Source organism: Luteimicrobium sp. DT211, from assembly GCF_049844995.1.
Lineage (GTDB): Bacteria > Actinomycetota > Actinomycetes > Actinomycetales > Cellulomonadaceae > Luteimicrobium.
Genome location: NZ_JBNCMC010000012.1, coordinates 1 through 56,357, shown reverse-complemented (window position 1 = coordinate 56,357; position 56,357 = coordinate 1). Strand labels below are relative to the sequence as shown.

Annotated in this window: 57 protein-coding genes and 2 pseudogenes (1 of these 59 running past the window's edge); 28 read left to right on the top strand and 31 right to left on the bottom strand. The window is 70.6% G+C overall.

Annotated features, from left to right (window positions below):
* The 8 genes from ACLQ14_RS18115 to ACLQ14_RS18080 all read right to left on the bottom strand — a co-directional run.
* Positions 1-854, bottom strand: the 5' portion of a protein-coding gene (locus ACLQ14_RS18115) for a complex I subunit 4 family protein (protein WP_425815647.1). It extends 619 nt beyond the left edge of the window; 854 of the gene's 1,473 nt are visible here — the first part of the coding sequence; its start codon is at positions 852-854; its stop codon lies off the left edge, out of view.
* 17 nt (positions 855-871) lie between these two features.
* Entirely contained in the window at positions 872-2,701 is a 1,830-nt protein-coding gene (locus tag ACLQ14_RS18110) for a proton-conducting transporter membrane subunit (RefSeq protein WP_425815597.1), read from the bottom strand.
* Positions 2,698-3,000, bottom strand: a complete 303-nt coding sequence (gene nuoK / locus ACLQ14_RS18105; protein ID WP_425815595.1) for an NADH-quinone oxidoreductase subunit NuoK — start codon at positions 2,998-3,000, stop codon at positions 2,698-2,700. Before nuoK ends, ACLQ14_RS18110 begins: the two co-directional genes overlap by 4 nt.
* Positions 2,997-3,554 carry an NADH-quinone oxidoreductase subunit J gene (locus ACLQ14_RS18100; RefSeq protein WP_425815645.1) on the bottom strand — a complete coding sequence of 186 codons (558 nt, stop codon included), beginning with the start codon at positions 3,552-3,554 and terminating at the stop codon, positions 2,997-2,999. Before ACLQ14_RS18100 ends, nuoK begins: the two co-directional genes overlap by 4 nt.
* 5 nt (positions 3,555-3,559) lie before the next feature.
* Positions 3,560-4,492 (bottom strand): NADH-quinone oxidoreductase subunit H, encoded by a 933-nt coding sequence (locus ACLQ14_RS18095; RefSeq protein ID WP_425815593.1) that lies wholly within the window; start codon positions 4,490-4,492, stop codon positions 3,560-3,562.
* The gene (locus tag ACLQ14_RS18090) at positions 4,485-5,615 is read right to left on the bottom strand and encodes a hypothetical protein (protein ID WP_425815591.1); all 1,131 of its coding nucleotides are present in this window, start codon (positions 5,613-5,615) and stop codon (positions 4,485-4,487) included. The genes ACLQ14_RS18095 and ACLQ14_RS18090 overlap by 8 nt, the downstream gene beginning before the upstream one ends.
* Positions 5,606-5,956, bottom strand: coding sequence for an NADH-quinone oxidoreductase subunit A (locus ACLQ14_RS18085; RefSeq protein ID WP_425815589.1), 351 nt, complete (start codon positions 5,954-5,956; stop codon positions 5,606-5,608). The genes ACLQ14_RS18090 and ACLQ14_RS18085 overlap by 10 nt, the downstream gene beginning before the upstream one ends.
* A gap of 249 nt (positions 5,957-6,205) precedes the next feature.
* Complete coding sequence (locus ACLQ14_RS18080) at positions 6,206-6,436, bottom strand: heavy-metal-associated domain-containing protein (RefSeq protein WP_425815587.1); 231 nt, start codon at positions 6,434-6,436, stop codon at positions 6,206-6,208.
* Between the two features lie 153 nt (positions 6,437-6,589).
* On the opposite strand from ACLQ14_RS18080, the gene ACLQ14_RS18075 reads away from it, so the two are divergent.
* The 4 genes from ACLQ14_RS18075 to ACLQ14_RS18060 all read left to right on the top strand — a co-directional run bounded on the left by ACLQ14_RS18075 (position 6,590) and on the right by ACLQ14_RS18060 (position 8,860).
* Positions 6,590-7,228, top strand: coding sequence for a hypothetical protein (locus ACLQ14_RS18075; protein WP_425815585.1), 639 nt, complete (start codon positions 6,590-6,592; stop codon positions 7,226-7,228).
* A gap of 37 nt (positions 7,229-7,265) precedes the next feature.
* Positions 7,266-7,619, top strand: a complete 354-nt coding sequence (locus ACLQ14_RS18070; RefSeq protein WP_425815583.1) for a metal-sensitive transcriptional regulator — start codon at positions 7,266-7,268, stop codon at positions 7,617-7,619.
* Between the two features lie 89 nt (positions 7,620-7,708).
* Positions 7,709-8,179: a hypothetical protein gene (locus tag ACLQ14_RS18065; RefSeq protein ID WP_425815581.1), complete on the top strand. Its 471-nt coding sequence runs from the start codon at positions 7,709-7,711 to the stop codon at positions 8,177-8,179.
* A 93-nt stretch (positions 8,180-8,272) separates the two neighbouring features.
* Entirely contained in the window at positions 8,273-8,860 is a 588-nt protein-coding gene (locus ACLQ14_RS18060) for a DUF305 domain-containing protein (protein ID WP_425815579.1), read from the top strand.
* Positions 8,861-9,061: 201 nt separating this feature from the next.
* Here ACLQ14_RS18060 and ACLQ14_RS18055 read toward each other — a convergent pair whose 3' ends face one another.
* On the bottom strand, positions 9,062-9,670 hold the full coding sequence (locus tag ACLQ14_RS18055) for a recombinase family protein (protein WP_425815577.1): 609 nt from the start codon (positions 9,668-9,670) through the stop codon (positions 9,062-9,064).
* A gap of 153 nt (positions 9,671-9,823) precedes the next feature.
* Between ACLQ14_RS18055 and ACLQ14_RS18050 the strand changes: the two genes are divergently transcribed.
* The 10 genes and pseudogenes from ACLQ14_RS18050 (at position 9,824) to ACLQ14_RS18005 (ending at position 17,199) form a co-directional block, all read left to right on the top strand.
* Positions 9,824-10,546, top strand: a complete 723-nt coding sequence (locus ACLQ14_RS18050) for a recombinase family protein (protein ID WP_425815643.1) — start codon at positions 9,824-9,826, stop codon at positions 10,544-10,546.
* Positions 10,547-11,171: 625 nt separating this feature from the next.
* A complete protein-coding gene (locus ACLQ14_RS18045) occupies positions 11,172-11,636 on the top strand; it encodes a hypothetical protein (protein WP_425815575.1) in 465 nt (154 codons plus the stop codon).
* Positions 11,637-11,706: 70 nt separating this feature from the next.
* Entirely contained in the window at positions 11,707-12,036 is a 330-nt protein-coding gene (locus ACLQ14_RS18040) for a hypothetical protein (RefSeq protein ID WP_425815573.1), read from the top strand.
* 44 nt (positions 12,037-12,080) lie between these two features.
* Positions 12,081-12,218 (top strand): hypothetical protein, encoded by a 138-nt coding sequence (locus tag ACLQ14_RS18035; RefSeq protein ID WP_425815571.1) that lies wholly within the window; start codon positions 12,081-12,083, stop codon positions 12,216-12,218.
* Positions 12,219-12,269: 51 nt separating this feature from the next.
* Entirely contained in the window at positions 12,270-12,521 is a 252-nt protein-coding gene (locus ACLQ14_RS18030) for a hypothetical protein (RefSeq protein WP_425815569.1), read from the top strand.
* A gap of 348 nt (positions 12,522-12,869) precedes the next feature.
* Positions 12,870-13,073 (top strand): annotated as a pseudogene (locus ACLQ14_RS18025) (DDE-type integrase/transposase/recombinase); the annotation flags it as partial.
* 201 nt (positions 13,074-13,274) lie between these two features.
* Positions 13,275-13,871: an SLATT domain-containing protein gene (locus ACLQ14_RS18020; RefSeq protein WP_425815567.1), complete on the top strand. Its 597-nt coding sequence runs from the start codon at positions 13,275-13,277 to the stop codon at positions 13,869-13,871.
* 2 nt (positions 13,872-13,873) lie between these two features.
* Entirely contained in the window at positions 13,874-15,190 is a 1,317-nt protein-coding gene (locus tag ACLQ14_RS18015) for a nucleotide-binding domain-containing protein (RefSeq protein ID WP_425815565.1), read from the top strand.
* A 448-nt stretch (positions 15,191-15,638) separates the two neighbouring features.
* Positions 15,639-16,301 carry a hypothetical protein gene (locus tag ACLQ14_RS18010; RefSeq protein WP_425815563.1) on the top strand — a complete coding sequence of 221 codons (663 nt, stop codon included), beginning with the start codon at positions 15,639-15,641 and terminating at the stop codon, positions 16,299-16,301.
* Positions 16,302-16,791: 490 nt separating this feature from the next.
* The gene (locus ACLQ14_RS18005; protein WP_425815561.1) at positions 16,792-17,199 is read left to right on the top strand and encodes a hypothetical protein; all 408 of its coding nucleotides are present in this window, start codon (positions 16,792-16,794) and stop codon (positions 17,197-17,199) included.
* A gap of 21 nt (positions 17,200-17,220) precedes the next feature.
* Here ACLQ14_RS18005 and ACLQ14_RS18000 read toward each other — a convergent pair whose 3' ends face one another.
* From ACLQ14_RS18000 to mobF, 5 genes are all read right to left on the bottom strand, one after another.
* Positions 17,221-18,756, bottom strand: coding sequence for a hypothetical protein (locus ACLQ14_RS18000; protein ID WP_425815559.1), 1,536 nt, complete (start codon positions 18,754-18,756; stop codon positions 17,221-17,223).
* Entirely contained in the window at positions 18,753-19,079 is a 327-nt protein-coding gene (locus ACLQ14_RS17995) for a hypothetical protein (protein WP_425815557.1), read from the bottom strand. The genes ACLQ14_RS18000 and ACLQ14_RS17995 overlap by 4 nt, the downstream gene beginning before the upstream one ends.
* Before the next feature lie 142 nt (positions 19,080-19,221).
* Positions 19,222-24,345, bottom strand: coding sequence for a helicase (locus tag ACLQ14_RS17990; protein WP_425815555.1), 5,124 nt, complete (start codon positions 24,343-24,345; stop codon positions 19,222-19,224).
* Positions 24,312-24,659: a TnpV protein gene (locus ACLQ14_RS17985; protein WP_425815553.1), complete on the bottom strand. Its 348-nt coding sequence runs from the start codon at positions 24,657-24,659 to the stop codon at positions 24,312-24,314. The genes ACLQ14_RS17990 and ACLQ14_RS17985 overlap by 34 nt, the downstream gene beginning before the upstream one ends.
* Before the next feature lie 223 nt (positions 24,660-24,882).
* Positions 24,883-29,763: a MobF family relaxase gene (gene mobF / locus ACLQ14_RS17980; RefSeq protein WP_425815551.1), complete on the bottom strand. Its 4,881-nt coding sequence runs from the start codon at positions 29,761-29,763 to the stop codon at positions 24,883-24,885.
* 386 nt (positions 29,764-30,149) lie between these two features.
* Between mobF and ACLQ14_RS17975 the strand changes: the two genes are divergently transcribed.
* Entirely contained in the window at positions 30,150-30,620 is a 471-nt protein-coding gene (locus tag ACLQ14_RS17975; protein ID WP_425815549.1) for a hypothetical protein, read from the top strand.
* On the opposite strand, the pseudogene nrdH reads toward ACLQ14_RS17975, so the two are convergent.
* The 16 genes and pseudogenes from nrdH to ACLQ14_RS17895 all read right to left on the bottom strand — a co-directional run bounded on the left by nrdH (position 30,621) and on the right by ACLQ14_RS17895 (position 42,179).
* A pseudogene (gene nrdH, locus ACLQ14_RS17970) lies at positions 30,621-30,852 on the bottom strand (glutaredoxin-like protein NrdH).
* A gap of 230 nt (positions 30,853-31,082) precedes the next feature.
* Positions 31,083-32,216 (bottom strand): hypothetical protein, encoded by a 1,134-nt coding sequence (locus ACLQ14_RS17965; RefSeq protein ID WP_425815547.1) that lies wholly within the window; start codon positions 32,214-32,216, stop codon positions 31,083-31,085.
* Positions 32,213-32,335 carry a hypothetical protein gene (locus ACLQ14_RS17960; RefSeq protein WP_425815545.1) on the bottom strand — a complete coding sequence of 41 codons (123 nt, stop codon included), beginning with the start codon at positions 32,333-32,335 and terminating at the stop codon, positions 32,213-32,215. The genes ACLQ14_RS17965 and ACLQ14_RS17960 overlap by 4 nt, the downstream gene beginning before the upstream one ends.
* Before the next feature lie 131 nt (positions 32,336-32,466).
* On the bottom strand, positions 32,467-32,679 hold the full coding sequence (locus ACLQ14_RS17955; protein ID WP_425815543.1) for a hypothetical protein: 213 nt from the start codon (positions 32,677-32,679) through the stop codon (positions 32,467-32,469).
* Between the two features lie 127 nt (positions 32,680-32,806).
* Positions 32,807-33,424 carry a hypothetical protein gene (locus tag ACLQ14_RS17950; RefSeq protein WP_425815541.1) on the bottom strand — a complete coding sequence of 206 codons (618 nt, stop codon included), beginning with the start codon at positions 33,422-33,424 and terminating at the stop codon, positions 32,807-32,809.
* Positions 33,425-33,493: 69 nt separating this feature from the next.
* Positions 33,494-33,772 carry a hypothetical protein gene (locus tag ACLQ14_RS17945; protein ID WP_425815539.1) on the bottom strand — a complete coding sequence of 93 codons (279 nt, stop codon included), beginning with the start codon at positions 33,770-33,772 and terminating at the stop codon, positions 33,494-33,496.
* Positions 33,773-33,954: 182 nt separating this feature from the next.
* Complete coding sequence (locus ACLQ14_RS17940) at positions 33,955-34,263, bottom strand: hypothetical protein (RefSeq protein WP_425815537.1); 309 nt, start codon at positions 34,261-34,263, stop codon at positions 33,955-33,957.
* Positions 34,264-34,505: 242 nt separating this feature from the next.
* On the bottom strand, positions 34,506-35,234 hold the full coding sequence (locus ACLQ14_RS17935; RefSeq protein WP_425815535.1) for a hypothetical protein: 729 nt from the start codon (positions 35,232-35,234) through the stop codon (positions 34,506-34,508).
* Positions 35,235-35,314: 80 nt separating this feature from the next.
* Positions 35,315-35,440, bottom strand: a complete 126-nt coding sequence (locus ACLQ14_RS17930) for a hypothetical protein (RefSeq protein WP_425815533.1) — start codon at positions 35,438-35,440, stop codon at positions 35,315-35,317.
* A gap of 233 nt (positions 35,441-35,673) precedes the next feature.
* A complete protein-coding gene (locus ACLQ14_RS17925; RefSeq protein ID WP_425815531.1) occupies positions 35,674-36,504 on the bottom strand; it encodes a ParA family protein in 831 nt (276 codons plus the stop codon).
* A 121-nt stretch (positions 36,505-36,625) separates the two neighbouring features.
* Positions 36,626-37,228, bottom strand: coding sequence for a DNA-binding protein (locus ACLQ14_RS17920; protein ID WP_425815529.1), 603 nt, complete (start codon positions 37,226-37,228; stop codon positions 36,626-36,628).
* Positions 37,229-37,457: 229 nt separating this feature from the next.
* On the bottom strand, positions 37,458-39,203 hold the full coding sequence (locus ACLQ14_RS17915; protein ID WP_425815527.1) for a MarR family transcriptional regulator: 1,746 nt from the start codon (positions 39,201-39,203) through the stop codon (positions 37,458-37,460).
* 639 nt (positions 39,204-39,842) lie between these two features.
* Positions 39,843-40,112, bottom strand: a complete 270-nt coding sequence (locus ACLQ14_RS17910; RefSeq protein ID WP_425815525.1) for an ArsR/SmtB family transcription factor — start codon at positions 40,110-40,112, stop codon at positions 39,843-39,845.
* 161 nt (positions 40,113-40,273) lie between these two features.
* The gene (locus ACLQ14_RS17905) at positions 40,274-40,891 is read right to left on the bottom strand and encodes a hypothetical protein (protein WP_425815523.1); all 618 of its coding nucleotides are present in this window, start codon (positions 40,889-40,891) and stop codon (positions 40,274-40,276) included.
* Entirely contained in the window at positions 40,891-41,970 is a 1,080-nt protein-coding gene (locus ACLQ14_RS17900; protein ID WP_425815521.1) for a transglycosylase SLT domain-containing protein, read from the bottom strand. The genes ACLQ14_RS17905 and ACLQ14_RS17900 overlap by 1 nt, the downstream gene beginning before the upstream one ends.
* Entirely contained in the window at positions 41,967-42,179 is a 213-nt protein-coding gene (locus ACLQ14_RS17895; RefSeq protein ID WP_425815519.1) for a helix-turn-helix domain-containing protein, read from the bottom strand. The genes ACLQ14_RS17900 and ACLQ14_RS17895 overlap by 4 nt, the downstream gene beginning before the upstream one ends.
* Positions 42,180-42,418: 239 nt before the next feature.
* On the opposite strand from ACLQ14_RS17895, the gene ACLQ14_RS17890 reads away from it, so the two are divergent.
* From ACLQ14_RS17890 to ACLQ14_RS17835, 12 genes are all read left to right on the top strand, one after another.
* The gene (locus ACLQ14_RS17890; protein WP_425815517.1) at positions 42,419-43,642 is read left to right on the top strand and encodes a MinD/ParA family ATP-binding protein; all 1,224 of its coding nucleotides are present in this window, start codon (positions 42,419-42,421) and stop codon (positions 43,640-43,642) included.
* Positions 43,635-43,979 carry a hypothetical protein gene (locus ACLQ14_RS17885; RefSeq protein ID WP_425815515.1) on the top strand — a complete coding sequence of 115 codons (345 nt, stop codon included), beginning with the start codon at positions 43,635-43,637 and terminating at the stop codon, positions 43,977-43,979. The genes ACLQ14_RS17890 and ACLQ14_RS17885 overlap by 8 nt, the downstream gene beginning before the upstream one ends.
* A gap of 3 nt (positions 43,980-43,982) precedes the next feature.
* On the top strand, positions 43,983-44,804 hold the full coding sequence (locus tag ACLQ14_RS17880) for a hypothetical protein (RefSeq protein WP_425815513.1): 822 nt from the start codon (positions 43,983-43,985) through the stop codon (positions 44,802-44,804).
* Positions 44,788-46,536 carry a hypothetical protein gene (locus ACLQ14_RS17875; RefSeq protein ID WP_425815511.1) on the top strand — a complete coding sequence of 583 codons (1,749 nt, stop codon included), beginning with the start codon at positions 44,788-44,790 and terminating at the stop codon, positions 46,534-46,536. The genes ACLQ14_RS17880 and ACLQ14_RS17875 overlap by 17 nt, the downstream gene beginning before the upstream one ends.
* 17 nt (positions 46,537-46,553) lie before the next feature.
* Complete coding sequence (locus tag ACLQ14_RS17870; RefSeq protein WP_425815509.1) at positions 46,554-48,077, top strand: SCO6880 family protein; 1,524 nt, start codon at positions 46,554-46,556, stop codon at positions 48,075-48,077.
* Positions 48,074-49,600, top strand: coding sequence for an ATP/GTP-binding protein (locus tag ACLQ14_RS17865; protein WP_425815507.1), 1,527 nt, complete (start codon positions 48,074-48,076; stop codon positions 49,598-49,600). Before ACLQ14_RS17870 ends, ACLQ14_RS17865 begins: the two co-directional genes overlap by 4 nt.
* Before the next feature lie 8 nt (positions 49,601-49,608).
* The gene (locus ACLQ14_RS17860; protein WP_425815505.1) at positions 49,609-51,408 is read left to right on the top strand and encodes a type IV secretory system conjugative DNA transfer family protein; all 1,800 of its coding nucleotides are present in this window, start codon (positions 49,609-49,611) and stop codon (positions 51,406-51,408) included.
* Positions 51,401-51,955, top strand: a complete 555-nt coding sequence (locus ACLQ14_RS17855) for a hypothetical protein (RefSeq protein ID WP_425815503.1) — start codon at positions 51,401-51,403, stop codon at positions 51,953-51,955. Before ACLQ14_RS17860 ends, ACLQ14_RS17855 begins: the two co-directional genes overlap by 8 nt.
* Positions 51,956-51,963: 8 nt before the next feature.
* A complete protein-coding gene (locus tag ACLQ14_RS17850; protein WP_425815501.1) occupies positions 51,964-52,533 on the top strand; it encodes a type II toxin-antitoxin system prevent-host-death family antitoxin in 570 nt (189 codons plus the stop codon).
* Between the two features lie 119 nt (positions 52,534-52,652).
* Positions 52,653-53,123, top strand: a complete 471-nt coding sequence (locus ACLQ14_RS17845) for a hypothetical protein (protein ID WP_425815499.1) — start codon at positions 52,653-52,655, stop codon at positions 53,121-53,123.
* A gap of 66 nt (positions 53,124-53,189) precedes the next feature.
* Complete coding sequence (locus tag ACLQ14_RS17840) at positions 53,190-53,510, top strand: tudor domain-containing protein (protein ID WP_425815497.1); 321 nt, start codon at positions 53,190-53,192, stop codon at positions 53,508-53,510.
* A gap of 9 nt (positions 53,511-53,519) precedes the next feature.
* A complete protein-coding gene (locus ACLQ14_RS17835) occupies positions 53,520-54,734 on the top strand; it encodes an N-6 DNA methylase (protein WP_425815495.1) in 1,215 nt (404 codons plus the stop codon).
* 19 nt (positions 54,735-54,753) lie between these two features.
* Here ACLQ14_RS17835 and ACLQ14_RS17830 read toward each other — a convergent pair whose 3' ends face one another.
* Entirely contained in the window at positions 54,754-55,125 is a 372-nt protein-coding gene (locus tag ACLQ14_RS17830; RefSeq protein WP_425815493.1) for an ArsR/SmtB family transcription factor, read from the bottom strand.
* Between the two features lie 78 nt (positions 55,126-55,203).
* Between ACLQ14_RS17830 and ACLQ14_RS17825 the strand changes: the two genes are divergently transcribed.
* The coding region (locus ACLQ14_RS17825) for an FAD-dependent oxidoreductase (RefSeq protein ID WP_425815641.1) at positions 55,204-56,357 on the top strand (1,154 nt) is incomplete at its 3' end.

Here is a 56,357-nt window from a genome sequence, read left to right as displayed (position 1 = left end):
AGCGCCACGAGCGCCCCGTACAGCACCGACACGATGCCGACGATGAGGATCACCCATGCGAAGGACCGCCAGGCGTCCGGCAGCATCGGCATCGCGATGCGGAGGAACCCGTAGGTTCCCATCTTCAGCAGCACGCTCGCGAGGACAACGGAGCCAATGGACGGCGCGTCGGTGTGGGCCGGCGGTAGCCATGAGTGGAACGGCACCGTGGGGGTCTTGACGGCGAAGCCGACCACGAGCGCTGCGAGGACGGCACCGGCCGCCAGCGGTGTGCCGGTGAACCCGTGCCGGGTGAGCTCGACCATGTCGAACGTGTGCGGCGTCGAACCGAGGTACAGGCCGATGAAGCCGAGCAGCAGTGCCAGCGACCCGAGGAACGTGTAGAGAAAGAACCGCAGCGCGGACCGCTGACGGTCGCCGTGCCCCCAGCCTGCGATGACGAAGTACATGCCGACGATCGACAGGTCGAAGAACACGAAGAACACCAGCAAGTCCTGGGCGGCGAACACCCCGAGGCAGGCGGTCTGCAGGAACAGGAACAGTGCAGCTCGGGGGCGGGGCCGATCCCTGTCCCGTATCGCCCAGACCGCGCAGGCGAGGAACACGACGTCGGTCAGGAGCAGCAACGGGGCCGAGAAGCCGTCGACGCCGAGGTGGTAGCTGGTGCCGACGGTCGGCATCCACTCCACCCGCTCCTCCCATCGCAGCGCGGGCGCGTCGGCGCTGGAGACGGCCACGAGGATCCCGAGGGCAAGCTCCACGGCGCTCGTCGTCAGCCACACCCAGGCGGCTGCCCGTCCGGACATCGATCGTGTCAGGGCGAGGACCGCCGCGACGGCGACGGGCAGGAACACGATCAGACTGAGCACGATCACCTCACGACCAGGAGCAGGACGGCTGCGGCGGCGACGGTCACGCTCGCGCCGATGTAGTACTGGTGGAGCTGGCCGGTCTGCGGCCGACGCGCCAGCCGACCGAGTGCTGCCACGGTGGAACCGACCCACTCCGTCGCGGCGTCGGGTCCGCGCTCGTCGAGCGCGCGCGCGGCGCGAGCGGTCTGCTCGAGCGCACGCCCCGATCGGTCGACGGTCGCGCCGAGGCGGTCATCCAGACGTGCGAGGACGGTGGCGAATCGCAGCGTCGGCCTGGCGACGACTGCGACGGCTGTCCGCTCCAGTCCGAACCAGTGCAGCCCCACTCGGATCGCTGGCACGCGCCATAGGGTCAGCAGGACCACGATCACGGCGATCACGGCCGAGGCGGCGAGCTCCGGCCACGACACCGCCGGCCCGGGGAGCGGAGCGAGCAGCGGACGGAGCAGCGGCGTGCCGAGCAGGGCGAGCCCCGCGGCGGCGACGGCAAGGACGACCATGGGCACGACCGCGAGGCGCGGCACCTCTCGAGTGCCGTGTTCTTCGCTGTCCCAGGACGCTTCCGGGTTTCCGGCGCGACGCCACAGCAGCGCGATGATCCGGGCGGAGTAGGCCGCTGCGAGCGCCGCTCCCGCGAGACCCGCCACATACAGCCACGGCTGTACCTCCAGGGCACCGGCGAGGACGACGTCCTTTGCGTACCACAGTGACAGTGGCGGCAAGCCCGCCAGCGAGAGCGCACCGACGGTGGCGAGGACACCGACCGCCGGCCACCGGACGGCGACGCCGCGAAGACCGGTGAGCTGTTTCGTCCCGGTGGCCGAGAGCCACGCTCCCGCGGCGAGGAACAGCAGCGCCTTCGTGGCGGCGTGAGCGATGAGCTGCGCTGCGCCCCCCTTGACCGAGCCCACGCCGGCGGCGAGGACGACGTAGCCGAGCTGGGACGCCGTCGACGCGGCGAGCACCTGCTTCAGGTCCCGCTGGGCCAGCGCAACGACGCCGAGCACGATCGCGGTTGCCGTACCGATCCACGCCGCCGTCGGCCCGGCCCAGCCGGTTTCGCTCAGGAGCGGCTCGACGCGCAGGAGCAGGTAGCCGCCCATGGCCACCATCGCCGCGGAGTGCAGCAGCGCACTGACCGCGCTCGGCCCCTCCATGGCACGGGAGATCCAGAACGAGAACGGCAGCTGTGCTGCCTTCCCGAGTCCAGCAGCGAGGAGCCCGGCGGCGGCGACGTGCACCCACGGCCCCGGCAGCGACTGCAGTGCCGTGAGCGACCAGGTGCCGCCGCCGGCAACGATCGCACCCGCGGCGAGGTAGATGCCGAGGTCGCCGGCGCGCGTGACGGTGAACGCCGTGAATCCGCCGGCGACGTGGGCCCGGTCCTGCCACCGGAAGCCGATGAGGGCGTAGGACGTGGCGCCCATCACCTCCCACGCTGCGAGCAGCAACGGGAGGCCGGTCGCCGTGACGGTGACGACGACGGCGGCGAGGAAGATCAGCATCAGGCCGTGGAACCGCGCCGCGGGGCGGGTCCGGTCTGCCGTCGCGAATACGAGCACGAGGAACCCGATCCACGCCACGGTCGGCAGCACGACCGCGGCCAGCGCGTCTACGCGGAGGTCCGGGCCGGAGACTGCGAGCGGCGCCGGTACCCCACCGGTCACCTCCGCACGGGTGACGGCCGCAACGGTCGCGGCGACCGCCATGACGGCTGCCGTGGCGAGGCTGACGGGGACGGCGATCCGTTCGGCGAAGCGTCCGGCGATTGCCAGTCCTGCACCGATGAGCGCGGGCAGGACGATCGCGGTGACCAGCACGGCGGTCACCGACGGAGGCCCGTTGCCGAGTCGGTCATGTCGGCGTTCCGGGAGCGGTGCAGGATCGTGGCGACCGCGAAGCCCATCGCCATCTCGATCGTCATCACGGCGATGATGACCAACAGGAGCACCTGCCCGTCGACAGCCGGCGAGAGGTACCACCAGAACGCGGCGGCGGCGAGGATGACGGCGTTGATCATGACCTCGATGCCCATCATCACCATCACCACCACCTGCTGCGAGATCGCGCCGTACAGTCCGATGGCGAACAGCGCGGCAACGACGAGCAGGACGAGTTGCAGGGTCATCGTCCGATCCCCCCCGGTTCCGGGTCCGCAGGGTCGCCCTGGAGGTCGTCCCCGAAGCGGTCGTACCGGCCCCGGGGATTCGCGAGCACGAGAGCGGCGACGATCGTGGCGAACAAGACCGGGCTGATCGTCAGCATCACGAGCATCTTCGAGCCCATGATCGCCTCTCCGAGCGCACGGGTGGTGTCCGCCGCTGCGGTTCCGGCGCGGGCTGGCCACGGGATGAAGAGCGCGGCCGCGGCGAGGCCGACGAACACCGCGCAAGCGATCACCGCCGCGGAGCGCTTGCTGTGGGTCATGTCCATCGGCATCAGCGCCGGATTCATGCCCATGTAAGACACCATGAATACCGCCATCACGGCCATCTCCATGACCATCATCAGGATGGTGACGACGCCGATAAAATCCAGATGCAGGACCAGCACGGCCACGCCCACAGCAACGAACGACACCGCCAGCGCGTATGTCGCGCGTGCCATCGAATCGACCCGGAACACCGCGGCGGCGGAGAGCACCGCGACCACCGCCGCGACCCAGAACACGATCGTCGCCATCACGGTCACCCCTTTCCCGTCACGGCCAGCACCGACGTGACCAGCAGCTGCAGCAGCACCAGCGGCAGCACGACGACCCAGCCGAGCTCCGCGAGCCGCTGCGGCCAGACCGCGGGCATCGCGCGACCGAGCAGCAGGAACACCACCAGGAGCGCACACGTCTTGACCAGCACCCACAACGCCGACGGGAGGAGCGGACCAGCACCACCGCCGAGGAACATCGGCACGGCGAAGGCGGCACCCGCGACGAGGAGGCACCACCTGCCGGCGAGGACGAGCAGACGATCGACTCCGGAGAGCTCCCCGAGGACACCGCCTGCGATGTCCGCGCCGGCAGGAACGGAGAACGGACCCCACGCGGAGAACGCCGTGACGGAGGCGCAGTAGACGACGAACGCGACTGGCATCGTCAGGGCGAACCACACCGGTTGCTGCGCCGTGACCACGTCGGTCAACCGGAGGCTCTCCGCACCGATCGCGGGGGCGGTCAGGGCGAACATCAGCGGGATCTCGTACGCCAGGGCCTGCGCCAGGAACCGGTAGCCGCCGATCAGCGGGTACACGCTGTTGCTGCCCCAGCCGAGGAGCCACCACAAGGCCCAGAGAGAGACGTCGACGGCGTTGAACCACACCACGCCGACCGGGATGTCCAGCGGCGCCAGGTTCCCGACGGGGACGGCGAGGGCGGCGATGAACGCGGCTGCGACGAGCCCGGACCCGCCGATCCGCCACAGCAGGGGATCGGCACCGAGGACGGAACGACGCTGCTGGCGAAGGAGCCGGCCCGTCTCCCGGATCGGTGAGAGAGCTGCAGCGCGCACCGGTGTCCCGCGGTCCCGTGCCACCAGGGCGGCGTTGCCGCTGGCGGCCGCCATCGCGAGGACGACGACGACGCCAGGCAGGACGACGGCCCACAGGGCGCCTCCGACATCAAGCATGGTGGTGTCGTCTCGTCGTGATGCCCTGGTCGGTGGTGTCCGTCCAACTGCCGGTGTGCACGGTGAGTGCCGCGACGACGAGGCGGGCGCTGCCGATGTCGCGTCCCTCGACGAGCGCCGGAATATCGTCCACGGTCGTCGTCGGTTCCGGCTCGGACCGGCGTCCACTGAGGCTCGCTTCTGCGCGCTCGAGGCGAGCGAGTAGAACGGTGCGGACCTCGACGGCGGGCCGGACCTGGAGGCCGCGCAGCGACCAGCGGAGCGCGACGGATCGCTCGATTCGGCGGCGCAGCGGCCGGATGAGCTTTCGCGCCCGGTCGCGGTGCCCCGCCACGGCGAGGTCCCGCACGCGGAGCGTCCGTGCCGCCGCAGCGGCCCATCCGGCAACCGTCAGCACCTGGGCGGCCTGGTCGAGTGCGACGGCCGCCACGCCCTGCGGATCCGCACGCCCGTGATCAGTGATGTCGATCATCGAGGCCGAGGCGTGGGTGATGGTGTCTCCGGCGAGCGTCACGTCCAGGACGACGCCGGGGGGCCAGGACGGCAGGATCGGGCCGAGCCGCCGATGCAGCACATCCATCTCCAGGCCGTCCCGGTCGGCAGCGCCGTCGGCCAGCGGATAGCCCCCCGGCCCGCTCATCGACATGTGATCCATCGACATCTGGTCGTGACCGCCCATTGTCATGTCGTGGTCGTGCATCGATTCGTCAGCGTGGTCCGGGTGCTCGTGGTTCGGCTCCTCGTCGTCGGGCCGGTGATCGTCGAGGTCTTGACCACCGGTGTGGTCGGCCGCGTCCTCGAGGGCGGCAGACCGCTGTGCACGTCGGTCCGCGAGTGCGTCCTGGGCGGTCGTGAGGACGGCGCCGATCTCGTCGAGACCGGCGAGCGTGGCCCGGTGCTTGGGGTAAGGCATCTGATCCCAGACGCGGTCGATGACGGTACGCATCTCTGGTCCTGGTGTTCCGCACACGAACAGCACGTCGCTCTCCGCCGGGTGGACCGCGAAAACGTGACCGCCGGCCGCGGCCGCGGCTTCGAGCCCCATCCGAAACGCACCGTTGCCGGGCACCTCGACGAGGAGCACATGCATCGGGCGACGGCGTCGATCCGTGTTCACACCCATCGGAACGCACCCTCGCGCCAGGCCCAGACCACACCCGCCACGAGGACCCCGAGGAAGACGAACATCTCGATGACCGCCTCCGCGCCCATCTGCGCAACCACGACGGCCCACGGGTACATGAACAGCATCTCCACGTCGAACGCGAGGAACACCAGCGTCATCGGGTACCAGCGGGTGTGGAAGCGCGAGAGTGCGTGCTCCTGGAGATCCCACCCAGATCCGAACGGCAGCACCTCCTTGCGAACCGGGGCGACCGTCATCGCTCGCGACACCAGCACCAGGGCGGCGATGCCGAGCAGCGCGACGCCGAGCACGATCCCGATGGTGATGTACGCGGACACCCGATTCGATCTCCTTCGCAATCTCGAATACCCCAGAGGGGTACTATCGGCGAGTATAGGTTGAAGGCGATTCGGTGCCTTTTGGTGCGCCGGATCAGAACGTTCGGAGCCGGTGGCCATGACCGACGACGAACGCCGAGAACGGGGCTAGAACGGCGCCCCCCTGATCGTCATCAGGTCGACCACCGCAGGTGGGATCGCGACAAAGTTGACGGGCGGGCACAGAGCGGGTTGCTGTTGATCGCACGCTCAGGATGCCGCCAGCGAGTACCCAGCCTCTGTCACAGCCGCTTCAACGGCGCCATGGTCGAGGGGCCGCGCGCTCGTCACGGTTGCCGTGGACCGGCCGCCGGCGACGAGCTCGACGGACACCCCAGTCACCCCCGGAAGTTCGGTGAGCGCCTCATCGACGCTCATCACACAGTGACCGCAGGTCATGCCATCGATGCCGTAGCTGGTCGTCGTCAACTGCTCGCTCATCACGTCGTCCTTTCGTCGGGCAGGCCCACTTGATACCTTAGGGGGGTACCGTTACAACGTCACCCGCAGGCTGGCGGATGCTGTTCTCGGACCCGGGCTTGCGAGAGTCAGGACACGATGAAAGCCAAGACCGACCACCACGACACTGCCCGCGTGAACACGGCCGCAGGCGCTGCCGTTGAGCAGCGACGCCGGGTCCAGCGGCTGTGGCTCGTCGTCGGGAGCGGCATCCTCGGCCTCGCGATCGTGACCGCTGTCACCGCCGTCGCTGTGACCAACCCCGGGGGGAAGCCTGCGCCGAAGGGCGCCACGAGCGCGCCGCCCTGGCCGGCACCGACCGACCCGGCCGCACGGGCGAAAGCATCCGGCCTCCGGGTCGCGCCGATGGAGGGCGCTGCGTTGCACATCCACCAGCACCTCACCGTGAGCGTCGATGGGAGCTCGGTGGAGGTGCCGGCCAACCTCGGTGTCGACCCGGCTGCAGGCGGCATGTCACCGCTGCACACCCACGACACCTCCGGCATCGTGCACGTCGAGTCACCGAAGGTGGCGACGTTCACGCTCGGGCAGGTGTTCGCCGAGTGGGGCGTCGCGCTCGGTACGGATCGAGTTGGCGGCTACGTCGACGGGCGGAACGGCCGCCACGTGGCCGTGTTCGTCGACGGCAAGCTGGTCACGACCGCGTTCCCGAACGTGCGCCTGCAGGACCACCAAGACATCGCCGTGGTCATCACTCGCGGCAGCACCCAGCCGGCGGCGCCGGCGACGTCCACCTGGGCGAACGCCGAATGAACGCCGCGACCGTCGTCCGCGTACCGAGGAGAGACCGATGATCAGTGCCACGGCCCCCACGACCGGCCCGGATGACGCCGGCGCTGATGAAGCCGAAACGGCCCCGCACCACCATGGCTACATCAGCGCGAGGGACGACTACCTCAAGCGCCTGAAGCGCATCGAGGGTCAGGCGCGAGGCCTCCAGCGGATGGTCGATGACGAGCAGTACTGCATCGACATCCTCACCCAGGTGTCCGCGATGACGAAGGCCCTGCAGTCCGTCGCACTTGGGCTCCTCAACGACCACCTCACGCACTGCGTCGTCGAGGCCGTCGCGGAAGGCGGTACCGCCGCTGAGGAGAAGATCCGAGAAGCCTCCGACGCGATCGCACGCCTGGTTCGCTCCTGAGCGCCGTTGCCTCGCCGACGCGCGCTACCCCACCGCGGGACGCCGCCTCGGTCCGTTCGCACCATCGACCTGATTGCATCGAAACCGTCATGACCACCACCACAACCGGCTGCCGCCGGCTGCTCACCTCGGGCACCACGGTCCTAGCGTTGCTGCTGCTCATCCTCGGAACCGTGCTGATGCACAGCGTCATCGGCGCAGATGAGCACGCTGCGCACACCGGCACGGCCATCGGCGTATCGAATGGCGGCCACACCACCGACGAGCACGCGGCACTCGGGAGCTTTGCAGGCAACGCTGCAGCGCCGACGCGCGCCACCGTGCCCGTACTCACCGCGATGGGGGTCGGCAGCGCCGGGCCCCGCGAGCTGATGTGCGCCGGGATGGGAATGGCGTGCGTGATCGTCATCGCCCTGTTCGCGTGGGCGCTCCACCCTGTACGCGCCGGAGGTCTGCTGCATCTCCTCGCCCGCCTGATCGCCCTCGCCGCCCAGGTTCCCCGCCGTGTCGCGGTGCCGCGACCGCCGTCGCTCACTGCGCTGCAGATCCTTCGGACGTAAGCCGATTCCTCGGGGCCTGTTCGACGCGCCCCACACCCGGAAACCGGGCGGGCTTCTGCCCGCCTGCCGTCATCGACCCAAGGAATCGTTCTGATGAACCGCAGCAAGATCACTCTCGCGACCACCGCCGCCGCGCTCACCATCGGCCTCGCTGGCTGCTCCACCGGCTCAACCTCTGCCGACGACTTGCCTTCATCCGCATCCGCGTCGTCGTCCGCGTCCGCGCACAACGACCAGGACGTGATGTTCGCGCAGGGAATGTTGCCGCACCACGAGCAGGCCATCGAAATGAGCGACATGCTCCTGAAGAAGGGCGACGGCGTGGACCCCGACGTCGTCACCCTTGCCAAGCAGATCAAGACGGAGCAGCAGCCCGAGATCACCAAGCTCACCGGTTGGCTGAAGGACTGGGACGCGGCGAACAGCATGTCTGGCATGGATCATTCCATGTCAGGCATGATGTCCGACTCCGACATGACCGCCCTCGACACCGCCTCCGCGACCGATGCCGGGCAGCTGTTCCTGCAGCAGATGGTCGAGCACCACACCAGCGCCGTCGACATGGCCAAGGCCGAAGTCGACAAGGGCAAGAACACCGACGCCGTCGCGATGGCGAAGTCGATCGTGTCGAGCCAGACCGAGCAGATCACCCAGATGCAGGACATGCTTTCGTCCATGTGACCAGGTCGCGGGCGGCGGTGGGCGTCTCTCTCCACCGCCGCCCGCGATGCGGTGCGCTCTCGCGGCCGCTTTCGAAGCTCGCAGGACCTCCTTCCGACCGGAGTGAGAAACGACCGTTTCTGGCGGTCTCGTCGCCGCCAGCGACACTGTGGAGTTGATCGCTCGGTGGCGGGGTCCTGTGCTCGCTACATGGCGGTCCGGTCAGATTGACGAATCCCGCCTAACGCTCGTCCCGTTCGAGCCCGCCCGGCCAACCGCGCGGTAAACGGTGGCGCGGGAGACGCCGAAGAGTTCAGCGATCTCTGCAGAGGTGTGCTCGCCGGCCACGTGGAGCCCGACCAGGTGCTTCTCCTGTGTCGGGGTGAGCTTGGGCTTGCGGCCCTTGAGCTTGCCCTTGGCCTTCGCGATCGCCATGCCCTCGCGAGTGCGGGCGCGGATCAGGTCGGCTTCGAACTCGGCGACCATCGCAAGCACGTTCAGCAGCAGCCGGCCGACGGGATCGTTCGGATCGTGGACCGTGCCGCCGATCTGCAGCCGGACGCCGTGGGTGGTGAGTTCGTCGACGATGTCGCGCGCATCGCGGATCGAGCGGGCGAGCCGGTCGAGCTTCGTCACCGCCAGTGTGTCTCCGGCCCTGGTTGCTGCCAGTGCCTCGCGCAGGCCAGGCCGGTCACGGTTCGTGCCCGTCATGCCCTGGTCGACGTAGACGCGTCGCGGGGCGACGCCCATCGCCTCCAAGGCCTGGCGTTGGGCGGTGAGGTCTTGGTCGGCGGTCGAGCAGCGTGCGTACCCGATGAGCGTCGCAGTCATGACGGAAGTGTCACAGATAGCCGGCCTTCACCGGGCACATTTGCGGGCGGGTCTAGCGAGACACGTTGAGGCCAGCCGCCGCCTGGCCGCCGAAGTCGCCGCAGGGTGTCTCGGTAGGGGATCGCCTTATGCGACAGTGCCGGCTGACAGCTCCTGCTGGTCTGCGATCACAAGAAGCCGCCACCGAGCGATCAACTCCACAGCGACACGCCGAACGGCGCGCCGGTCAAAAACCCCTCTCAAAACGTCCCGCCGGTCACAAGGCCGGCGGGACGTTTTCGCTACCGTCGGGCCGCATGGGACCTCTTCGGGTACACGCGAGTCTCCACTGCGGCGCAGAGCCTCGACGGCCAGATCGATGCGCTCGTGGGCGCCGGCGCCGACGAGCGCTGGATCGTCCGCGAGACCGGGTCCGGGAGACGAGACGACCGCCCCGAGCTCACGGCGCTCCTCGAGCAGCTGCGCGGCGGCGACACGCTCGTCGTCGTCCGCCTCGATCGCCTCGGGCGCTCCGCGGCACACCTCGCCGGCCTGGTCCGCGACCTCGACGAGCGCGGCGTCACGCTCCGCTCGCTCACCGAGGCACTGGACACCGCGACGCCGGCCGGCCGGTTCGTCGTCCACGTCCTCGCCGCGATGGCCCAGATGGAGGCCGACCTCATCCGCGAACGCACCCTCGACGGCCTCGCCGCCGCTCGCGCCCGCGGCCGCGTCGGCGGCCGGCCCCGCGTCATGACCCAGGAGAAGATCGCCGCGGCGCGCTCCGCGCTCGACGACGGCCAACCGCTCGCGTCCGTCGCCCGCGTGCTCGGCGTCTCCGAGTCGAGCATCCGCCGACACGTCCCCCGGACCACCGATGTCAGTGCCGCCGTCTAGCATCAGGTCCCAGGCCCCGCTCGTGACGTGACCCCCCTGCACACCACGACCGGGGCCTGCGCGCGCCCTGCCCTGTTGCCGCGAGATCACCCGGTGGGTCCGCCCCGACGACGTAGCCGGTGTCGATATGATCGGAACGTGAACGCCGCCCGGGTCCGGGCTTGCGCCGTTCTAGTTGGGTGCGCCCTCGCGCTGCTCACGGGCTGCACAACCGCGACCACGAGGCCTCAGCCCGTGACGACTTCTGCCACGCAGGCCATGACTTCCACGCCAACGCCCATGCCCTCGCTCCCGCCCGTGCCGCTGAAGAGTGAGACCGAGACCGTCGAGCCTCAGGACTTTGCGGTCGACCTGAAGCATGCGCTCAAGCAGCAAGCCCGTGCCAAGGCCCAGCGTGCTGCCTGCCTCAAGTCCAAGAAGACGTGCCCCCCGCTCTGGGCGTACGTCATCAAGCAGTTCGATCCCGCGGACCCCAGTGACCTCCCGACCTTGCCCAGCGCCACGCACGGATACCCCGTCGAATGCGTCGACGGATGGATCTCCTACTCCGGCGGGAAACAGGGTGCTTGCTCTCACCACGGAGGCGAACGGTAGCGGAGTTCGATCACCTGTTCGGTGCTGGACTGTGGAACCCTTGTTCACCGTGTGGACCTCACGACAACTCGCGGACGAGCTCGGAGCCGACCAGGGCCGCATCACGAAGATCGCCAGGCGGCGCCGGTGGCGTCGCTGGGAGGGTGAGTGGTTGTTCACGGACGAGCAGGCCGACGAGATCCGACGGACCATCCGAGCCTGGGACGAACCCCGCCCGGCCGTGGCTACGCCGTGCAGCGTCGACGGGTGCGACGCGGACGCGACGAGGCAGGGCATGTGCAACGCGCACTACCAGCGACACCTGCGCCACGGCTCGGCCGAGAACCTCGCCGGCGCCCACCAGCGCGCCAAGACCCGCTGCCCGCGCGGGCACCCGTACGACGACGAAAACACGCTCGTGTACCCGTCGGACGGCAGGCGGCGCTGCCGCACCTGCCGGGACGCCGGCCTCGCTGCCCGCCGAGCCGGCCAAGCCGCACGGTCGGCCGACCAGTAGGTACCGGCGGGCGGTCGACGTGGAATCGACAGGCTAGCGCCTGATCGAACATGTGTACGAAGATGGGTTGATGCAGCCCCTCGACCCGTACCACCCCACGATCGCTGAGCACGTCCCCGATCACGATCGAGCGCGCATCATTCGCCAGGGGCTGATCGGTGCGTGGCAGCGCAAGTACGACGCAGAGCCCCGCTATCGCTACGCCATCGACTACCTCAGCGAGCTCACGATGCGGCTCGCCGACGAGCTCGCCCACCAGACCGTCGCCGACATCGCCGGCGCGGTCGACGTCGTCGTCGACGCCAAGACCGAGCCCCGCGTGCGGGCGTGGATCAACCGCCTCGACGCCGGCCGTCGCGTGCCGCCGGCAAGCGAGATCTTCCAAAGGGCCCAGCGATGATCGTGCAAGCCAGGGTCGGACCGGGTCCTACTGAGGGGCAGCAGGTGCCGCGCGACGTCGTCGTCGACGCAGCAAGCTACGAGGACGCGGTCGCGCAGATCGACGCCCAGCTCGGCACGAGGGACCGGGTCATGTACTACCGGGCCGACGACGCCGAGAGCCGGTGGCAGCCGCACCGGTGACCCGCCTGCACCTGCCCTGCAGAGGGTCAGGTCGCGTGGCACCGTGAGGGCATGGCCCTGACTCGTCGCACGCCCCGGCTGGGTGAGCTCGCGGCCGCGGTGGAGGCCGAGCTCGTGCGCCGCGGCGTCGACGTCGACGCCGCGGCCGTCGACAGGGCACTCAACGCGCGGGTCGAGCGGTCCGCCGGCCTGCTCGGGGTCTCACCGCGCGCAGCGCTGCGGTACGCGCCGGACGAGCTCCCCGCCTGGGTCGCCGACGAGCTCGAGGAAGGGGAGGCGACGATGCGCCGACGGCGACGGTGATCGACCTTCCAAGCCGGTCAAAGCGGGCATAGCGTGTCATAACCCCGCTTATCGGATCAGTGTTGCTGCTGGTGGGGGCCGTTCGTAGCTTTAGGCTCGCTGGTCAAGCTCGTCTCCGTGACGGCCTTGAACTCGGCGGCGCTGCGCGGGACGCCGCGGGCGTCCTCGGCAGCCCCTGGTAGTCCGCGACCTCTACAGGAGCGCGCGTGCTCTGGCGAGTGAATCGCCCCGGGTTCGGTGGAGGCTCTCAAGCCAGGAAGGGTGAGGGTGGAGCGGCTGATGCGGGGGCAGGGTCTGCGCGGGAGGGACCACGCGCACGACGGTGAGTCAGGGTGAGAGACGGCCCGGCCGGCGGACCTGGTCGAACGCGACTTCGCCGCTGATGCACCGAACCGGCTCTGGGTCGCGGACATCACCTACATCCGCACCCACGCCGGCTGGGTCTACGCCGCATTCGTCCTGGACGTGTTCTCCCGCTACGTCGTGGGCTGGCAGGTGAGCACGACCATGCACACCGAGCTCGCCCTCGACGCCCTGGACATGGGGCTGTGGGACGACGACTACTCGCCCGAGTACCAGGCCGCCATGGGCAAGAAGCTCGCCGAAGGACAGACGTCCTAGCCGTCGCCGTACTCCAGTTCTGGCTGAAACTCGAGCCATCTATTCCGTGGTGTCGGTGGTCTTCGCCATACTCTCAGCAGGTGCACTCGCTGGTCGCGTGCGCTTCGACTGTCCGGGAGTGATCGGAGCGAGTTGACCGACGAGGATGCCGCGGCCGCCGGCCGCGACCGGTACCTGCTCGCCCAGGTACGCGAGGCCTTCGGGCGTGTGGCGTACAGCCACAAGACGCACGAGAAGCAGGCGGACATCTGCTTCCGCAAGCACCGCTGGCAGCAGGGAATGCTCGTCGGGCTGACCGCGATCAGCTCGGGCACGTTCCTGGTCGCGGTGGTGAGTAACTTCGCCGACACGACGGTGACCGGCCTGGTGACGTCTTCCGTCGCCGTCCTGGTCACGTGGGTGACGCTTGGGGCGAAGACGTTCCGGTTCCACGAGGAGGCCGAAGCGCACCGCGACACCGCGTCTCGACTGTGGGACGTGCGCGAGTCGTACATCTCGCTGATTACCGACCTGATGGCCGGGACGGTCTCGGACGCGGACGCACGGACTCGCCGCGACGAGCTGCAGGACACCTGCCGCGAGATCTACGCCGGTGCACCGCGCACCAGCAGCAAGGCCTACGGCCGCGCGCAGGACGGCCTGAAGAACAACGAAGAGCTCACCTTCTCCTCCCGCGAGCTCGACCTTCTGCTCCCCGAGGCGCTGCGGCTCAATGAAGGCGAGGCCTGACCATGGAGACCTACGAGATCTTCGACGGCCTGCTGGCGAACCTCAAGGTAGGGGAGAAGGTCGCGACCGTCCGGGCCCGGCGGGACGAGATCACCAAGGCCCTGAACAAGAACTTCCGGGCGAAGGACGGCTGCACCGACTACCGGATGATGATCGGCTCGTTCGGACGGCACACGGCGATCAAGTCCATCTCCGACCTCGACATGATCTTCATCCTGCCGCCGGGACTGCGCGACGACTACAGCGACGCCAACGGGCCACGCCGGATGCTCGAGCGTGTGCGCGACGTGCTCAAGGCGCGGTACCCCAACACTGAGGTCCGAGTCGACCAGTGCGTCGTGCGGGTGCAGTTCACGTCCAACAGGTTCAAGTTCGAGGTCCAGCCGGCGTTCGACAACACCGACGGCAGCTTCAGCTACCCGGACACCAAGGCTGAGAAGTGGAAGATCACCAAGCCCCGTGAGGAGATCGCCGCGACGAAGGCGTGCAACGACGTCACCTCGACGAACATGCGCCACCTCGCCCGGATGACACGGGCCTGGAAGAACGCGAACGGCGTGAACATCGGCGGCCTGGTCATCGACACGCTGGTCTACAACTTCTTCGCCCAGACCGACGAGTACGACGCGGCCGGCACCGACTCGTTCGACCTGATGTCACGGGACTTCTTCGAGTTCCTCAAGGACGAGCCGGAAAAGGACTACTACCTGGCGCTCGGCAGCCACCAGCGCGTCCACGTCAAGGCCAAGTTCCAGGCCAAGGCGAAGAAGGCCTACAACCGCTGCGTGAACGCGATCGAGAACGAGGGCAAGACCGCGGCGGTCAAGAAGTGGCGAGAGGTCTTCGGCACCAGCGTGCCGCTCACGGTCACCGAGGCCGCGCTCAGGGCCTCGGCCTTCGCCGGACGCCACGACCACGTCGCCGAGGAGTTCATCGAGGACCAGTACCTGGTCGACATCTCCGAGACCGTCTCGATCGACTGCGAGGTCACCCAGGACGGTTGGCGACCGCTGTGGCTGCGCGTGATGGGCCGTGCCGGCGTTCCGCTCATGGCCGGCAAGCGGCTGAAGTTCCAGATCACCAGCTGCTCGGTCCCCGAGCCGTACGCGGTGAAGTGGAAGGTGCTCAACCAGGGCCCGGCGGCAGAGCGTCGGCGGATGATCCGTGGCGAGATCATCGACTCGACTGCCCCCGGCATCCGCCAGGAACACTCGGACTTTCGCGGCGAGCACATCGTGGAGTGCTACATCATCAAGGACGGGATCGTGGTCGCCCGAGACCGTATCGACGTGCCGATCGCGACCACCGTGGACGCCTGAGCGAGGCTGGACGCCAGGACCCCCGTCTCCTCCCAGCCCGGACTCTGACGCTCGCTCGGCTGCCACCGAGATCCGCAGGATTCCGCGGATTCCACCATGTCTCTGTTTAAGGACATGTTCCCCCGGGGGCCGGGAAGACCATGCTTGGCGTCGCGTCTGCCCACCGACCCCACTCAGGCCATCGGCAAGGTCGCGCCCATCACGAGATTGACCAACCTGCCTGGGCAGCACACCTAGCCCGACGGGCCCCTCGCCCGTCGGGCCCGGTTCGGCGCGTGCAACATTGAAGAGACATAACAGGCATAATGTGACATACGGTCGCTTATCGGCGCACAGCAAAGGGGCCCGAACCTAAGGTTCGGGCCCCTTTGTGGATCCTGTGTTCGCGAGTGGAGGCCGAAGCCCACGTAGCTCACGACTCGTACCACCAGTGTAGTACGTTCGCGGCGTGCTCCCCACAACCGCCGCCGAACTAGCTCCGATCGAGGACGTGTTGTCGGTGCCGCGAGTGTCGACATATCGGGTTGCTGTCGGGGGCGACCTTAGGGCCGCACTGGAGCTGTATGGGTGGAACGCGGAGATCTCGGCGGCGCTCATGCTCCCTGCACACTTCGCGGAAGTCGCCACGCGCAACGCCGCCTGCGATGCGCTGAGCGCCGTATACGGGCCGCGGTGGCCGTGGAACCAGTCGTTCGAGCTCAGCCTGACCAACTCGGGTACCTACAACCCGCGGCGAGATCTGATCGAAACCCGGAAACGCCAGAGCACCCCCGGCAAGGTGGTGGCTGAGCTGAAGTTCGTGTTCTGGCAGCGGCTGTTCACGTCCAGGTTCGACACCCGATTGTGGGACGGGCGCATCCTCACCGTCTTTCCTCACGCGCCTGCCGGGACCGCCGAGGCTTCGCTGCGTGCCCGCATCTACGCCGACCTCGACGCGATCCGCAAGCTGCGCAACCGGCTGGCTCACCACGAGCCGATCTTCACGCGTAACCTCGGCGACGACCTCGCCCGGATGCTCGAGCTGATCGAGATCCGCTCGCGTGAGACCGGGACCTGGGTTCGTGGCCTCGAGACCGCGTCATCGCTGGTCACCGTACGTCCGTCGCCATAGCGAGCGAGCTACTAGGTCCCGTCCGACCCTGCTACGGGGCGAGGGTAAGGGTATGGGTGGTGTAGTCGGTCCCCACAGCGAGACCGCCGCCGAGATCCTTCGGTGGAGGGGTCCGCGTGCCGTGGTAGCGGCCTGCACAAGAGCAAACGCAGTCCCAGACGGTGTGCGGTGACGCGTTCCAGCATGCCCCGACGCACTTCGTCTGCGACGCTCCGTGGAGCGTCACCTGGACCGATTGCCCGAGTGCGTTCGGCAGCTGATCCATCAGCTCAGCCAGGTGCGTCCGTGCCACTTCGAAGCACTTGAGGTCCCGGTTGTACTCCGGTCGGGTCAGGCCACCGCAGATCTCCTTGAGCAGGTCGTAGTTTCCGGATCCCTTGCGGAAAGGGAGCCAAATCCGGACCCGGCCCTCGACTGGCCGCACAATCCTCGCCATTCCGAGAACCTAGCGCGTTGTGGCCGTGTCGGGGGGCGGTGGTGCAATGCCCACATGAGCGGTCACACGCACGTGCCGGGGCTCCCGCCAAGCGTCCTCGAGACGCCGGTGTGCCCGGTCGACGTCGCGCTCCTGGGCTCTCTCGTCGGCGCGACGGTGGACCGGTGCTACCCGTGCCAGACGGTCTTCATGGGCGACCTACTGGCCGACTCCGCCTTCACGGCCCGGTTGGTCGAGCTCGCGTGCATCGCGATCGACCGGGTCTTCGGCGGTCTCCCAGCGAGCGCGCTGTACGACGCCGAACCGGGTCCCGCGAGCCTGGAGTTCCGTCGTCTGGCCCGTGCGGGCCTGTACGACGGCGCCGCGGTGTACCGCGAGTGCGCTCTGATGACACGGACCGAGCGGCGCGCGGCCGCGTACACGGCCCTGGACTCTCTCGTGAGCACCATCAACATGGTCTGACGCACGCCACCGTGCTGAGGTCTAGATCTGCGGCCCCTGCGGTCCGGGGCCGGTTGGCGTCGGAGGGTCGTCGGGCGTCGCCAGTCTCTGTCGCGAGTCGCGCTTTCTGGTCCGCGCTGACAGCAGACGCTTCTCCCGGACGAGTTCGTCGAGCTGGGCGCTGATCGGCCCCGCGTCCCTCTTGGCCGGACGGTCCTGCCTATCCCACCCTGGCAGCCGTACCGCGATGTCCGCTGCGAACTCCTCGCGTGCTGCCGCGCCGGCTGCGTGGATGGACGCGCCGTCGTCGGTCGCCGGGCGTGGCAGGGTCGCGAGGGCTTCGTACAGCTCGGGCATGCGTAGCTGGTCGACTGTCGTGTAGACCTCGGTCGCCTGACGAACGCCCCCAGGGCTCGCCGCCGCGAGCTGCTTGGTCCCTGTGGGTCGGAGGTAGTGGCCAGCGCGGATGCCGCGGCGCAGAGCGCCTTCGAACTTGCCGTCGAACGTGCGCCCGGCGGCGGTGAGTTCGGCAAGCTCGCGGGGATCGGCAGTGGGTGTTGTCGAGATGATCTGCAGTGACTCGGCGACGTCTGGAAGGGCGGGGCTGCCCTCGCCGGCAGTGCCTGCGATGTTTCGGACGACGCGGTCGAGTGCCTCGTACCCCGCGGCGCGCTGCGTGAGCTCGGGCAGGTGGGAGCCACTGCCGGCGCCCGCGAGGCGCACGGCGTGCGCGGCGATGTAGCGCTGGGCGTGGACCATCGAACGCAGGGCCCGTGCATGGAGCGGCTCGTCGAGGCGAGCTGCTGCGTTGTGCAGGGCAGCGGCAGCGCCGGTCGCGCCGGGCAGGTACTGCTCGGCCGTCGCGCGCGGAGGCGGGGTGTATCCGCTCTGATCGACGCGGAAGTCGGGTCGAGTCGCTACCGTCCTGGCCCACGATGCGCAGGCGTCGGCCGCGTGGTTGAGCGTGACGTCGTTGGGCAGCCGAACCCAGCCGGGCGTCGAGTAGGTGGTGTCTCCGATTGTGCTACGAGAGGCGTACCTGCGGTCGAGGATAATCAACGCCCGGGCCGTCTGGGCGGCGTCACCGATTGCCGCCACCCGCTCGCCGATCGACCAGCTCCCGGCGCCCGGGAGGTCCCGCTCTCGTCCTCGCATGGCGGCCACAGCGGCCTGACGCCACGCCTCGGGTAAGACTTCCGACTGTGGGGTGGCCATCTCCTCCGCGGTGGGCAGCGCGCCGTCGGGTCTGTCGGCCATGTACCGGAAGGTGCGCTCGTAGGCGCCCTGCAGCTGCGTAACCGGTCGCCACGCGCGGACCCGCTCCACGGCGACCTCCTTGCCTCTGCTGTGCCTCAGCGAGTCGATGCCGGTTGCAAGGTCGAGGACGTCGGAGCCGTATCGCAGAACGACGGCGCGGTACCGCATCATCTGCTCGCTGATCGCTGTCCGCTCATCGACGGACAGGACGCCGCCGGGGCGATATCTGTCCGGGCCCCCCATGTAGTTCTGGTGCCGGGTGCGGCGCAGGAGCCAACCGAGGGCGTCGTGAAGTTCGCGGGTGACCTCCCCGTAGGTCATGCGATCTCGGCCCGTCCGCGGCCGCCGGTTGCCTTGTCGGTCTCCCAAGCGGACTCGAGGGCCGCGATGCAGAGCTCGAGGCCGAGCAGATCCACGCCGTAGTCGCCGAGCTGATCCATCGCGTCCCGGGCGGTGGTGAACATGCTCTCGCGGTCGACGACCTCCACGGGGACCGTTGCGGGGAAGCGCTGGTCGCCGTGGAGGTCGTCGAGCTCGAGGAGCACGCTGCTGTAGTCGACGAGGCTGGCTGCTGGGAGCGTGTCGTCGAGGGCAGCGAGGTTCGACCTCGCGGTGCGGTACAGGTCCAGGTGCTGTTCGTCCACGGTCTTCCTCCTGCGTGTGATGGTCCTGGTCGTCGTGGGTGGCGACCTGGCCACAGTCCAGCACGGTAGGCGAGCGGCTCGCCGTCCCCGAGCATGCGGGTGTGGACAAGCGCGCGGGCCATGCCTACGGGGCTGTCCCCCGCTAGATCTGCGGTCCCCCGGCGGTGGGCCCGCCGGGCAGAGGCTCACCGTCCGTTCCTGGCTGGCTGCGCCCGCGGATCTCGGCGAGCATCCGATCGACGTGGCGGCCGGCCCGGCGGCGCTGGTGGTCGCGTTCGCTGGCGCGCATGAGGTCGTCGACCCCCGTGGGTTCCGACGGTGCAGGGTCGGCGTCGTCCTGCGGGGCGCCGGTTGGGGCTGCGGGTTCGGCCACGTTGTTGTCCTGCGGCGCGACGGCCTGCATCTGCGTCTCGATGTCGGTGAGCCGGCCGCGTGCGTCGACGAGCGCGTCCGCGTGCTTGAACGGCTCATCGAGACCCGCCCTGGCCGCGTCCAGCGAGTGAGCTGCGCGCTCGCGTTCGTCGCGCCGGCCGGCAAGGTCCGCCGGCATCTTCTGCAGGCGGTTCTCGATCTGTCGAACGATCCCTACCCCGCTGGGGTCGAGGTCGTCGACGGGGATGGCCCAGGTCGTGCCGGGGGCGTCCTTGATGGAGAGCATGAGGGCGGCGGGCCGGCCGAGGCTCGCGCCACGGGCGGCCGCGGTGATCGTGTGGCCGCCGATGCTCGCGAGGTCGCCCATCGGGACGTCGGCGTCGCGCCGGGCGCTCAGCAGCGTGTGGGCACGCGAGCGGACCCAGGTGCTGATCTGGGTGCCGGCGTCCGAGCGGGCCTGGACCGCGGGGGCTCCGGCAACGCTCATCGTGAACGCGTCGCCGGCGGTGTCATGGGTGGCGGCGACGGCGCGCTCGAGCAGCGGGATGTCCCGGTCGGCGGTGGCGACGGTCGCCTGGCTGCCGAGGATCGTCCGGTTCAGGCCGGCTCGCTGTTGGTGCCAGGCCCGCTCGAGGCGCTCCAGGCGCAGGACGTCGGCCGCGGCCTGCTCGCGTTCCATGACGAGCGGGTCCCCGGACGACAGGGCCTTGACCTCCCCGAACGACAGCGCGGTCTCGCCGATGTCCTCGATCTCGCGCACGTCGAGGCGCCCGCGCATGATCTGCGCGATGAACTTCGCCTTCCGCTCCACAGTCTGCCAGGAGTACGCATCAAACGAGCGCTCGACGACCCACCGGTAGATCTGCACCTCGGGGTTCTGGTTGCCCTGGCGCAGGATGCGCCCGTCGCGTTGTTGGAGGTCGGCGGGCCGCCAGGGGCAGTCGAGGTGGTGCAGCGCGATCGCGCGGTCTTGGATGTTGGTCCCGACGCCCATCTTCGCTGTCGACCCGACCAGGACGGATACCTGCCCGCTGCGGCACGCAGCGAACAGCCGGCCCTTCTCGACGTCGTTCTTGGCCTCGTGGATGAACCGGACCGACGACCGGGTCAGCCCGTGCCCCACGAGCTGGTCGCGCAGCTCGTCGTAGACGTTCCAGCCCTCGCGCGGGGTCCCGAGGTCGCTGAACACGATCTGCAGGGCGCCGGGTAGCGCGGCCGGCTCCCCGGTCGCGGGGTCGAGGTAGACGCGGTCGGCGTTCTGCCGCCAGATCGCGGCGATCTTGGTCGCCGCGGCCTCGATCTTGTTCCCCGGTGAGCGGGGTGCGCCGGTCAGCCGCATGTCGAGCGCGGCCTTCCGGCCGTCGGACGAGATCAGGAGCATGTTGTCGGTGCTGACGTCGACCGCGCGGGCCCGGACCAGGTCGGCGCGCTCACCCAGGTGCTCAACGTAGGACACGAGCTGGGGCGAGGGGTCGAGCACCACGTTCGTCGCGCCACGCTGCCCGTCGGGCCGCAGCGCGAGGTCCGGGGCGGGCAGCTGCAGGTCCTCGGCGGTGCGTACGTCCGCGGAGGTGTGCCACATGCGCAGCATCTCCGGGACGTTCTGGAAGCGCGCGAACCGGGTCTTCTGCTTGAAGCCGCCGGCCACGCCCATCTCGATCTCGGTGACGGTCTGCCCGAACGTGGCCGCCCAGGCGTCGAAGTCCTTCACGCCGGCGTCCGCGAGGAGGTCGGGGCGCAGGTACCGCTGCATGACGTGTGCCTCGGTCACGCTGTTCGCGATGGGGGTCGCTGTCGCCACGGTCACGACTCGCTCGCCGTGGCGCGAGCGCAGGTACTCGAGCTTCATGTGCAGGTCGGCTGCGCGCTTGGACCCCTCGATCGTCGCGTCCGGGATGTTCGAGGCGGTGCGCAGGTTCTTGTACTCGTGGGCCTCGTCGACGATGAGGTAGTCGATCCCGGTCTCCTCGAAGGTCAGACCGGCGTCCTGGACGCCGTCGAGCTTCGCCTTGAGGCGTTCCTCGTCGGCGGCGATCTTCTTCTCCAGGCGCTTGACCGTCAGGCCGCGCCCGCCGCGTTCGCTCATCGCCTCGAGCTGGGTGCGCAGCTCGTCGAGCTCGGTGGTCATGTACGCGGACTGCGTGGCGGCCGAGACGGGGACGCGTTCGAACGCTCCCCGCGTCATCACGATGGCGTCCCAGTCGCCGGTCGCGGCGCGCGCGACGAACAGGCGGCGCCGGTCGCGGGCCAGGTCGTCGCTCGACGCCGCGAGGAGCCGCGCCTGGGGGTAGAGCTGGAGCCACTCGCGGGAGAACTGCTCGAGCATGTGGTTGGGGACGACGACGGCGGGCTTGGACACAAGGCCGAGGCGTTTGAGCTCCATCGCGCCCATGACCATCTCGGCGGTCTTGCCTGCCCCGACCTCGTGGAACAACCCGACGGCCGGCTCGCTGATCATTCGGGCCACGGCCGTGCGCTGATGCGGGCGCGGGGTGAACGTGCGGACCAGGCCCGGCAGGGTCAGCCGCTCGCCCTCGGCCGTGTAGTCGCGCAAAACGATCGAGTTGAACGTGCGGTTGTACGCGGCGGTCAGCCGGTCGGCCCGCTCGGGGTCTTCCCAGACCCAGTCGGCGAACCGCTCCTGCAGCTCGGTCTGCTTGGCACGTGCGGCCTCGGTCTCGGTGGCGTTCAGGACGCGGCGGTCGTCGATCTGGTCCATGACCTGTACGACGCGCTGCTCGAGCATCGCCTTGAAGATCGCACCGGCTGGCGCCCTCTCGGTGCCCCACTGGCTCGTGGCCGCGACGCCGTACTTGCCGCCGTCGACGTCCCACATCGAACCGCCGCCGTGCTCGACGGTGACGTACCGGTCCCCCAGGGTCTCGCGCAGGAACTGCTGATGGGTCTCCGAGTCGATCCATGCCGCCCCGACCCGGGGCACGATCTCGCCCTGGCCCAGCGGCGTGGGCATCACGTCCTCGAGCGCGTCCACGTTCACGCGGTACGCGTCGTCCGCGGCGGCCGCGGCCCGTGCGGCGTCGAGCTTGATGGCGATGTTCCCCGACAGGTACTCGGGCGCCGAAACGAGCTGGCCGGTTGCGGTGTCGTCGTAGACGAGCTGGCCGAGCTGGGCTCGGGCGTCGTCCTCGGTGGTCCCGAGCAGGTGGGCGACGCGCTCGAGGTCGACCCGGCCGACGGAGTCGAGCGTGATCGCGAGGGCCTCGTCGGCGGTGTCGGCGCCCAGCGCTGGGGTGCGCGGGACGACGACGCGCTGGCTCATGATCGCGGCCGGGGTGGCACTGCTGGTCGCGTCGTCGTAGTTCTCCAGCGCGTACACGAGCGGGGAGAACGGGTCGCGTCGGAAGATCTGCATGACCGGTGGGCGCACGCGCGCCATCCGGGTCTCGCCGGTGGCCTCGTCGACGCGACCGGTCGAGCGCAGCGTCGCCCGGTTCAACGGGCCGTAGGTCGCGGCGTACGTCTCGTACCGGGTCTTGAGCGTGGCCCGCGCTGTCTCGACGTCCGCGGTGTCCTCGAGCGTGCTGGCCTCGAGGCCCAGCAGCTCCTTGGCGGCGTCGCGTAGTCCGATCAGGGCCGTGAGTTCGCCGGTCTGGGTGCGCGGCACGGTCAGGGGCTCGTGGAGTCCCGACGCCAGGATCGTGAACGTCCCGTCGTCGCCGGCGGTGAGGTGGCCTTCCCACTGCGCTTCGTCGGGAGCGGCTGCGCGCACGTGCTCGCGGCCCAGGGTCACGGTCTCGTCCCGGTCGGCTTGGACCAGGCCGTCGGCGATCGCGCGGGCGGTGATCCGCTCGAGTGCGCCGGCGGCGTCGACGCCGGCGCTCGTGAGGTCGCCGCGCACGTTGAGCGTCTGCTCCCCGTACATGCCGTGTCCGACCTCGTAGGTGCCGAGCACGTTCTCGGGGTGGTCGTGGAAGTAGTTGTTGGTGTGGACGATGACGTCGTCCACCTTGTGAGCACCGACGGTCTCCCAGGTCTCGTCACGGACGGGCTCGCCGTCCAGGCGGCGGCGCAGGATCAGCAGGTCGGTGACGACGTCGGTGCCCGCCGCGCGGCGGTGGGCTCCGCCAGGAAGGCGGATCGCGCCGACGAGGTCGGCCATCTGGTTCAGCTCGCGTCGGGCGGCGGGGTTCGAGCCGTCCATCGTGTACCGGGACGTGAGGAACACCGCGAGGCCGCCGGGGCGGACCATCGCCACGGACTTGATCAGGAAGTGGTTGTGGATGCTGTGCTGGCCTCGGTTGTGCACCGGGTCGTGGAGGGTGACGTCGGCGAACGGCACGTTCCCGATCGCGGCGTCGAACCACCCGGTGGGGAACCGCGTGGTGGCGAACGACTCGCCGCGGATCTCGGCCTGCGGGTACAGGGCGGCGGACAGTTCGGCGGAGATCGGGTCGAGCTCGACCCCGGTCATCTGCGCGCCGGCGGGCGCGAGGCCGATGAAGGTCCCTGCCCCGGAGCCCGGTTCGAGGACGCGGCCGCCCGTGAACCCGAGCCGGGTGAGGGCGCCCCACATCGGGGCGATGTAGGCGGGGTCGGTGTAGTGGGCGTTGATGGTGGTGCGCCGGGCCGCGGCCCACTGCTCGCCGTCAAGCTGTGCGCGGACCTGGCTGCGAAGGTCGTCCCACTCGGTGTTGCGTTCGTCGAAGACCTGCGGGACCGCGCCCCACGCGGACCACTTCGCGAGGATCTGCCGCTCCATCGCTGTGGCGGCGCGGCCCTGCTCGCGCAGGTCCGCCAGGACGCCCAGGGCGGCCAGGTTCGCGCGGACCCTGGCCTTCGCGCCGGACGGGGCCAGGTCCTCCTGGGTGATCCCGTCCAGCCGGTAGGCACTGGGGCCGGCTACTGCTCCAGCTCGTCGTGGACCTGCTGCCACGTCCTCGACAGCATCTGGTCCACCTCGCTCGGCTCCTGCTCGTCGTCCTCGTCCTGCGGCGTCTGGCTGTAGACCAGCTCGTCCAGGGCGACCTCCTCCGCCTGCAGCCGGGCCGCGTTGAGTCGGCCGACCTTCTCCAGGTACGTCTCCCCCACCTGGTCGCTGCCCGCCAGCGCGTCGCTCAGGGACAGGACCCGCTCCTGGATCTCCTCCCCCAAGGTCGAAAAGAACGCCGTCGGGTCCGTCATCTGCGCGACCTCCTGCGGACGGTGCTCCGTCCAGTACTGCTGCGCCCGCGTCCCGTACCCGTTCATCACGCTCACCTTCGGCCTCACCCCAGAGGAAGTCGTCGAACGACCCCTGCCCATCGATGTTGCTGCTCCAACGCTTGCGCGCCACCCACGCCCCCTCGGCAGTCCGGTTTCGCGCGAGACTCTAGAGCATGCCAGCCGGTCGGCCCCGTAGGTGCAGCGGCCGTGACGGCCCTCGGCGTGCTGGTGGTGGTGCATCGTCATCCCCCTGGTGTTGGTTCGCCGGCTAGATCTGCGGCCCGCCGGCGGTGGGCCCGCCGGCCTCGGGCGCGTCGTCCGCTCCCGGCTGGTTGCGGCGGCGGATATCGGCGAGCATCTCGTCGATCCGGCGCTCGGTGGTGCGCTGCTCCTGACGTCGGCGTGCGCCCTCGAGGAGCGAGTCGAGACGCGAGCTCACCCCGACCTGGGCCGGCTGCTCGGCCCCCGGTTGCCCCCATCCCGGTGCGTCGACGTCCCGTGCTTCGACGGTGCCGAGCGCGGTGCGTGCGGCACCGTAGGCGGCTGCCTGCTCGCCGCGCACGCCTTCCGCGCCGCCGAGGACCTCGGCGCCGGTGATCCCGTACCGGTCGCGGTAGGCGACGATCTGGCGCACGGCCGCGTCCCACTGGTCACGGTCCGGGCCGTCTGCGGGCGGCGCGGTCAGGTGCTCGCGCGCCCACGCCGGCGCGATCGCGGCGACGTCGTCGACGAGTCGGTCGAGACGCTGGGACATCAGATCGGCCTGCCTGCTGAGCCATGCGGCGACCTCGGGGTCGGTTTCGGACGCCGGGACCTCGACCGGGACCGGGGTCTCGGGTGCGTCGAGGGTGGCGGTCATGACCTCGTCGGTGATGGTGTCGGCGTCGAGGCGGTCCGCGAGCCGGTCGGCGAGGTAGGCGTGGACGCCAGGCATCCCGGCTCGGCCGAGGTGCTCTCCAGCGGTGGTCGCTGCCTCGCGCAGCGCGTACACCCGGCCCTCGATGGTGTCGAGGTCGTGGGCCTCGACGACGCGGTCGAGAGCGATGTGCGTCAGCGGCGCCGCGGAGTCGACGCGGTCTGCGAGCTCCGCGCCGCGGTGGTCCTGGACCATCTGTCCGGGGTCAGCCCCGTCGGGCAGGACCACGCCGCGCGCGGCCGCGGCCTCGGTCGGGGTGAGCATCGTCCAGACCCGGGCGGCGGCCTTGCAGCCGGCGGCGTCACTGTCGAGCGCGACGACGAGGTCGGACAGGTCACGCCCGGAGGCCCGGCGCAGCGCCTCGAGGTGCTGGTCGGTGACCCCAGTCCCGCACGCGGCGACCGGGACGACGTCGGGGACGGCCTGGCGCATTGCGGCGACGTCGGTGGGGCCCTCGACGAGCGCCGGCCGCGCACCGTCGGCCAGGCGCGCCCGGGCCACGGGGTCGAGGCCGAACAGGATCTCGCGCTTGCGGTACGCGATCGTCTCGGGGGTGTTGAGGTACTTCGGGGCCTTCGGGTCGTCCACCGCGGGGTTGAGACGCGCGGTGACGGCGACGACGTCGCCGGCCTCGTCGCGGATCGGGAACACGACCCGGTCGCGGAACCGGTCGACGACGCTGCCCTTGCGGGTCTCGGTCGCGACCCCGGCCGCGAGCATGTCCTCGCGGCTGTACCCGGCATCCGTGAGCGCGTCGACGAGCCCGGTCCACCCGGCGGGTGCGACGCCGTACTCGGCGTCGCTGATCCCGCGGCCGGTCATGTAGTCGCTCGCCCAACTCTCGGTCTCGCGCTGGGAGGTCCACCACGCCCACGCGGCCTCGTTCACCTCGACGACGCGGGCGTACACGCCCGGGTCGACGTCGGCCGGCAGGGTCGGGTCGACGTAGCTCTGCGGGATGACGACGTCGGGGGCCGGGGTGATCCACGACGGCAGGCCGCGGGTGTCGAGGTCCTGCAGGTCGGGGACACCGACCCGGTAGTGGAGCACCTGGGCGAGCGACCGGGCGTCATCGAAGTCGCGACGTCCGGCGGCCGCGTCGAGGACCTCGGCGACGTCGGCGCCGGCGGCCTCGTGCAGCGCGAGCCGGTGCGCGAGAGCCGGCCAGGCGTCGTCAGCCAGAAGCTGGTCGGCCAGGTCCGGGACGGTGGCGCGTACGACCTGCTCGAACCGCTCGGCCCGGCCAGGGTCGAGGAGCCGGGCGTACGCGTCCTCGTACGCGGGCACCAGGCGTGCGAGCGAGGCGGCCTGGTCGTACTCGGCCTCGATCGTCTCGGCCGCGGAGATCTCCGCGCCCTCGTGCTCGACGACGCCGCGCAGGACCTGGATGACGGCCTGCTCGGGAGTGGGCTGCTCGTGGACGTCGACGTCGAGGACCTCGTCGACCACGACGTACAGACGGTTGGCGTCACGGCCGCGGGTGACCGCGGTGTAGAGCTGCTCGCGGGTCGTCGACGGCTCGACGAGCGTGTGCGAGGTGTCGACCGTCATGCCCTGCACGCGGTGGATGGTGGCCGCGTACCCGAGCTCGACGTGCTCGGCCACGTACGCGGCAGGCAGGGTGACGCGCACCCCGGTCACGACGTGCTGGACGCGCAGGTGACCGTGGCGGCCGCGCTCAACGACATTCCAGAGATCGCCGTTCTTCACGAAGTCGGTGGACTTGCGCCCGCGCAGGCGGCGGTCGTTCTGGCGGGTGACGATCACGTCACCGGCTCCGGCCCGGGTGCCGTTGTGCAGCTCGACGCCGTCGGCCTCGACCTTGCCGTCGGTGACCAGGTCCAGACGTGCCCGGGCAGACAGCGAGTCGACGTCGGCGTTGCTCGCCGCGACCATGATCGCGGTCCGCCCGGCCGCCCGGTCCGCAGTCCAGGCGGCGTAGACGTCGTCGAGCATGTCGTCACGAGTCCCGCCGACGGTGCGCCGGTTCTCGACGTAGTAGGCCAGGCCGCGGTGGTCGCCCTCGCGCAGGAGCAGCGAGGCTGCCGCCTGGGCCTGGTCGGCGAATCGGTGCACCTCGTCGAGGTGCGCGGTGCCGGCCTGCTGGTCGATCAGACGAAGCGCGCCGCCCGCGGACACCGCAGAGAGCTGGGCGGGGTCGCCGAGGAACCGGACCGTGGCGCCGTGGCGCTGAGCGAGGGCCAGGACCTCGTCGAGGTCGAGGGTGCCGGCCATGCCGGCCTCGTCGACCAGGAGCACGGTGCGCTCGTCGACGCGCAGCTCGCCGGTGATCTCCGCGTCCGCCGCCTCCGCGCGCCGGTGTGCGTCCAGGAGCTTGTGCAGGGTGTCCGCGTGGGTGCCGAGCTCGGCGCCCAGGACAGCGGCCGCGGCCGCGGACGGCCCAAGCCCCAGAACCCGCCCGCCGGCACGCTGGACGGCATCGGCGTACGCCTTCATCGCCGTGGTCTTGCCGGCGCCGGCCGGGCCGATCCCCGTCTCGAGGACGTGCCCGCCGCGCGCGAACTGCACCACCATCGCGCGCTGCCCGGCGTTGAGGCGGGTCGCGCTGATCGCCTGCTCGAGTGCTGCGGGGTCGCCGACGAGACCGCCGTCGGTCTGTGCGGCGCGCACGAGCCGGTCCTCGGCCTCGAGGACGTCGAGGCTGCTGTACCGGTCGGTGCCGTGGATGGTGTAGATCGACGCGCCGTCCGCGCGGCGCATCACCTCCGGTGCCTCGTTGAGGTCCGGAGGGGTCAGGTCGACCGACGCCGTGGTGACCCCGGCCGCGATGACGTCGGCGAGGTCGTGCACGTCCAGGCCGTGCGCGACGGCGTGCTCGCGCGCGACCCGGTTGGCCTCCGCCTCGACGTGGAACCGGGTCCACGTCGAGCGGCGCTCGGCGAGGTTCCGCATCGCCTGCCGCACGAGCTCGTCGACCGGGACGACCTCGCGCGCGGCCGGGGCCCGGTGCACCGCGGCGCGCGTCATGCGGTCGATCGCGTCCGTGCTGCCGAGCGTCAGAGCGGCGGTGTCGCGCCACTGTCCGAGCCGCTCACGTAGGGAGACGATCCCCTCCTTGGCGCCGCGGGTCTCGAGCGTGGCCTGCTGGGCGAGGCGGAACTGCATCGCCCTCGGCGCCTCGCGCCCGTGCTGTTCGCGATATTCCCGCAAAAGGCGCTCGTACACGTCCTCAATTGCTGCGCGTCGGGTCGAAAATGCGTCGCGCACGCTTTTTTCGATCCCGTCGATCTCACGCACGCCCTGCTTGCCGGCGCCACGCGTCTCCTCGACGAATTCGACGCCCAGCCGGTCGTGCAGCTCGGCTTCGATGTTGGTGTTGTAGCGCTCGGATGCCGCGACCCCCAGGGCATGCAAAACACGTCCGTCAATGGAACGCCATTTCCCGTCCACGCCCATCACCTTGTTGGAGACCGCGACGTGGGTGTGCAGGTTCGGGTCCCCGGTGCGCGAGTCGAGGTGGTCGAACGCCGCGGCGGTCAGGCCGTGGGTGTCGATCTGCGCGACCCCGCCCTGCCCCACGCGGGTGAACGCGCCCTCGGCCTCGATCCACGCCAGGGCCTCGCACCAGGCCGCCTGGTGGGCCTCAGTGATCTGCTGTCGGGTGTACTCGTCCCCGAGCCCCCACAGAACCGAAACTGACTTAACGGGCGTGAATACGAGGTCGTAGCCCGCGACGGGCTGGCGGTCTGCCATGCCGCGCGTCGCGAGGTAGCGGGCCCGTTGAGCGTCCGTCGGCGCCTTGCCGTCGTGCTCTGCCGCGTACATCTCCCCCGCGACGTTCCATCGGATCAGGTCGCGCTCGACCCCGACCTCGGGCAGCCGGTCGCGCTCCGCGTGGAACGTCGCGTACGCCTCCTGCACGGCGTCGTGGAAGTCGTCGGCGCCGGCCTTGAACTCGGGGAACTTCCGGCCCAGCCGGACGGCCTTGAGCGCCTCCTCCGGGCTCGCGCCGGCAGCGATCGCCGCCGCGGTCAGCTTCTCCGCGTCCGGGTGCAGCCCCTCACCGAACAGAGCCTTCATCTGGGCCTCGGTGACGTCGCCTGCGACGCCGAGCTTTTCGAGTCCACCACCCACCCACTGCCCCGGCGGGTTGCCCTGCTGGACGTAGTAGTCGGTCAGCGTCTGCCCCGGGTCGCGGGGCGTGTCCTGAGTCGCGACCTGCCTCGTCAGGTAGGTGTAGCCGTCGCCGGCGTGCAGCACGTGGACGGTCATCGTCACGGCTGCTCACCCCCTCGAAGACTCCCCCGCCGCGCGGGGCCACAGGGCCAGTCTCGCCGACCCTCACACTGGAGTGCAAGAGGTGTGTCCATCGTCTCTGCTCTGGCGATGAGGTGGCGCTTCGCCTAGGGTTCTGCTGAGGGACGTTCGTGCTGGTCGATCGGTTGGGATGGGGGTGCTGGGCGTGGGGTCGACGTCGGATGTGCTGGCTGGGCGTCGTCGAGCTCGGCTTGCTGCACTGCGGCGGCTTGCTCGGTATCTCGATCCTGCGGGCATGGCCGGCGCCGACGGCGCCGACGCGGGCATGGCCGGCGCCGACGGCGTCGAGCCCGACGACGGCACGGCTTCTGACGGTGTTAGGTCCGGTGATGGGTCCCGCGGTGGATGACGCCGGTCTCCTCGCGGCGGCGCGCGACCCTCACGTGCGGGCGCGGTTCGACGCCAAGGTGCGCCGCGTCGACGAGCTCGACTGCTGGCTGTGGACCGGGGCGATCTCCGGGCAGGGGCACGGGCGGTTCTGGGTGCGCGACGGCGTCGTCGTGATCGCACACCGGTACGCCTACGCGGCCGCGCTCGAGATGAGCTGCACGACGCTGCCGGCCGTACTCGCGCACCGGTGCGACAACCCGCTCTGCCAGAACCCCGGGCACCTCTGGGCGTCGAGCGCCGGCGAGAACCGGCGCGAGTGGATCGCACGTCGGGACACCGTGGCTGGGCCGCTGCGCGACCGGCGCGGCGCGCGCGGCCGCGCACGCGCGGTCCGGGACGCAGCGAAGGCCGGCGCCGACATCACCGAGGTGATGAGCGCCGGCCTCAGGCCGGTCGACCGCGACCAGGGGTCGCTGTGGTAACTACGCGGCGGCCGCGAGGGTGCTGATCTCGTCGGGTCGGAAGCCCGACCACGCGCTCCCCCGCGACCACGATGGGCGCCTGCAGGAAGCCCAGCTCGCGGACCATCTCGAGGGCCTCGAGGTCCACGGTGACGTCCACGACGTCGTACCCGATTCCCTTCTTGTCGAGCGCTCGCTTAGTCGCCTCGCACTGCACGCATCCAGGCTTGCTGTAAACGACCACGGTAGCCATTTCTCCCCCTCGGCTGGCCAGCCTTCTTTCTGCTTCCAGTCTAACCGCGTGCCGCCATTCTGACAACACATGTCAGCGCTATCTTCTTGTACTTCCATCGCCTTACCTGCGGCTATTCGATCGGCACAATTCACGCCGCTAGCGCGCCAACTCTGGGCGCGTTGTTCTTCACCTCTAGAGCCCGCATTTCCATGCCTCGCAGCTGGTCGGCTACTGCGAGGCACGGGCGCTCAGGCGCCAGCGGTCAGCGCCGCCATGGCCTTCGCCCGCCACCGCTGCCCAGACCGTGCGGACACCGCGCGCCCGCGCTTCGTGAGCGCCTCTGCCAGCGCCGCACCGGACATCTCCGGGTCCGCGCGCACGACCTCGACGGCGGCCGCGAGCATGTCCGAGCCGTCGGACACCTGCGACGCGACCGGCGACGTCACGCGTTCGGACGCCTCGCGCGCCGCCGCGGCCCGACCCCGTCCGGACACCTGCTCGACGTCGTCGGACACCCCCGTGCCGGGCCGTCCGGACACCTCGCGGGACACCCGGAGACCGGACACCTGCTGTCCGGACATCTCAGGGCGGACACCGGACCCCTCCCGGCGGGCACCGGACACCGCGACCGTCCGGACACCGGACAGCGGGTCGACGATGGTCGCGGCGGGCAGGTGGTCGATCTGTCCGACGGCGGCGAGGACTTCGGCCAGCGTGGGCCCGGGCGGGCTGGTTCGGAGGGCTGCGAGGTAGGAGCGGTCGAGTCGTCGCCAAGAGCGCCGGCGTCGCCGGCCCTCGTCCTTTCCCGCGTCACGGAGCCGGCGCAGTGCGAGGGCCTCGCGGGAGACGGCGAGGTAGCGGCGGTCGCGCCGCACCTCGGCGAGGGTGCGTTCGGCCTGCTCGGCTCGGGCGGCGCGGAGCACGCGCTCCCACAGCCACGCGGCGACGAGCGGGGCAACGAAGCGCACAGCCGCGGCAAGGAACGAGCCGGGGTCCGTCGTCCAGCTCGTCGATCCGTCGGGTCGGGTGGCGACGAGCTCGTGGAGCCCAGCGAGAAGCCCCGACGTCGCGGACACGACCCACACGGCGACGGCGTCCGCGCCGCCCGGGCGGCCTGCCATCGCGGCCGCCCGGGCCAGGAGCGCGGACGCGATGAGCGCGAGCTCGAGGAAGGACGCGAGGCCGACGGCGACGTAGACCGGGAACCCGAGCAGGTCGACAGCGAGGGACAACATGCCCTCGGCGGCCATGATCGTCGGCACGGTCGCCGCGACAGCAGCGACGACGGTCGCCTGCCGACGTGCCCGGGTCGCGGCGTCGAGCGCCTCGCGGGCGGTCTCGTCGCGCCGGATGGCGCGCCAGGCGGTCGCGACGGCGCTCACCGGCCGGCCTCGCGGTAGGTCCCGGTGAGCACGGCCAGGGCAAACAGGTCCATGGCCTGCAAGTCGTCCTCGGTGAGCACGTCGTCGTGTGCGGTCTCGTTGTCAGGAATGATGGACATGGGAGTACCTCCAGTTGCGTTGGGGGTGGTCCTCGGCCTCGTCGGTGTTCCAGCACCGGCGGGGCCTTCTTCGGTTGTCGATGTCCGCGTGCTGCGGACGGTGCAGGCTCTCGCGGTCCGAGAGCCTGTGTCTAGTGCTCGGCTTGCAGAGCCGTGGTGACCGCCTCGCGCACGCCGGCGTCCTCGTTGAGCAGCGTCACCAGCACTCGCAGGACCTCGGCTTGGGTCACCCGCGTGCGCCCGAGGATGACCGCGAGCTCGTCGCAGTTCGCGCGGAGCTGGCGGTAGGCCGGCGGGGCGAGATCGAGCGAGAGACGGACCGGGTCGGGTCGCGGGTCGGTCATTGCGTTCCCCTTCAGGGCTCGGGTGTGCTGTCCTGCGATTCGACTCTAGCGTAAACACGTATTTACGTATATGAGTGACACGCCGTCGTGGTGCGGCAGTGTGAAGCGTCGGGCGCGGACGGCCAGGTCACCCGAGGTTGCCGAGGAGCCGGCCGACCTCACGTGCGAGCACCTGCGCGTCGATGCCCCCGCCGTCGCCCTTGGGGCGCTCGGGGCGGGGGATCTGTCCTCCGAGGACGCGGGCGAGCTCGGTTCCGCCCTCGTCGTCGTATCGGGCGCGCACCGTCGCGACGACGGCGTCCTGGCGTGTGAGCTCGCCGTCGGTGGAGGAGAAGTCGACCATGACGACGTCGGCCATCCCTGACCGGGCGGCGTGCCACGCGGCGGTGCGGTCGCGGACCGTCCACCAGCCGCGCGCCCACATGGCCTCCTGGACGCGGGTCCAGCCGTCGTCCTTGACGCCCATGCCGCGCAGGTAGACCAGCGCCGGCACGCGAGGCGGGCGCGGAGCGACGCCGTCGGGGCCGCGGCCCAGGATCGCCTGCACGCGTTGTCGGGGCGGTGCGGTCATGTCCGGGCGTCCGGCGAGGGCTCGGGCGGCGTCGGACACGGACAGGCGCCCGGAGCCGACGAGGTCGCGCACGAGCTGCTCGAGTGCGACCTGCGCGTGGTCGCGGCGGTCCTGGGCGTCGACCAGGAGTCTCTGCGCGGGCGACCAGGGGTCGACGGGCGACGTGGTGGTCATGTCGGGCCTGCCTTTCTGCTGGGCCGGGACGGGCCAGCCGCACGCGGCGGCTGGCCCGTCCACGGGGTGTCAGTGGTTGTCGAACGCGGCGACGAACCGCAGGTACTCGACCGTCCCGAGGTGCGATCGCGCGGCGACCGTCGCGCTCACGCCGAGCCGGCGGGCAGCCTCGGCGGCGGCGACCGCGAACATGACCCGCGCCCCCTCGTCGGCCTGGGCCTCAGCCCCGAACCGCTCGACGGCGTCGATCAGGTCCGCAATCGAGAGGCCGGCGACCACCGCGCGGGCGCAGGCGATCACGTCCGTGGTTTCGGGAGTGGTCTCGGGGGTGGGAGTCGTGGCGTTCATGTGGTGCTCCTCAGATCTCTGGTCGGGGACCATCTCCCCGTCGGTGTATGACCATCATACAGCCTGCATGGTGATCATGCAAGGTTGGGCCGGGGAGTCGCCGGCCCAGACTGCGCGGAGCGAAGCTACGAGACCCCGGCGCTGGGGGCCGCGCCCCCGACGGCAAGCCCGGCCCCCGACGGTCAGCCGGCCAGGGCGTCGCGCTGGACGTCGAGCCGGGCTCCGCACTCGCACCAGAGACTGTCGTCCTCGCTGGGGGACACGGGGTGCTCGACGTCGCCGCAGGATCGGCACGTGAACATGGCGCACGAGTTGCACAGGGTGTCGCGGTGGTCGTCGAGCGGACCCTGGCAACCCTCGCACACGGCGATGCAGTGGGGCGCGTGCGGCGCGTGCGGCTCGGCCAGGTGGGTGCCACACGATCGGCACTCGTTGTTCTCGCCGTACGCCTGCCTGCCGGCTCCGGCGATGCGCTGCGACGTGGCGTTCATGTGGTGCTCCTCAGATCTCTGGTCGGGGACCATCTCCCCGTCGGTGTATGACCATCATACGACCTGCATGGCCATCATGCAACCTGGCGGCCGTCGTCGACGGCGCGCGTGCCGGCGAAACTGGGGCTAATTTGTATCCGCGCAGGGCCGGTCGGTGTCCGCGGTGCTCCGCGACGCCGCGAGCGAGTACTTGACCCGGCACGCGAGCTAGGAGACCCCGCCGGCGCTCCGGGGTCAGCCAGCTACTTGCCCTTGGCGTCGTCCTTGGACGACGCGGCCTTCTTCTTCGCGGCCGCGAGCTGCGCCGCAGCCTTCTTCTGCGCGGCCTCCGCGGTCTTCTGACGCGCGGCGGCATCGGTGGCCCGCTTCTGTGCGGCGGCGGCCTGACCCTCGGCCTTCTTCTGGGCCGCGACCGCGTCCGCGGCCTTCTTCTTCGCGGCCGCGAGCTGCGCAGTCAGATCGGCGCGCACGTCAGTGATCTCGGCGGCCGCAGTGTCGGCGCGATCCCGGGCGTCAGCGATCGCGCTGTGACTGCCGATCGCGAGGACACCGCACCCGATGAGGGCGACCGCCGCGATCCCGGTCGCGGTCACAAGCCCCACCCGGATCGGCCGGCGTGCGGGCAAGGCGGGGGCCGCGGCCGTCGCGGCGGCCTCAAGCGGCGACGGCGCGACCGTCACGGGTGCTGGCGCCGACGTCGCTGCGTGCACCGGCATCGCCGTGCTGGCGTTCACCTCGACGACGGTCCCGTCGGGGCCGGCCATCACGCGCCAGGTCCGCTCTCGGTACTTCGCGACGAACTCGATCGGCTGGCGCTTGCTCCTCGCGGCCTCCACGATCAGTTCCATCGCCTGCGCCTGTGCAGCTTGAACGTCGGTGGCTGCTATCGGCTGGACCGCGCCGCCGACGGATACCTCGCCGGTCCCGTCCTCGTACAGCGTGACGGTCGCCTGGGCGGTCGTGCTCGTCATCGTGCCCTCTCCCCTGCTCTTGTGTGTCTTGCTGGCTCTCGTGTGTGGGGTGTTCAAGGTAGGCAAGCAACCCAAGTCAGTCAGACGGTCCCGGTCTGCTGGTACCTGTTCCATGCCTCGGCGATCAGGTGCTCGACGATGCCGCGCTGGGTCATGCCCGTCGCGCGGCGCAGTTCGTTGAGCTGTGCCTTCACCTCGGGTGCCATCCGCATGTACGTCGCGATCGTGGCTTGGGCATCGCCGGCTGGGGGCGGGAGCGGGGCGGGCGGTGGGCCTGCGGGTGCGGGGGTCTCGGCGGCTTCTCCGGCGGCGGAAGTGCTCGCGGTGACGCCGGAGGACCGCCTCTCGGCCGAGGGTGCGGGGGCCGTCGTGGGCGTGGGTGCCATCGGGTCACCAACGGGTGGCGCAATGCGCCGGCGCCGCGGCTCGGGCAGGTCGCTCATCGAGTCTCCCCCTCGCTGGATCGGTGCATCGGCCAGACCTGGTCGACGATGTCCCGGAACGCTGCGGCGACGAGCTCGCCGCGCGTGTAGTCGCCCCACCACACGCGCGCGGCACGCGCGGAACGTACGGCCACCCGCTCCGGCACCAGCGGCCGGAGCACGGGCAGTGCGGGGCCTGCGGCCGGGTCGTTTGGCGTCGGGCCCGCGTTGTCCTCCTCGAGTGCCTCGAGCGCATTCACGGCATCCCGTGTGGGGATCGTGTCCGGCCACCGGGTCAAGATGATGCCGACCTCGGCAACGTCAGGGTTCAGCGGTGAGAGCTGCTTGAAGCGCGCGGTGTTCCGGCGCGCCCACTCAACCCCCGACCGGCCATCCTCGTCGGGAGTCGTCGCATACAGAACCCGGTCCGATGCCGTGAGCGCACTCCGGATCAGGAGCCCGCCCTGCCTGTTCGGCGAATCGATGAGGACGACGTCGCGGTCCCACCCTGCGATAGCGCGTCGCAGGCGGAGATCTCCGTACTCCTGCGGTGAGCCCTCGAGAGCTGCGACGTCCCGCGACCCGGGCACAACGTCGATGCCCGAGTGCCACGGTGACGTGAGCGCGAGATCCGCCGCGGCGCCTGCAACGTCGTCCTGCCCGAGGATCGCTCCCACGTGCTCCCCCGGCGGGACCTCGACGTCGAGCCACGTCGTCACGGTCGCTCGCGGGTCGAGGTCGACAACGCCAACCTTCACTCCCCTGCCCGCGAGTTCGCGCGCGATCCCGACGGTCACGGTCGTCTTGCCGATCCCGCCCTTCTCTGACGCCACTGTCGTCGTATCCATGCCGACCATCCTCCTCGCTCGCTATCTGCCTGTCTAGCAAGCACGCGGGCTCGCTGCCTCGCTAGATAGATATATATCTAGCGCGCGCGCTAGGCAGCGAGCCTGCGGGCTTGCTGCCTGGCTACGGCTTCGTGGGCGAGGGCGGCGTCTTGAGGGCGTCAAGGGCTTCGCGCAGGCCGGCTACGACGCCATTCGCGGTGGCGGCCTCCTGCTGAGCCGCGGCTGCCCGCTGGTCAGCGTCCACGCGGGCGGTGCGCTCGCGCTCGACCTCGCCAGACAGCCGGTCGCGCTCGGCGGCCAGCGCCTCGAGCTGCGTCGTGGTCCTAGCACGGTGTTCCTCGAGCTGGGCGAGGGCCTGGTCGCGGGCGGTCTCGGCCTCGTCGACCTGCGCGGCGAGGGCGTCTGCGGCCTCCTGGGCCTCCACGACGCTGGCTTGCGCGGCCGCGGACGCGGACGCGTGCTCTTCGCGGGCCGCGGCAATGGCGGCGCGCCACAGGGCGAGGGTCGAGCGCTGCGCCGCCTCGGCGACGGGGGAGGGGAGGCCGGGCACCGGCTGCTCGCCGGCAGCCTTCTCCTGCGCCTTGGTCCACCACTCGCGCACGTACCGGCTTGCGTCGGCCATCGAGCACCGGGCCCGCTCGCGGACGAGCGCAACGCTCGGCCGCTTGCCGGTCTCGGCGAGCAGCTCGTCGGCCGCCTCGTAGACCCGAGTCTTGACGTCCATCGCGCTCCTTCTTCGTAATCGTAATCGCGTAAGACCAGAATACTACTATGTTACTACTGTCGCAAGGGATCGCGGGCCGGGGAGAGGTACCGGTACGCGCGGCCGCGCGCCGGAGGCGGCGATCTCGACGCCTGGACCTCGACGTTCGTGGAAAGGGGCGTCCGGAAGCGGCGCCGGGGGGACCCAACCATCCGCCACACCGGCCCCTCGGCCGACCCGACCAGCCGGTTCAGGCGGCCGGGGTCCAGCGGATGGTGCTCGCGATCGTCCAGTCCTGCGCCGCGGCGTCGTCGGGCGGGTACCACCACGCCTCGTCCGGGTCGTGGAGCGTCGTCGGGGGAGCCTCGCCGTCGTGCCGGCGCAGGTACTCGTGCCAGCGGCGCCGCTGGTCGCGATACTTCGCGATCTGTGCGACGACGGCCTCCTGGGCGCCGAGCTGCTCGGCGACGCGCAGCAGCCGCTCGGGATGAGCAACCAGGCGCGCGCTCACGCGCTCGAGGAGCCCCCACGCCGTCAGGACGTCGACCGCCTCGTGCACGGCGCGGCGCGAGATCCCGGTCGCGTCCGTGAGGGTGCCCACGGTGTCGCCCCGACCGGTCTCGGCGGCCTCGAACACCAGCGCAACGACGTGTCCGAGCGCGCGGAATGCCGGTCGGAGGGCGTGGACCTTGCCCTTATCCCACCGCAGGTCAGCGGCCCGTTCCTGCACGTCTGCTGGGATCGTCAGCTCGTAGAGGTCCGCGTGCTCCCCGCGACCTTCCTCGAGGCGGTCAATCCAGCCGGTCCGACCGAGCTCGTGCAGCAGGACCGAGACCGTCGAGGCATCCACTCCCGTGGCGATCGCCAGGGACCGCGTCCCGAACGCAACGCGCCGGCTACCGGTCTCGTGGGCTGCTTCCCCCATCGCACGCAGCAAAAACCGCGCGATGTAGAACCTCCGGCCAGGCAGGCGGTGCTGCTCCGTCATCCGGACCGCCGCTCGCCATGTCCGGATGAAGCCGTGCTCGTCCTCGCCCTGCCCCGGTAGACCCTGGCGGGCTCCCCCCTGTGACTGTTGGGCGCTTGTGTTGGATCTGTGCACAGTGTCATTCCCGCTGGTGGGGAGGGGTTTGCCGCGGCTGGCGGCGACGAACGTCGCCGCGTTGCGCCAGTCCTTGGCGAGAGCCTTGTGAGGGTCGCGGTAGCGGGCGTAGAGCGCGGCGAGTCCGGGCCAGCGGCCGTCGGCCAGACGGGCGGCGACGTCCTGCAGGCGCCACCCGGCGGCCGCGGCGCCCGCTACAACGGCCTGGCGAGCCTCGGAGGGCGACCGATACCGCGTGGCATCGTAGAAGCCCTCACGGGCGATCCTCGACAGCCTCAGCGACAGGCCACGGCCGGCGCCCGGTGCGGCCGAGGGCTCCGCGGCCTGGGCTGCGGCCGCGAGTTCGGCCCGGCGCGCGCGGCGGGCGACGATCTGCGGGGCCAGCTCCTCGCGCAGACCCGCGATCACCTGGGGCGGGTTGGGGCGGCGCAGCACGTCGACGGCGAGGTTGAGGCTCATCGTGAGCTGCTGGTGCCCGCCGGCCTTGTGCACGGCCCCGGGGACCCGGATGCAACCGGTCATCAGGGACAGGTGCGGGCTCGTGTCCAGGGTCGGCGCCGTGGCGGCCAGGGCCTCGACGAGCTCGACCGCCTCGTCGAACGGGAGCGGGCGAGCCAGAGGCACGTACAGGTGGCGGCCGCCAGCGGGGGAGCGGTCCGTCACGGCGCGCGCGCCGGCGCGCTCGAGGAGGACGGCCAGGCGGTCGGCGTCGGCGTCGACTTGGGCGCGGCCGCCACGCCCGACGTCGAGGTCCAGGCACAGTGCGCTGCACGTGCCGTCGGGGCCGTAAATCCGCACCGCCGCCGGGGACGACGGGAGAGCGATCGTCAGCGGCCGCTCGTCACGGCTGCGGTACTCGAGCCGGCCCCCGACGCCGCGGCGCCCGATCCGCACCCGGCCCTCGCCGACGTCGCCGCCGGCGATCGCCTGCGCGCACGCACGCCACTCCTCGCGGGCCCGCTCGACGTCGCAAACGAGCGCCGGAGAGACAGCCTTGTCATGCCCGGATTTGGTCGAGTGTCCAGAATGCGGTGCCTTGGCGTCGCCGGATCCCGGCGTGTCGGGGTACCCGGCGGTAGCGATGTCGCTAGCGGTGGTTATGATTGCTCCCAGAGAGAGACGTCGAGAGACGTCGATCGGGGCCTCACCACCTCCGCCGCCGCCAAGCAAACAGGGTGATGAAGCTTCTGACTTAGGCCCGGCCCCCTCAGGGGCCGGGCCGCTCTACTTTCTGCGGTTATGCAGGGATGTCGAGGGCCTCCTGTTGTTCGACCGGCCACCAGACAGGTAGTCCGCGGCCGTCGATGTCCGTGTGAGCCACCAGCTCGTCGATGACGGCAGCGAGCGAGACCCCGGCCGCATCCGCGAATGCGTTCAGGGACTGCTTCGTCGGCCGACGCACCGTTGCGAACAGATCAGCGGTCGGCCCTACTGAGCCTCGGGGACGCCCCCTCCGGCGGGTGGTTCCAGCCATGCCAGCAACATAGGCCATATGACTATGGCCTTCCTTGCAGGTGGGGCGGCGTGTCGGGTTCACGATTCGCCGAGCATGTAGCCGATGAGAGCCTCGCCAGTGGCCTTCACGGCCGCCCGGTTGACGGCCCATGTGACGAGCCGGCCGTGCCGGCGGTTAGGAGGCTCGTCGGCGACGACGAGGCCGAGCGCTTCGAGCGCCTCGAGGTGGCGCAGCGTGTTGGTCCGGGCAGCGCCGAGCTCACCGTAGATCTGTGGGGTCGTGAGCGGGCCCTGGGCCGACAGCGCGTGGAGAATCTCGACGCGCGCGAGGTTGCCGATGGTCTCCACGGCGACTCGTACCTCCCCTGGCATCCCTGGGGGCTGGGTGAGGCGTGGCATGCCGCCCATCCTGCCGGATTTAGCCGGCGGGCCCCCTGCCGACGGCCAACACACTACCGCTTAGCCGCCCTGTAGCCTGGCCGGCGGCTGCTTGATTCGTGAAGAGAGACTCAGGACTCGGGGGAGGCGTCCCCGAGTGAGGTCACGGGCTGTTGGGCGTCGACGTGGTCGACGAGCCACGGTGAGTCGGCGTCAGCGCGCGTGAGGTCGATCTGGACGACGATGACCTGGCGCTTGCCGATCCAGCCGTCGACGCCCGTGGGGATCAGGGTGATGATCTGGCCGCGGCTGGCGGTGGTGTCGGTGTCGGCGGGCAGCGCCATCGCATCCGTGGCGCCCTGAGTGGTCGTGATGTAGCGGCCGCGGTGGGCGGCGAGCTGCGTCCAGGCGGCACCGCCTCCGCTGGGTAGGTCGACGTCGGTCGCCTCGCGCAGACGCGGCGTCATGAGCGCTGCGGCGCGGCGAACGGCGGCCTGGGGTGTCTTGTCGGTGGTGGTGTCGGCGGTCCAGTAGGTGGCGCAGAGCTGGGCGACGTCGTCGTCGACGCTGGCCTGTACGGCTGGGGCCGCGACGGCGCCCGGGCTCGTCGTCGGCGCGGCCACGGCGGGGGAGGCGCTCGTGCCCGCTGGCGTGGGGTCGTCGGGGCCGCCAGCGCATCCGGTGAGAGCGTAGGCGGCCGCTATGGTGAGCGCCGCGGCGGCGGTGCGGATCGTCGTCTTGGTCGTCATCACTTCTTCGTCCCTACGAATTCCCAGTGCCAGGGTTCGTGTGCCCCGGATCCGCCGATCTTCGCCCATGAGGGCTTTGACCAGCCGTAGGCCGGCGCGTTCTGGAGCATCCAGTCGTAGGTGGCGCTCCCCTCGGTACCGACGTTGCCGAGGTCGACGGCGAGGCCCCACCCGTGGTTTGAGGTGCCCGGCTTGGCTGCGACACCGGGCGGCATGGTGGCATACAGGTAGACCTGGGTGGCGTAGTCGCGGTAGGCGGCGTTGAGCGTGAGGTCGTGCCCGAACTTCTTGTGGAACTCCTTGTCGAGCTTGGCGAACGCGTGCTCGGCGTCGCAGCGCAGGAACATGTCGGCGCCGGCCCACGGAATGCGGCAGAGGTTCGAGGTGTCCAGGTGTCCGGAGCCGTCGATTGCCTCGCGGAAGGTGCCGTCCTTGGACACGGGCGGTCCACCGCCGGCGTCGACGGCGATCCCGACGAGCGCGTCCCCGAGGGTGCTGGTGTAGCGGGGGATCGCGGCGAGGATCCGGGTGATGTACTGCTGGGTCTCGGTGATCTCGGGGACCCCGCTGGCCTTGGCGACGTTGCCGGTGCCGGCGTTGTACGAAGCGAGGGTGAGCTGCAGGGGGTCGCCCTGGATCTTGTCGGCCTTGAGCTGCTCATCGACCCATGAGCGCAGCGAACACATGTAGTCGGCCTGTGAGCCGATCGCGTCGACGCCGTTGAGGACGTCGGCGGCACCGTCGCCGTCGTAGTCCTTGCCCCAGCTCGTCCAGGTGCCCGGCATGAACTGCGCGATGCCCTGCGCGCCGGCGGGGCTCTGCGCCTTCGGGTTCCAGCCGCTCTCGGCCTCGACCTGGGCCGCGAGCACAGGGCCACTGACCCCGGCGCAGCGCTTGCCGGCCGAGGCCACGATGTCGCGGTACGCCTGGGGGATCGCCGCGGCGTTCAGGACCCCGGTCCCGCCGGACGCGGGCGCGGCAGCGGCAGTGTCGCCGTCGTCACCCCCGAACACGGCAAGCGCGAGCGACGCGACCCCTGCCGCGGCCACGGCCGCGATGCCCCCTGCTACGACCTTCACCCGATGGTCCCCTTCTTGAGGGTTCGCTCGTGGCGGCTGATGTCCGCGAGCACCTCATCTCGCGCCAGCACGTACGCGCCGGCGGACTTGCGTCCGTGCAGCACGCCCCGGCGCAGATAGATCCGCACCGTGTTCTCGTCTCGATCGATCATCTGCGCGGCCTGCGCCACCGTCAGGAGGCTCGGCCAGCGGCGCGTCCCTGTCGCCATGCTCGCAGTCTCCCACACTGCGAGACAGTCTGCACAGTATCGTTGACATTACGAATAGCATCGTTCATAATGTATCCATGAGCACAATGCCATGGGCGGGCTCGGGGTACGAGCCTGCGGAGACGCAAGGGGAGGGCTTGCCGGTTTCGATCGGGAGCCCTGTCGTGGACAAGCTCGCGGGGGGTGAGGTGACCGAGCCGGCCCCGGCTGTGGTCGCTGTGCCGCCCGAGCCTGCCCCAGTGGTCGAGGGGGTGCCGGCGGACGTTTCGCCGGACCCGGCCCTCGTCGTCGATGGACCGTTCCGGGGGCAGTCCGTGCCGGTCGAGCCGGTGCCCGTCGATCCGGGGGAGCTTCTCGCCGCGGCGACGCCGTCGGCCGCGGCCATCCGGGCCCAGCAGCCCAGGCCCAAGGCCCGGGCGAGGCAGGGCCTGCGCGGCAAGCTTGCCCGCGCGGGTCTTCCGGTCGCTCCCGGCGCCGAGGAGCAGGCCGCGCTCGACAAGGCGTACGCCGAACAGGTCCGCCTCGAGGAGGCCAAGCGGGTCATCCGCCAGGCCGCCTGGCCTCGTGCGGTAGCGGTGCTGGTCGGCAACCGCAAGGGCGGCGCCGGAAAGACGACGCTCTCGCTGACGCTCGGCGGGCAGCTCTCCGCGATCCGTGGAGGCAACACGGCGCTCCACGAGGTCGCGGACGACCCTAACGACCTGGCGGGGCGCTCCGAGGGTTCCCCGCTCGTCGGGCTCGGCGAGCTCGTTCGGGACGTCGACCAGCTCGACGCCCAGGGAAAGGTTGGCTGGTACGCCTCGACGCAGACGTCCTTCGCCGACGTGATCGCGACCGTCCAGGGCCGCGCGCGTCCCGCGCTGACCTACGACGCGGTCACCAAGGTCTGCCGCAAGCTCAACGAGTTCTACAAGGTCCGCGTCATGGACTCCGGCAACCAGCCGACGTCCGGGGCGTTCAGGGCTGCCGTCGACAACGCGGACGTCTTCGTGATCCCACTCATGCTGGAGCAGCCGAGCTGCAGCCACGCCGTGGCGACGCTCCACGCGCTGCGGAGCATGGGCCCGCACGGCGCGTACCTCGCGGACACGTCGGTCGCCGTGATCATGGAGGACGGCCGGCCCGTCTACGGGCCGATGGAGCAGGCGGTGCTCGAGACCCTCGCGGCAGCGGGCGTCAAGACGATCCACCGGCTCCCGTACGACGAGCACATCGCGATGCGCGGGCAGACGACCCTCGCCGAGATCAGCCAGCCGACCCTCGACGCGCTGACCTACGCCGCGGCGGACGTCATCCGGGCGATGACCCGCGCCGTCGCGCGTGAGGAGCTGAACGCGAGCGCGCCGCTCCCGACGTCGTCGTTCCCGACGACGCCCAGCTCGGGGGACTACGTCCCCGAGCCGTTCACCGCCCCGGCCCCCGAGGCCACCCTTCACTGGACTAGGAGCCCCCACCATGCGTGAACTCATCACCCAGTCTGTCGCGAGCGCGATCACCCTCACCACCGGCAAGATCAGCAACCCGCTCGACAGCGTGACGCCTTCGATCACCGTCTTCGGCGTGAAGTTCGCCAACAAGGCCGGCGTGATCGCGGGCGGGATCTGGGGCCTGTGCCTCCTGGCCGGTGCGGTCGCGGTCATCATGGCGGCCGTCAAGTGGGGCTACAACTCCAAGGTCCAGCATTCGATGGACGGCACGCTCGAGGCCGCGGGGCAGTTCAAGGTCGCGATCGCGGCGTTCGCCGGCCTGTGCGCTGTGTCCCTGATCATCGGCGCGATCATCTTCGTCTTCCAGGGCTGACCCGTGGCCATCGACGACTACAGCGAGCGGCCGCGCCGCCGTGTCCCGAGGTGGGTGTGGGCGACCATCGCCGGCGCCCTCGTCGTGGGCGCCGGCGCGGTCGCGCTCGCCATGGGCCTGGGGGGCTCGTCGACACCACCGGCCTCCGCGGGCCCCTCTGCCGCCTCTTCGCCGGCGACGTCGACCTCCACGGCCCCGGACGCCGTCGGCGGCCTGCGGGTGGCCGCCGGCAGCGGTGGCACCAAGGGCAAGGTGGCCTCCGACGGGCGCACGCCCCTCGGGTACGCGAACACCTGTGAGGGCGCCGTCCAGGCGGCCACCAACTACGTCAAGGGCATCGAGGACGGCCTCTACCAGCCGCGCCTGGACGCCAAGGGGTTCGCCGCCTACGTCTCCCAGCTCACCGATGGCCTCGACGGCGGCGCTGCTGACGGGCCGGTCGCAACGCTGACCGCCGAGTTCACAAGCGGTCGTGCCGAGGTCAAGAAGTACGGGACCCCGCTCGACCCGAACGCGTCGTTCCACCCCGAGTGGGGCGCCTTCATCGTCCGCTCGTGCGTCCCCGGTACTCAGGCGAGCGTCGACGTCGTGGCCTACGAGACCCCATACATGGGGAAGGGCAACGTCGGCGTAGGCGAGTACCACGTGACCTTGGCCTGGTTCGAAAACGACTGGCACTTGGCGGGCTACGAGGCGCAGCTCGACGGTCTGCCCGACGGGGTGAGCGGCGTCACGACCTCGCCCGTACCTGCTGATCACCGGCACGCGTGGATCGCGGCCGCCGGACCCGGATGGACGGAGTACACCAATGCACCGCAGGGGTGAGGTGTGGATCGTCGGCGTGCTCGCCGCGGTCCTGATGTGCACGGGGGTGGGAGCCGCGTCGGCCTCCGCGCCGTCGTCGCCGCACGCGGCGCCGCAGGTGGTCTCGGCTGACGGGTCCGGTCCGGATGTGGGCTCCGCGGCGGCCGCCGCCGCAGCCAAGGCGGCCGGGGTCGACGACGCCGACTACACCGAGGCCCAGAAGCAGGCCGCGGAGAAGACCGCTGCCGCCAAGACCGCGACGAAGACCTGCAAACTCATCGTCCACTGGCCGCTCAACAACCTCCAGGACGACTGCCAGAACGCGATGAAGTCGCACTTCGTGCGGGACCAGATGCCGACGCTGGCCGCACACACCGTCTGCGGGGTCGTGAGCTCGATCAACGGGGCGTTGGGCACCGGCTGCTCGGTCGTCGTCGAGCCGGCCATGGACAAGATCAAGGGCTGGTTCTGGGACGCGTACAACGTGGCTCTGACGGCCGCGTCGACGCCGTACAACGCGGCAAAGGCCGTCGGGTTCATGGTCAACCCGAAGTACGCGTGGCAGGCGTTCATCAACTCCCTGAAGGAGGACGCGGTCTCGATGTTCGAGACCGCGATGGACTTCGTGGTGAACACGGTCGCGTTCGACCCGAGTGCGACGTGGTGGCGCAACGCCTACGCGGCCTCGGGCGGCATCGGTCTGCTGCTCCTCGCGATCGGCCTGATCTTGCAGTTCCACTCCTACGGGAACGGGCGCATCGGTCCCGACGAGATGTCCGACACGCTCGTACGCCGCGTTCCCATCGCGCTCCTGATGATGGTCTTCGGCCCCGCGGTCGCCTACGTCATCATGCAGGTCTCGAACGGACTCTCGGAGGGCGTCATCCACTGGATGGGCCCTGACGCGGCGAAGTCCCTGACCTCGGCGGCCGTCTTCGAGGCGATCACCATGCAGATCCCCGGTGGCTTCGTCACCGGGCTGATCGTCTTCGGGATCTTGTTCATCGGCGCGCTCGGGATCATCGGGACCTTCATGGTCCAGACCCTGACGACCTACATCCTCGGCGTGGCCGCCGGGATGGGCTGGGGGATGAGCGTGTACTCCCCGTGGCGCAAGAAGTCGCTGGCTGTGCCCTTCGCCGTCGTCGTCCTGATCTTCTCCCGCCCGCTGCTGCTGTTCGCCGTCGGGGTGGTCTTCAAGATGGCGGGAGGCGTCGACCCGACACCGTCCTCGGCCTCGGACGGCCTCAAGCAGCTCGTCCAGGCGGCGCTCGTCGTGATCGCGGTCGTCTTCATCGCGTTCGCCCCCTGGACCCTTCTGAAGTGGTTCCCGCTCATGCCGACCGAGCACGGTGTCCGGTCGGGCGGCGCGATGATGACCGCCGCTGCGGTGGGCATGGCCGGCTCGAGCCTGCAGACCCTGGCGATGAACCGGGCCCGCAACGAGAAGACCACCGCGAGCAACACGCAGGCCGGCCCGAACCCGGGCCCAGGACCCGGGAACCCGCCACCTGGCCCTAGGCCGACGCCGACACCGGCTGCGGTGCCGAACCCGGCCGGCGCCGGCACAGGTGCCGGAGCTGGTGTCGGCGCTGGTGCCGGTGCGGGTGCAGCCAGCACGGGAGCGAGCGCCGCGGGGGGTGCCGCATCCGGCGGCGCTCTGCTCGCCGCGCAGCTCGCAGCCCAGGCCGCGCAGGCCGTCGTGGAGAAGACCCGCGCGTCGGCCGACGCCGCGACGCCCGAGATCGCGTGACCCAGGGGGAGTAGACGATGAGCACTCAGACTGTCGACCGGCGGGTCGTCCTCGGAGGAGAGACCCGCAGCCGCGGCATCATCGGGGGCAGCCGTACCCGGATCGAGTGGCTCGGCTTGATCGCGACCGGCGCCCCGGCGTTCCTCGTCCTGATGGGTGGCGGGATCTCCTGGGGCTCGGCCGCAGGCGCGATCTTGGTCCTCGCCCTCGCCTTTGCCGTGTGGACCCCGGTGCCCGGCGCGTTCCTGCGCGACCGGTCCGCGGCGGCGTTCATCGGGGAGGAGATCTCCTACCGGGCGCACCGGCGCCCGTTCACCCCCCGGCACCTGGCCGACGACAAGGCGCGTCACCCGTACGTCGCGCCCGTCGCCGTCGGCCAGGTCCGGGTCCTGTCCGCGACCCTGCCGACCGGGGAGGAGCTCGCGATCCTGCGGCACACCTCCCCGGGGCGCCGGCACTTCTACTCGGCCGCCGTCGAGATGGCCGGCCCCGCAGCGGGCCTGGACAAGGAGTCCGAGTTCGGGGAGGCCCACGCGCGGTGGGGCCGGTTTTGCGCCATCCTGGCGCGGCCCGGGAGCATGATCCGGACCGTCCAGGAGGTGACGCGCGTCGTCCCGTACGACACCCGGGATCACACGGCCTGGGTGATGGACCTCCTGCCCGCCTCCCCGGACCCGGATCTGACGGCTTCCTACGTCGAGCTGCTCGACATGGTGGGCAAGCAGACCGAGCAGCACCGGTCCTGGCTCGTCCTGCGCCTGCCCGTGACCCCCGCGTTCACCCTCGCGGCCCGCGAGCACGGGCAGGGCGAGGACGGCGCCGCCCGGCTTGTTGCCGCCGAGGTCGGCGGTGCGCTCGAGCGCGCCGCCGCGCAGGGGCTGCGGGTGCGGCCGCTGGACGAGCGACGGCTGTCCGCGGTGATCCGGTCACTGCAGGACGCGGACTACCCGATCGACCAGGTCCACGACGACGGTGGTCCGATGTCGTACGCGAGGGCCTGGCTGCCCCAGGACTGCAAGCCGCGACGCCACGTCGTCGTCCAGGGCTCCAAGAGCACCTGGTACACGCGCACCGCCATCGTCCCGCGCACCGGGATCACCCCGGGACGACTGTCCCCGGACTTCCTGCACCCGCTGCTGAGCAACGTGTCCCCGTCCGTGGTTCGGACCATCGCGACCACGATCGACCTGGTCCCCGCGCACATCGCCCGCCGGCACGCCAAGGACGACGTCACCCACGACCGCGGCGCGTCCAAGGAGGCGCTGGGCAAGGTCAGCGACGGGTCCGAGGACGACCAGCTCACTGCCTCCCAGCAGCGCCTGGCCGACCTCAAGCCGAGCACCGGGGTCCACGGCGCCAACTGGGCCATGTCGGTCACCGTCACCGCCCGAGACCAGAAGGGCCTCGCGGCCGCCGTCCGCCAGCTCGAGGACGCCGCCGACGAGGCCAACATCACGAGCCTGTACTGGCTCGACGGCAAGCACGCCGCCGGGCTCATCACCAGCCTGCCGCTGGCCAGGGGAATGGAGGTCCGCAAGTGAGCACCATCGAGAGCTGGACGAAGCACGCGACCGACACGAAGAACGCCAAGCGCAGCCGCAAGGCGGCCACCGCGCCCGCCGAGGAGCCGAACCGGAACGACCGCCGGGCCAAGGGGCGGCAGACCGCCGGGCGTGAGCGCGAAGTCCGCCGCAACCGGCGCAAGTGGCTGGACCGGCTGGGCTTCTACGAGTACGTCGGCAAGGCCACAAAGTCGACCACGCGGCAGGTCTCCGGCCTGTTCCTCGCAACCGCGGGAGCCCCGACCTCCCACCTCGGGTTGTTCGTCGGCAAGGAGCAGCACACCGGCTGGCCCTACTACCTCGACGTCTTCGCGGCGTACAAGCACGAGGGCCTGTCGTCGGCGAACGTCTGCGTGTTCGGTGACGTCGGCTACGGCAAGTCGTCGTTCATCAAGACGTGGGGCGTGATCCGCCAGCTGATGCTGGGCCGGCGCGTCGTCGTAATCGACAAGAAGCGCCAGCAGCGCGGCGCCGGCGTGATCGAGGGCGAGTACGCACAGCTCGCCCGCGCGCTCGGCGTCGAGCCGATCAAGTTCGTGATCGGGAAGAACACCGGCGGATCATGCGTCAACGTCCTCGACCCCGCGATCGGCGGGGAGGGGACCAGCGAGTCCGGTGCCTCGCAGATGCAGCTGCTGCGCGCCGTCCTGACCGAGGCTCTCGGCCGCGACGTAGGCGCGCTCGAGGGCAAGGCGCTCAGCGTCGCCCGCAAGTGCGCCATCGACGAGGCACGCGCCACGGGGCGCGTCGCGACGATCCGCGACGTCCTGCACCACCTCGAGGACCCCCATGAGGGCGCCCGGCAGTACGTGTCGCACCGCACCAGCCTCGACGACCTCGCCCGCTGGGGCCTCGAAGCCGCGGCCGAACTCGAGCGGCTCGTCGACGAGGACCTCGCCGGCCTGATCGACGGCCCGACGTCGGGCAGCATCTCCCTGACCAAGGGCCTGACCGTCTTCGACATCTCCGCCCTCCCGGACACCGGGCCCGCGGTCCCGATCGTGATGGCCGTGGTGAACTCGTGGCTGCGTGCGGTCATCGACAACCAGGCCGACCCGGTCCCGACGGTCTTCGTCGTCGAGGAGGGCTGGCACCTGGTCTCCGGGACGTTCGCCACGATCATGGAGCGCAACCAGAAGCTCACCCGTGGTGAGTCGTTGGAGAACATCACCGCCTTGCACCACCTCTCGGACGTGGCGAAAGACTCCCCGGCGCGCGCCGCGATCAAGGAGGCCGCCGTCGCCGTCATGTACCGCCAGGACCGCGACGAGGACGCAGCCGCTCTCGTCGAGCTCTTCGGCCTGCCGCCATCGGCGCACGGCGTGCTGATGCAGCTACCCAAGGGGAGCGCACTGATCAAGGTCGGCGACCGCAAGCCCGTGCTGGTCACCCACTACCGCTCCGCCTGGGAGGAGCGCCTGACCGACACCGACGAGGCCATGCACTCCACTGCGACGGTCTCCCTGCACGGTGACAACGCTCAGATGCCGGCGGCCGCCTGATGAGCGCCATGACACCGGCCCCGCGCCGGCCCCGCAGCCTCGGCGACTCCGCGGTCACGCTCGCGATCGCCGTCGTCGGCCTCGTGGCCGCGCTGATCGGTCTGCTGCACCTGGCGGCCCTCACGGTCGCCGCCCTGACCGGGCACTCCGCCCCTACCTTTCACGACACCCTGGACGCGGTGCGCGCCCGGCCTACCAACCCCGTCGGCGGGTACGTCACCTCCCCGGGCCCGGCCCCGGTGATCTACGCCCTGGTCGTCGTCGTGGCCCTCGCCCTGATCGTGGGCGCCGTCTGGGCGGGCATGACGATCGCGGGTTGGATGACCGACCGCCGGTACAACCGCACGACGCTGCGGGACCTGGCACCCATGACGTTGTCGGCCGCGCAGGAGGCCGCCGACAAGGTCGTACCTGCGGCGGCCGCGCAGGAGCTCGCGCCGGTCGACCGCGTCGTCGCGGTCTGCACCTACCGCGGCAAGCCCCTGTTTGCCCAGCATGAGGACTCGTTTCTCGTGATCGGTCCGCCCCGCTCTGGCAAGACCTCACGGCTCGTTATCGACTGGATCCTCGACGCCCCCGGCGCGGTCGTCATCACCGGCACCAAGAGCGACGTCGTCTACTACACGCACACGCCTCGCGCCGAGAAGGGTGTCGTGAGCGTCTTCGACCACGGCGGGTCGATCACCGGCTGGCCCACCACCCTCAAGTGGGACCCCGTGGCAGGGTGCGAAGACCCCGACGAGGCCCGCGAACGGGGCCGTTCCTGGGCCGCTGCGGACCCCGAGCGCCTCTCGGGGAAGAACGCCTGGTTCACCAACCAGGCAGGGGAGATTCTCGCCTTCTTCCTGCACGCGGCGGCGCTCAAGCCCGGCGGGTCGATGCGCGACGTCATGCGGTGGGCGTCCGACTTCTCGAGTAACGAGCCGGCCATGGTCCTGCGCAGCCAGGGCGCCATCGTCGACCCTGTGACCGGGGAGGCGGTCGGCGCGCCCGTCGTCAGCCGCGGCACCGAGCTGTGGGCCGACCTCCTCAAGGCCCGGACCCAGTCCCAAGCCAAGGAGACCGCGGCCTCGCTCGGGACGACGCTTGTCGGGCTCCTCGCCGCCCTGACGTCACCGGCCGTCCTCGAGGCGCTGTGCCCCGCACCCGGTGAGGGTTTCGACATCGACGAGTTCCTCACCGGCCCCAACACCCTGTACCTGATGTCAGGGGAGGGGGTGGGCAGCGTCGCGCCGCTCGTGACGACCCTCGCCGGCGCCGTCGTGCGCCGAGCCAAGGACAAGTCGCAGGAGACGGGCCGGCTATGGCCCCCGCTCGCCCTGATCCTTGACGAGGCCGCGAACGTCGCGCCCCTGCCCGACCTGCCCGGCCTGATGAGCGACTCCGGTGGGCGCGGGATCTCCGTGCGCGTCATCTGCCAGTCCAAGGCGCAGATGGTCCAGCGCTGGAGCGATGCCGGCGCGAACGCGATCATCGCGGCCGCGACCACCCAGATGTACCTGCCCGGCATCAAGGACCCCGAGCACCTGCGCGCACTGTCCGAGATGCACGGCCGCTACCGTGCCCACCGGCTCTCGGCGTCGTCGGGGCACAGTGGGGGGTCGACGACGACGTCGTCGGAATGGGAGAACCGCCTCGCAGGCGACGAGATCCGCCGCCTCAAGCTGGGGGAGGCCCTGATGTTCTACCGCGAGCTCAAGTCCGCGCAGGTCACGCTCACGCCCTGGTGGGACGGGAAGAGCAAGGACGCCGTGGAGAAGAGCGCCAAGGCTGCCGAGCAGCTGACCGGGAGGAAGATCGATGGCTGAGGAAGAGCCCCAGTACGCCACGACCCGCCAGCTCGAGGACGTCCTAGCTGCCCTCCTCGACCAGATCGCGGCCGTCCGCGACGAGCTCACCGCGGAGCAGGACGAGGCCAAGCGTGCCGGCCGGTGGCGGTGGGAGACCCTCGAAGGGGAGGAGCGTGCCGACCTCTGGTACGAGCTGCGCGACTTCATCGGCTGGTACAACACCACCATCGGCCGCCAGAACGAGCACCTCGCGATCTGGGGCTGCTGGCCCGGGCACCCCGTCGTCGTCGAGGTCATGACCGCGCAGCTCGTCGCGTGGAAGGCCGCGCACCGCTCGACCGTTCCGACCGACGCGATCCGGCTGTGGTTCGAGCACCTGTGGCCGGCCGTCGCCAAGATTCACGACCTCGACGGCAACGTCGGAGGTCTCGGCAAGTGCGCAGCCAAGCACCACGAGACCAACGGCAACGCCGTCGGGATCCCGCCGGTCGACCCTGCGGACTTTGACACCCTCGTGCGAGAGGATGTCGAGGCCCACAGTCCGGTCGAGACCGACGCAGCGTAGGAAGCCCGATGCAGATCCCGTACATCTACCCGCTGACCGAGGCCAAGGCACGCCTCGGTCACCTCGTCTCCGGGGTCGCGGCGTCCGAGCACGGGCCCGTGCTTCTCGGCCGGCGCGGCGTCCCCGACGCCGCGCTCGTCGCGTGGGCCGACTTCGACGAGCTGCGCGACGAGCTCGGCGCGCTCGAGGCCGGCACGCACGTCGACGTCGCCGCCGAGCGTGTCCAGCACCCGTCCGGGCCGACGACGGCCCCGCTGTCCGACCTCGCGCCGAGCATCGGCGCCGGCGACGTCGTCACGTTCTGGCCCGACCTCGTCACCGACCTTCGCGAACACCCCAGCGAGGTCCTCGCCGACGTCCTCGTGGAGATCGCCAGCGGCGGCCTCCACGGCACCCCGTTTGCGCGCGGGACCCTCGGACCGCAGTGGCGATGGTTCCTCGTCACCGAGAACACCGACGGGCCCACCGGCTGGCACGTCATCTGGCGGACCACCGACGACGACGTCGAGCTCGTCGCCGCCCTCCCGATCTCTCCGCTTCTGCACCGCACTTGGCGCGCCGGCCCCGAGCCAGAATGAGCGGCCCCGGGCGCTGGAGTCGGTGGAAGGAGACGTGGCGCGCACTGACGCATAGCCTGCGTTCCCCGGTAGCAGCTGCCTGGGGAGGCGCAACACTCGCAGTCTTCCTCTTCGGTGCTGTGGCGCTGTGGGTAAGCGAGACGGCCGATCTGCGCTGGTCGGCGTTGTACCTGGCCGTAGTCATCCTGCTCTGCTTGATCACCGCCCTGGTGTCGGGCGGCTACCGCGCCGTACGGGACGAAGAGTATGAGCGCCTCGTGGCCACGGACTGGTTCCACTACACGCGTGAGTCCGCCGCGCCCGGGGAGGCGCTCGACCTCGACCCGAGCCGGTGCCGCAAGCTCTCGCGTGTCTACCGCTGCGACCGCCTCGCCCGTCGCCTGCCGGCCGTCTACTTCGTCCTGGCTGTGATCGACCCCGTCGTTCGTCGCGCGAACGGGATCCCCACCACGGCGACTCTGACGCGCACGAAGTTCACCGTCGATGGCCGACCACTGCGCGAACACGTCCTGGTGCGTCACACAGGCGAGATCGCCGTCGTGAATCAGACGGTCCGCGTGTACGCCGTCGCCAGTAACGGCTGTTTCTGACCGCCGCCCCCATGTGGGTGGCGGTCACTAGCGTGCTCCCCAACTGGCGATGGAGAGATACCCCCGATGACTGACAACGGACCCGACCCCGTCGACGCGCTCGCGCAGGCGTGGGGCGCGCTCGACCCGCTACAGCGGTACGTCGACGCCGCGCCCGATGGCCCGATGCCCGTCGACGAGCTCGTGCGCGAGTACCTGGACTCGCACGACCCGTACCCGGCGGGAACACGCGTATCGACACGCGGCCTCGGCGCGGCCGCCGAATGGGAACCCGCAACGATCCTCGACCGGCCTGGCTCCGATGAGTGGACCGTCGAATTCGACGACGGTGCGACCGCGTGGCGCGACCACACCGAGATCCGTCCCAACCCTGCGCCAGGCACGTAACCTCAGCCTGTGCCCGCCGCCCCATCCCAGCCTCCCTCCACGTCCACAGTGAACTGGCTCGACGACGTCGTCTCCCACTTCGGTGTCCGATGCCGGGAGAAGCTCGCCGGCCCGGGCGACCGCGAGGCCGCGATCAGAACCCCGCTCGAGGAACTGCTCAGCGCCGTAGGGGACCACCTCGGCGTCCCGGCGACGTTCCACGACGAGGTCCAGGACACCGAGCGTCGAGTCCGCCCGGACTACGGCGTCCGCGTCGCGGGTGTCACCACGGGCTACGTCGAGGTCAAGGCACCGGGTCGGACGATCGACCCTGACCGGCTCCGCGGCCACGACAAGGTCCAGTGGGAACGACAGCGTGACCTGCCGAACCTCCTCTACACCAACGGCACCGAGTGGCGGCTGTACGTCGACGGCGAGCCCGTCGGAGACCCCGTGGTCCTCACCGGGGACCTGGAGACCGCGGGCGACACGCTCGCAGCGCCTGCTGCGCTCGAGACGATGCTCACCGCGTTCCTGCGATGGCAACCCGTCCCCATCACGTCCGTGGGTGCGCTCGTGCGCGCGATCGCGCCCCTCACGCGGCTCCTGCGAGGGGAGGTGCTCGACCAGCTCACCAAGGAGACGCAGGCGATCGCCGGCGGGGCTGACGAAGCGGACCAGCCGTTTCACGGGCTCGCGCGCGACTGGCGGGCGCTGCTGTTCCCGCAGGCCACCGACGACGTGTTCGCCGACGGGTACGCCCAAGCCGTCACGTTCGCCCTGCTCCTCGCGCGGACCGAGGACATTGACCTGTCTGGGGCGTCCCTTCACACGATCGGGAGCAAGCTCGGGGCGGAGCACTCCCTGATGGGCAAGGCGTTGCAGGTCCTGACAGACGACGTCGCCGCCGACTTCAAGGTCACCCTCGACCTGCTCGTGCGGGTCGTCGGGTCCGTGAACTGGGACCGGGTTCGCCGCGGGAAGCGCGACACCTACCTGTACCTCTACGAGGACTTCCTCGAGCTGTACGACAACAACCTGCGCAAGCAGTCCGGCTCCTACTACACGCCCCTGCCCGTCGCGGAGCAGATGGTCCGCCTGACCGAAGACGCGCTCACGACCCGACTCGGGAAGACGGCGGGCTTCCGGAACCCCAGCGTGATCACGGTCGACCCCGCGATGGGGACCGGGACCTACCTGCTCACTATCCTCGAACGCGTCGCCCGTCCCATCGGGCGCGCTTGACGCGGTCGACGTCGGTCGCCTATCGCCGGTCGAGGACCCTGACGAGTGAGTCGAAGACCTCTCCGAGTGCTCCGTCGACGACGGAGTAGTACGACCAGCGTCCTCGCTGCTCACGAGTGAGCAAGCCGGCGTCGACGAGGATCTTGAGGTGGTGGCTGACGGTGGCCTGCGCGAGGCCGACCGGCCCGGTGAGGTCGCAGACGCACGCCTCACCGGCGTCGGCGGCCGCGACGATCGACAGGAGCTGCACGCGGGTCGGGTCGCCGAGGGCCTTGAAGGTCTGGGCCAGCGAGCGAGCCACGCCGGGGTCCGCGCCCTGCGTGGGCACCCCACAGTCGCAGACCGCGGCAGGAGCGGGGGAGGCGAGGGGGAGCTCGGCGGTCGACGTCATGGCCTCATCTTGCCACCTATCGAGATTTGTCGATACGTTGGGCCTGCGATTGATCGACAGTCTTCGATGGGAGTGGTGATGGGCGAGGTCACGAGATCTGAGCTTCCGGTGGTGGTGATCGGCGGCGGGCCCGTCGGGCTGGCGGCCGCAGCACGCCTGCTGGAGCGTGGACTGGAGCCGCTGGTCCTGGAGGCGGGCGACCGCGTCGGGGCGGCTGTGGCGTCATGGGGGCACGTGCGCCTGTTCTCGCCGTGGCGCTACGACGTCGACGAGGCGGCGAAGCGCCTTCTGGAGCCCACCGGCTGGGTGGCACCTGACCCCGACGCCCTGCCAACCGGGACCGATCTGGTCGGGAAGTACCTCGAGCCGCTCGCCGCGACGCGCGCACTGGCCCCCCGGCTTCGTCTGGGAACGCGGGTCGTCGCGGTCGCCCGCGAGGGTGCGGACAAGACCCGGTCGCTGGGTCGGGAGCGTCGCGGGTACCTCGTGCGCACGGTGGACGCCGCGGGGCAGGTCTCCGATGTCCACGCCCGAGCCGTGATCGACGCCTCGGGCACGTTCGGGTCGTCCAACCCGCTCGGGGTCTCCGGCCTGCCCGCAGCCGGAGAAAACGATGCGGCGGCCTTCGTGGCGGGCCCCCTTCCTGACGTGCTCGGCGCGCAGCGCGAGCGGTTCGCGGGGCGCCACACGCTCGTCGTCGGCATGGGCCACTCCGCCGCGAACACGTTGCTGAGCCTGGTCGAGCTGGCCGAGGCCGACCCGGGGACGCGGATCACGTGGGCGATCCGCGGCGGCTCCGCCCGACGCCTGTTCGGCGGCGGGACGGACGACGAGCTCCCGGCGCGCGGCCTGCTCGGCACCCGCCTCAAGACCGCCGTCGACGCCGGACGGCTCACCCTGGTGACATGGACGACGATCGAGCGGCTCATGCCGGGCGCGGACATGGTGCGGGTGTTCGGGACCACGCGCGAGGACGTGTTCGAGGTCGAGGTCCACGCGATCGTGAACGCGACCGGGTTCCGGCCCGACCTGGAGATGCTGCGCGAGCTGCGCCTCGACCTCGACCCGGTGGTGGAGGCGCCGAGCGCGCTCGCGCCGCTGATCGACCCGAACCAGCACTCGTGCGGCACCGTGCCCCCGCACGGTGAGGCTGTCCTGTCTCACCCGGACGACGGGTTCTACCTGGTCGGGATGAAGTCCTACGGCCGCGCGCCGACCTTCCTGCTCGCGAC

Bases quoted from the DNA above. Each gene is read 5' to 3' on its own strand.
- mobF (WP_425815551.1), bottom strand. From the start codon at position 29,763: ATGACCGTCCACGTGCTGCACGCCGGCGACGGCTACACCTACCTGACG.
- ACLQ14_RS18040 (WP_425815573.1), top strand. From the start codon at position 11,707: ATGCAGCCCCTCGACCCGTACCACCCCACGATCGCTGAGCACGTCCCC.
- ACLQ14_RS17855 (WP_425815503.1), top strand. From the start codon at position 51,401: ATGGCTGAGGAAGAGCCCCAGTACGCCACGACCCGCCAGCTCGAGGAC.
- ACLQ14_RS18065 (WP_425815581.1), top strand. From the start codon at position 7,709: ATGACCACCACCACAACCGGCTGCCGCCGGCTGCTCACCTCGGGCACC.
- ACLQ14_RS17960 (WP_425815545.1), bottom strand. From the start codon at position 32,335: ATGTCCATCATTCCTGACAACGAGACCGCACACGACGACGTGCTCACC.
- ACLQ14_RS17895 (WP_425815519.1), bottom strand. From the start codon at position 42,179: ATGGCGACAGGGACGCGCCGCTGGCCGAGCCTCCTGACGGTGGCGCAG.
- ACLQ14_RS17905 (WP_425815523.1), bottom strand. From the start codon at position 40,891: ATGACGACCAAGACGACGATCCGCACCGCCGCCGCGGCGCTCACCATA.
- ACLQ14_RS17920 (WP_425815529.1), bottom strand. From the start codon at position 37,228: ATGGACGTCAAGACTCGGGTCTACGAGGCGGCCGACGAGCTGCTCGCC.
- ACLQ14_RS17850 (WP_425815501.1), top strand. From the start codon at position 51,964: ATGCAGATCCCGTACATCTACCCGCTGACCGAGGCCAAGGCACGCCTC.
- ACLQ14_RS17840 (WP_425815497.1), top strand. From the start codon at position 53,190: ATGACTGACAACGGACCCGACCCCGTCGACGCGCTCGCGCAGGCGTGG.
- ACLQ14_RS17935 (WP_425815535.1), bottom strand. From the start codon at position 35,234: ATGACGAGCACGACCGCCCAGGCGACCGTCACGCTGTACGAGGACGGG.
- ACLQ14_RS17940 (WP_425815537.1), bottom strand. From the start codon at position 34,263: ATGAACGCCACGTCGCAGCGCATCGCCGGAGCCGGCAGGCAGGCGTAC.
- ACLQ14_RS18095 (WP_425815593.1), bottom strand. From the start codon at position 4,492: ATGCTTGATGTCGGAGGCGCCCTGTGGGCCGTCGTCCTGCCTGGCGTC.
- ACLQ14_RS17950 (WP_425815541.1), bottom strand. From the start codon at position 33,424: ATGACCACCACGTCGCCCGTCGACCCCTGGTCGCCCGCGCAGAGACTC.
- ACLQ14_RS17870 (WP_425815509.1), top strand. From the start codon at position 46,554: ATGAGCACTCAGACTGTCGACCGGCGGGTCGTCCTCGGAGGAGAGACC.
- ACLQ14_RS18100 (WP_425815645.1), bottom strand. From the start codon at position 3,554: ATGGCGACGATCGTGTTCTGGGTCGCGGCGGTGGTCGCGGTGCTCTCC.
- ACLQ14_RS17885 (WP_425815515.1), top strand. From the start codon at position 43,635: ATGCGTGAACTCATCACCCAGTCTGTCGCGAGCGCGATCACCCTCACC.
- ACLQ14_RS18030 (WP_425815569.1), top strand. From the start codon at position 12,270: ATGGCCCTGACTCGTCGCACGCCCCGGCTGGGTGAGCTCGCGGCCGCG.
- ACLQ14_RS18080 (WP_425815587.1), bottom strand. From the start codon at position 6,436: ATGAGCGAGCAGTTGACGACGACCAGCTACGGCATCGATGGCATGACC.
- ACLQ14_RS17945 (WP_425815539.1), bottom strand. From the start codon at position 33,772: ATGAACGCCACGACTCCCACCCCCGAGACCACTCCCGAAACCACGGAC.
- ACLQ14_RS18055 (WP_425815577.1), bottom strand. From the start codon at position 9,670: ATGACTGCGACGCTCATCGGGTACGCACGCTGCTCGACCGCCGACCAA.
- ACLQ14_RS18060 (WP_425815579.1), top strand. From the start codon at position 8,273: ATGAACCGCAGCAAGATCACTCTCGCGACCACCGCCGCCGCGCTCACC.
- ACLQ14_RS17830 (WP_425815493.1), bottom strand. From the start codon at position 55,125: ATGACGTCGACCGCCGAGCTCCCCCTCGCCTCCCCCGCTCCTGCCGCG.
- nuoK (WP_425815595.1), bottom strand. From the start codon at position 3,000: ATGACCCTGCAACTCGTCCTGCTCGTCGTTGCCGCGCTGTTCGCCATC.
- ACLQ14_RS17860 (WP_425815505.1), top strand. From the start codon at position 49,609: ATGACACCGGCCCCGCGCCGGCCCCGCAGCCTCGGCGACTCCGCGGTC.
- ACLQ14_RS18005 (WP_425815561.1), top strand. From the start codon at position 16,792: ATGAGCGGTCACACGCACGTGCCGGGGCTCCCGCCAAGCGTCCTCGAG.
- ACLQ14_RS17985 (WP_425815553.1), bottom strand. From the start codon at position 24,659: ATGAACGGGTACGGGACGCGGGCGCAGCAGTACTGGACGGAGCACCGT.
- ACLQ14_RS18015 (WP_425815565.1), top strand. From the start codon at position 13,874: ATGGAGACCTACGAGATCTTCGACGGCCTGCTGGCGAACCTCAAGGTA.
- ACLQ14_RS17955 (WP_425815543.1), bottom strand. From the start codon at position 32,679: ATGACCGACCCGCGACCCGACCCGGTCCGTCTCTCGCTCGATCTCGCC.
- ACLQ14_RS18000 (WP_425815559.1), bottom strand. From the start codon at position 18,756: ATGACCTACGGGGAGGTCACCCGCGAACTTCACGACGCCCTCGGTTGG.
- ACLQ14_RS17925 (WP_425815531.1), bottom strand. From the start codon at position 36,504: ATGGATACGACGACAGTGGCGTCAGAGAAGGGCGGGATCGGCAAGACG.
- ACLQ14_RS17930 (WP_425815533.1), bottom strand. From the start codon at position 35,440: ATGGCACCCGAGGTGAAGGCACAGCTCAACGAACTGCGCCGCGCGACG.
- ACLQ14_RS17875 (WP_425815511.1), top strand. From the start codon at position 44,788: ATGCACCGCAGGGGTGAGGTGTGGATCGTCGGCGTGCTCGCCGCGGTC.
- ACLQ14_RS18090 (WP_425815591.1), bottom strand. From the start codon at position 5,615: ATGGGTGTGAACACGGATCGACGCCGTCGCCCGATGCATGTGCTCCTC.
- ACLQ14_RS18070 (WP_425815583.1), top strand. From the start codon at position 7,266: ATGATCAGTGCCACGGCCCCCACGACCGGCCCGGATGACGCCGGCGCT.